Annotated in this window: 51 protein-coding genes; 20 read left to right on the plus strand and 31 right to left on the minus strand. The window is 71.3% G+C overall.

Annotation, left to right across the window (positions count from 1 at the left end):
• The first annotated feature begins 100 nt into the window (after positions 1 to 100).
• Positions 101 to 1,282 carry an ABC transporter substrate-binding protein gene (locus I2501_RS33570; RefSeq protein WP_196197322.1) on the plus strand — a complete coding sequence of 394 codons (1,182 nt, stop codon included), beginning with the start codon at positions 101 to 103 and terminating at the stop codon, positions 1,280 to 1,282.
• A 21-nt stretch (positions 1,283 to 1,303) separates the two neighbouring features.
• Here I2501_RS33570 and I2501_RS33575 read toward each other — a convergent pair whose 3' ends face one another.
• Entirely contained in the window at positions 1,304 to 2,395 is a 1,092-nt protein-coding gene (locus I2501_RS33575; protein WP_196197323.1) for a hypothetical protein, read from the minus strand.
• Between the two features lie 128 nt (positions 2,396 to 2,523).
• Positions 2,524 to 3,903 (minus strand): transcriptional regulator, encoded by a 1,380-nt coding sequence (locus tag I2501_RS33580; RefSeq protein ID WP_196197324.1) that lies wholly within the window; start codon positions 3,901 to 3,903, stop codon positions 2,524 to 2,526.
• Positions 3,904 to 4,239: 336 nt separating this feature from the next.
• Between I2501_RS33580 and I2501_RS33585 the strand changes: the two genes are divergently transcribed.
• Positions 4,240 to 4,953: a bifunctional DNA primase/polymerase gene (locus I2501_RS33585; RefSeq protein ID WP_408022799.1), complete on the plus strand. Its 714-nt coding sequence runs from the start codon at positions 4,240 to 4,242 to the stop codon at positions 4,951 to 4,953.
• A gap of 405 nt (positions 4,954 to 5,358) precedes the next feature.
• Here the strand turns inward: I2501_RS33585 and I2501_RS33590 are convergent, their stop codons facing one another.
• Entirely contained in the window at positions 5,359 to 6,045 is a 687-nt protein-coding gene (locus I2501_RS33590) for a metal-dependent transcriptional regulator (protein WP_196197326.1), read from the minus strand.
• 199 nt (positions 6,046 to 6,244) lie between these two features.
• On the opposite strand from I2501_RS33590, the gene I2501_RS33595 reads away from it, so the two are divergent.
• Positions 6,245 to 6,994 (plus strand): sugar isomerase domain-containing protein, encoded by a 750-nt coding sequence (locus I2501_RS33595; protein ID WP_196197327.1) that lies wholly within the window; start codon positions 6,245 to 6,247, stop codon positions 6,992 to 6,994.
• A 25-nt stretch (positions 6,995 to 7,019) separates the two neighbouring features.
• Here the strand turns inward: I2501_RS33595 and I2501_RS33600 are convergent, their stop codons facing one another.
• A complete protein-coding gene (locus I2501_RS33600; protein ID WP_328806725.1) occupies positions 7,020 to 8,405 on the minus strand; it encodes a PAS domain-containing protein in 1,386 nt (461 codons plus the stop codon).
• 239 nt (positions 8,406 to 8,644) lie between these two features.
• Here I2501_RS33600 and I2501_RS33605 point away from each other — a divergent pair, with 239 nt between their 5' ends.
• Both I2501_RS33605 and I2501_RS33610 read left to right on the plus strand, forming a co-directional pair.
• Positions 8,645 to 9,562, plus strand: a complete 918-nt coding sequence (locus tag I2501_RS33605) for a DUF4231 domain-containing protein (RefSeq protein ID WP_196197329.1) — start codon at positions 8,645 to 8,647, stop codon at positions 9,560 to 9,562.
• Between the two features lie 89 nt (positions 9,563 to 9,651).
• The gene (locus tag I2501_RS33610; protein ID WP_328806727.1) at positions 9,652 to 10,548 is read left to right on the plus strand and encodes an alpha/beta fold hydrolase; all 897 of its coding nucleotides are present in this window, start codon (positions 9,652 to 9,654) and stop codon (positions 10,546 to 10,548) included.
• Between the two features lie 80 nt (positions 10,549 to 10,628).
• Here I2501_RS33610 and fxsT read toward each other — a convergent pair whose 3' ends face one another.
• From fxsT to pdxH, 6 genes are all read right to left on the minus strand, one after another.
• Positions 10,629 to 14,612 carry an FxSxx-COOH system tetratricopeptide repeat protein gene (gene fxsT / locus I2501_RS33615; RefSeq protein WP_196197330.1) on the minus strand — a complete coding sequence of 1,328 codons (3,984 nt, stop codon included), beginning with the start codon at positions 14,610 to 14,612 and terminating at the stop codon, positions 10,629 to 10,631.
• Positions 14,609 to 15,988 (minus strand): TIR-like protein FxsC, encoded by a 1,380-nt coding sequence (locus I2501_RS33620; protein WP_328806728.1) that lies wholly within the window; start codon positions 15,986 to 15,988, stop codon positions 14,609 to 14,611. The genes fxsT and I2501_RS33620 overlap by 4 nt, the downstream gene beginning before the upstream one ends.
• Positions 15,989 to 16,039: 51 nt before the next feature.
• Positions 16,040 to 16,921 carry an AAC(3) family N-acetyltransferase gene (locus tag I2501_RS33625; protein ID WP_196197332.1) on the minus strand — a complete coding sequence of 294 codons (882 nt, stop codon included), beginning with the start codon at positions 16,919 to 16,921 and terminating at the stop codon, positions 16,040 to 16,042.
• Complete coding sequence (locus tag I2501_RS33630; RefSeq protein WP_196197333.1) at positions 16,921 to 19,338, minus strand: FxsB family cyclophane-forming radical SAM/SPASM peptide maturase; 2,418 nt, start codon at positions 19,336 to 19,338, stop codon at positions 16,921 to 16,923. The genes I2501_RS33625 and I2501_RS33630 overlap by 1 nt, the downstream gene beginning before the upstream one ends.
• Positions 19,339 to 19,378: 40 nt before the next feature.
• Positions 19,379 to 19,573: an FXSXX-COOH family cyclophane-modified RiPP peptide SjiA gene (gene sjiA, locus I2501_RS33635; protein WP_196197334.1), complete on the minus strand. Its 195-nt coding sequence runs from the start codon at positions 19,571 to 19,573 to the stop codon at positions 19,379 to 19,381.
• Between the two features lie 321 nt (positions 19,574 to 19,894).
• Positions 19,895 to 20,527 carry a pyridoxamine 5'-phosphate oxidase gene (pdxH, locus tag I2501_RS33640; RefSeq protein WP_196197483.1) on the minus strand — a complete coding sequence of 211 codons (633 nt, stop codon included), beginning with the start codon at positions 20,525 to 20,527 and terminating at the stop codon, positions 19,895 to 19,897.
• A 464-nt stretch (positions 20,528 to 20,991) separates the two neighbouring features.
• On the opposite strand from pdxH, the gene I2501_RS33645 reads away from it, so the two are divergent.
• Positions 20,992 to 22,092 carry a citrate synthase 2 gene (locus I2501_RS33645; RefSeq protein WP_196197335.1) on the plus strand — a complete coding sequence of 367 codons (1,101 nt, stop codon included), beginning with the start codon at positions 20,992 to 20,994 and terminating at the stop codon, positions 22,090 to 22,092.
• A gap of 454 nt (positions 22,093 to 22,546) precedes the next feature.
• Positions 22,547 to 23,665 carry a phosphoserine transaminase gene (serC, locus tag I2501_RS33650; protein ID WP_196197336.1) on the plus strand — a complete coding sequence of 373 codons (1,119 nt, stop codon included), beginning with the start codon at positions 22,547 to 22,549 and terminating at the stop codon, positions 23,663 to 23,665.
• A gap of 88 nt (positions 23,666 to 23,753) precedes the next feature.
• On the opposite strand, the gene I2501_RS33655 is transcribed toward serC, so the two are convergent.
• The 11 genes from I2501_RS33655 to I2501_RS33705 form a co-directional block, all read right to left on the minus strand.
• Entirely contained in the window at positions 23,754 to 24,335 is a 582-nt protein-coding gene (locus I2501_RS33655; RefSeq protein ID WP_196197337.1) for a hypothetical protein, read from the minus strand.
• A 197-nt stretch (positions 24,336 to 24,532) separates the two neighbouring features.
• Complete coding sequence (locus I2501_RS33660; RefSeq protein WP_196197338.1) at positions 24,533 to 25,627, minus strand: LacI family DNA-binding transcriptional regulator; 1,095 nt, start codon at positions 25,625 to 25,627, stop codon at positions 24,533 to 24,535.
• Between the two features lie 37 nt (positions 25,628 to 25,664).
• Positions 25,665 to 26,003: a DUF4229 domain-containing protein gene (locus tag I2501_RS33665; RefSeq protein ID WP_328806729.1), complete on the minus strand. Its 339-nt coding sequence runs from the start codon at positions 26,001 to 26,003 to the stop codon at positions 25,665 to 25,667.
• A 133-nt stretch (positions 26,004 to 26,136) separates the two neighbouring features.
• A complete protein-coding gene (locus tag I2501_RS33670; RefSeq protein ID WP_196197339.1) occupies positions 26,137 to 26,673 on the minus strand; it encodes a GNAT family N-acetyltransferase in 537 nt (178 codons plus the stop codon).
• Between the two features lie 28 nt (positions 26,674 to 26,701).
• Positions 26,702 to 27,865: an aminofutalosine synthase MqnE gene (gene mqnE / locus I2501_RS33675; protein WP_196197340.1), complete on the minus strand. Its 1,164-nt coding sequence runs from the start codon at positions 27,863 to 27,865 to the stop codon at positions 26,702 to 26,704.
• A gap of 178 nt (positions 27,866 to 28,043) precedes the next feature.
• The gene (locus I2501_RS33680; protein ID WP_196197341.1) at positions 28,044 to 29,018 is read right to left on the minus strand and encodes a threonine ammonia-lyase; all 975 of its coding nucleotides are present in this window, start codon (positions 29,016 to 29,018) and stop codon (positions 28,044 to 28,046) included.
• 7 nt (positions 29,019 to 29,025) lie between these two features.
• A complete protein-coding gene (locus I2501_RS33685) occupies positions 29,026 to 29,505 on the minus strand; it encodes an Lrp/AsnC family transcriptional regulator (protein WP_196197342.1) in 480 nt (159 codons plus the stop codon).
• Between the two features lie 118 nt (positions 29,506 to 29,623).
• Complete coding sequence (locus I2501_RS33690) at positions 29,624 to 30,277, minus strand: UbiX family flavin prenyltransferase (protein WP_196197343.1); 654 nt, start codon at positions 30,275 to 30,277, stop codon at positions 29,624 to 29,626.
• A 23-nt stretch (positions 30,278 to 30,300) separates the two neighbouring features.
• Complete coding sequence (locus I2501_RS33695) at positions 30,301 to 30,996, minus strand: NAD(P)-binding domain-containing protein (protein ID WP_268927013.1); 696 nt, start codon at positions 30,994 to 30,996, stop codon at positions 30,301 to 30,303.
• A gap of 11 nt (positions 30,997 to 31,007) precedes the next feature.
• On the minus strand, positions 31,008 to 31,907 hold the full coding sequence (mqnP, locus tag I2501_RS33700; protein ID WP_196197345.1) for a menaquinone biosynthesis prenyltransferase MqnP: 900 nt from the start codon (positions 31,905 to 31,907) through the stop codon (positions 31,008 to 31,010).
• Positions 31,907 to 33,364, minus strand: coding sequence for a menaquinone biosynthesis decarboxylase (locus I2501_RS33705; RefSeq protein WP_196197346.1), 1,458 nt, complete (start codon positions 33,362 to 33,364; stop codon positions 31,907 to 31,909). Before I2501_RS33705 ends, mqnP begins: the two co-directional genes overlap by 1 nt.
• A 68-nt stretch (positions 33,365 to 33,432) precedes the next feature.
• Here I2501_RS33705 and I2501_RS33710 point away from each other — a divergent pair, with 68 nt between their 5' ends.
• A complete protein-coding gene (locus I2501_RS33710; protein ID WP_236047494.1) occupies positions 33,433 to 33,879 on the plus strand; it encodes a nucleoside deaminase in 447 nt (148 codons plus the stop codon).
• Positions 33,880 to 34,011: 132 nt separating this feature from the next.
• Here I2501_RS33710 and I2501_RS33715 read toward each other — a convergent pair whose 3' ends face one another.
• Positions 34,012 to 34,938 (minus strand): DUF3027 domain-containing protein, encoded by a 927-nt coding sequence (locus tag I2501_RS33715; RefSeq protein WP_196197347.1) that lies wholly within the window; start codon positions 34,936 to 34,938, stop codon positions 34,012 to 34,014.
• Between the two features lie 211 nt (positions 34,939 to 35,149).
• Between I2501_RS33715 and I2501_RS33720 the strand changes: the two genes are divergently transcribed.
• Genes I2501_RS33720 through I2501_RS33735 form a run of 4 tightly spaced genes read left to right on the plus strand, consistent with a single transcriptional unit; the run spans position 35,150 to position 38,738 of the window.
• A complete protein-coding gene (locus I2501_RS33720; protein WP_236047496.1) occupies positions 35,150 to 36,604 on the plus strand; it encodes an MFS transporter in 1,455 nt (484 codons plus the stop codon).
• A 27-nt stretch (positions 36,605 to 36,631) separates the two neighbouring features.
• Positions 36,632 to 37,159, plus strand: coding sequence for a hypothetical protein (locus I2501_RS33725; RefSeq protein WP_196197348.1), 528 nt, complete (start codon positions 36,632 to 36,634; stop codon positions 37,157 to 37,159).
• Positions 37,129 to 37,872, plus strand: a complete 744-nt coding sequence (locus I2501_RS33730; protein ID WP_328806732.1) for a futalosine hydrolase — start codon at positions 37,129 to 37,131, stop codon at positions 37,870 to 37,872. Before I2501_RS33725 ends, I2501_RS33730 begins: the two co-directional genes overlap by 31 nt.
• The gene (locus I2501_RS33735) at positions 37,869 to 38,738 is read left to right on the plus strand and encodes a 1,4-dihydroxy-6-naphthoate synthase (RefSeq protein ID WP_196197349.1); all 870 of its coding nucleotides are present in this window, start codon (positions 37,869 to 37,871) and stop codon (positions 38,736 to 38,738) included. Before I2501_RS33730 ends, I2501_RS33735 begins: the two co-directional genes overlap by 4 nt.
• A 200-nt stretch (positions 38,739 to 38,938) precedes the next feature.
• Here the strand turns inward: I2501_RS33735 and I2501_RS40850 are convergent, their stop codons facing one another.
• Positions 38,939 to 39,322 carry a cold-shock protein gene (locus I2501_RS40850; protein ID WP_196197350.1) on the minus strand — a complete coding sequence of 128 codons (384 nt, stop codon included), beginning with the start codon at positions 39,320 to 39,322 and terminating at the stop codon, positions 38,939 to 38,941.
• Between the two features lie 431 nt (positions 39,323 to 39,753).
• Here I2501_RS40850 and I2501_RS33745 point away from each other — a divergent pair, with 431 nt between their 5' ends.
• The gene (locus tag I2501_RS33745) at positions 39,754 to 39,990 is read left to right on the plus strand and encodes a hypothetical protein (protein WP_196197351.1); all 237 of its coding nucleotides are present in this window, start codon (positions 39,754 to 39,756) and stop codon (positions 39,988 to 39,990) included.
• Positions 39,991 to 40,008: 18 nt separating this feature from the next.
• Here the strand turns inward: I2501_RS33745 and I2501_RS33750 are convergent, their stop codons facing one another.
• Positions 40,009 to 40,620 (minus strand): HAD family hydrolase, encoded by a 612-nt coding sequence (locus I2501_RS33750; RefSeq protein ID WP_236047497.1) that lies wholly within the window; start codon positions 40,618 to 40,620, stop codon positions 40,009 to 40,011.
• 123 nt (positions 40,621 to 40,743) lie between these two features.
• Here I2501_RS33750 and I2501_RS33755 point away from each other — a divergent pair, with 123 nt between their 5' ends.
• Together I2501_RS33755 and I2501_RS33760 are read left to right on the plus strand one after the other, a co-directional pair.
• Positions 40,744 to 41,811, plus strand: a complete 1,068-nt coding sequence (locus tag I2501_RS33755; RefSeq protein ID WP_196197352.1) for an ABC transporter substrate-binding protein — start codon at positions 40,744 to 40,746, stop codon at positions 41,809 to 41,811.
• A 92-nt stretch (positions 41,812 to 41,903) separates the two neighbouring features.
• Complete coding sequence (locus tag I2501_RS33760) at positions 41,904 to 42,785, plus strand: class I SAM-dependent methyltransferase (protein ID WP_196197353.1); 882 nt, start codon at positions 41,904 to 41,906, stop codon at positions 42,783 to 42,785.
• Positions 42,786 to 42,966: 181 nt separating this feature from the next.
• Here the strand turns inward: I2501_RS33760 and I2501_RS33765 are convergent, their stop codons facing one another.
• Entirely contained in the window at positions 42,967 to 44,118 is a 1,152-nt protein-coding gene (locus I2501_RS33765) for a hypothetical protein (protein WP_196197354.1), read from the minus strand.
• A 246-nt stretch (positions 44,119 to 44,364) separates the two neighbouring features.
• On the opposite strand from I2501_RS33765, the gene I2501_RS33770 reads away from it, so the two are divergent.
• The gene (locus I2501_RS33770; RefSeq protein WP_196197355.1) at positions 44,365 to 46,833 is read left to right on the plus strand and encodes a helicase-associated domain-containing protein; all 2,469 of its coding nucleotides are present in this window, start codon (positions 44,365 to 44,367) and stop codon (positions 46,831 to 46,833) included.
• Between the two features lie 112 nt (positions 46,834 to 46,945).
• Positions 46,946 to 48,589 (plus strand): DNA repair helicase XPB, encoded by a 1,644-nt coding sequence (locus tag I2501_RS33775; RefSeq protein ID WP_196197356.1) that lies wholly within the window; start codon positions 46,946 to 46,948, stop codon positions 48,587 to 48,589.
• 49 nt (positions 48,590 to 48,638) lie between these two features.
• Here the strand turns inward: I2501_RS33775 and I2501_RS33780 are convergent, their stop codons facing one another.
• Positions 48,639 to 48,833, minus strand: coding sequence for a hypothetical protein (locus tag I2501_RS33780; protein WP_196197357.1), 195 nt, complete (start codon positions 48,831 to 48,833; stop codon positions 48,639 to 48,641).
• 313 nt (positions 48,834 to 49,146) lie between these two features.
• Between I2501_RS33780 and I2501_RS33785 the strand changes: the two genes are divergently transcribed.
• A complete protein-coding gene (locus tag I2501_RS33785) occupies positions 49,147 to 51,285 on the plus strand; it encodes an AAA family ATPase (RefSeq protein WP_328806733.1) in 2,139 nt (712 codons plus the stop codon).
• A gap of 210 nt (positions 51,286 to 51,495) precedes the next feature.
• Here the strand turns inward: I2501_RS33785 and I2501_RS33790 are convergent, their stop codons facing one another.
• A complete protein-coding gene (locus I2501_RS33790) occupies positions 51,496 to 52,200 on the minus strand; it encodes a copper homeostasis protein CutC (RefSeq protein WP_196197358.1) in 705 nt (234 codons plus the stop codon).
• Between the two features lie 209 nt (positions 52,201 to 52,409).
• Here I2501_RS33790 and I2501_RS33795 point away from each other — a divergent pair, with 209 nt between their 5' ends.
• Positions 52,410 to 53,216, plus strand: coding sequence for an HD domain-containing protein (locus I2501_RS33795; RefSeq protein WP_328806734.1), 807 nt, complete (start codon positions 52,410 to 52,412; stop codon positions 53,214 to 53,216).
• 19 nt (positions 53,217 to 53,235) lie between these two features.
• Positions 53,236 to 53,697, plus strand: a complete 462-nt coding sequence (locus I2501_RS33800) for a YcxB family protein (protein WP_196197359.1) — start codon at positions 53,236 to 53,238, stop codon at positions 53,695 to 53,697.
• A 34-nt stretch (positions 53,698 to 53,731) separates the two neighbouring features.
• Here the strand turns inward: I2501_RS33800 and I2501_RS33805 are convergent, their stop codons facing one another.
• From I2501_RS33805 to I2501_RS33820, 4 genes are all read right to left on the minus strand, one after another.
• Positions 53,732 to 54,001 carry a DUF4031 domain-containing protein gene (locus tag I2501_RS33805; RefSeq protein ID WP_196197360.1) on the minus strand — a complete coding sequence of 90 codons (270 nt, stop codon included), beginning with the start codon at positions 53,999 to 54,001 and terminating at the stop codon, positions 53,732 to 53,734.
• Positions 53,998 to 54,354: a hypothetical protein gene (locus I2501_RS33810; RefSeq protein WP_196197361.1), complete on the minus strand. Its 357-nt coding sequence runs from the start codon at positions 54,352 to 54,354 to the stop codon at positions 53,998 to 54,000. Before I2501_RS33810 ends, I2501_RS33805 begins: the two co-directional genes overlap by 4 nt.
• A 171-nt stretch (positions 54,355 to 54,525) precedes the next feature.
• Positions 54,526 to 56,148, minus strand: coding sequence for a chaperonin GroEL (groL, locus tag I2501_RS33815; RefSeq protein ID WP_196197362.1), 1,623 nt, complete (start codon positions 56,146 to 56,148; stop codon positions 54,526 to 54,528).
• A gap of 385 nt (positions 56,149 to 56,533) precedes the next feature.
• Positions 56,534 to 56,737 carry a cold-shock protein gene (locus I2501_RS33820; protein WP_196197363.1) on the minus strand — a complete coding sequence of 68 codons (204 nt, stop codon included), beginning with the start codon at positions 56,735 to 56,737 and terminating at the stop codon, positions 56,534 to 56,536.
• Positions 56,738 to 56,896 lie beyond the last annotated feature (159 nt).

The raw sequence follows: 56,896 nt of genomic DNA on the forward strand, positions 1-56,896 counted from the left end.
ACGTTCGACCGAAAAGCCTTTTGCGCAGCCGTTGGGGAGAGGGCAGCACATCATGATCACAAAGGGTTCCGCCCTAGTTCGACTAGGGACCGCTGTCTCCATGGCGGCGGTGCTGGGCGCCGGTCTGACGGGCTGCGGGGGGAACGCAAGCGCCGACGACGTCGTCACCGTGATGACCTGGGCTCCGATGGAGGGCCAGGCCGGCGCGGAACCCGGCGTACCCGCGATGGCCCAGGCCATCGCCGACTCCGTCAACGCGAACGGCGGGATCCAGGGCCACCAGCTGCGCGTGCTCGCCTGCGACGAACACAACACCGCGCAGGGCGCGCTCGCGTGCGCGGACCAGGCGGCGGCCGACCACGTCGCGGCGGTGATCGGCTCGTCGAGCCAGTTCGCGGCACAGTTCATGCCCACCCTGGAGAACGCGGGCATCAGCTACATCGGCGGATCGGGCGCGTCCACGGCCGAGTTCACCTCGCCGTACTCGTACCCGGTCAACGGCGGGTACCAGACCCTGCTGGTCGGCAACGGCGAGCAGTTGGCGGCGGCGGGCTGCCGCCGGGTCGCGATCGTGCGCCCGAACACGGCGGTCGGCGACACCATGTTCGACTACCTCAACGACGGTCTCTCCTCGGCCCACCTGACCGCGGTCGACGTTCCCGTCAACCCCGGACAGACCAGCTACGGCAACGAGGTCGAGACGGCGATCGGCTCCGACCAGGACGGCGACTGCGTCACCAGCGCGCTGGACGCGGCCTCCACCCAGACCTTCTACGCCAACTGGCTCCAGGCGAACCCCGCGCACGCCCGCCTCTCGGCGCTGATCGGCAGCTTCCAGCAGTCCCTCGTCGACAACCTCGGCGGCGCCACCGGCCCCCTCGAGGGCGCGCTGGCGACGGGCTGGTACCCGCCCGACGGCAGCCCCGTCTGGAAGCAGCTGCACGCGGTGATCCAGAAGTACGCCTTCACCGACAACAGCATCAACTCCGCCGACCCGGCTATCGAGACGACCTGGATCTCCTACGAGGTCTTCGACAAGGTCGCCGCGACGATCAACGGCCCGATCACGACCCAGAGCGTCCACGCCGCGTTCGACGCCACCGGCCCGGTCTCGACGGACGGCGCGACGCCGCCGCTCTCGTGGCAGAGCACCAACCTCATCGCCCTCCAGTCCGCGCCGCGCACGGTCAACACGGACGTGTCCTTCCAGCAGGTGGTCAACGGCGAGCTCACCGAGGCCCACTCCGGCCTGGTCAACGTCGCGACCCAACTGACGCGCTAGACAGCCGTACCGAAGTCCAGGTCAGAGCTGGCTCGTGCTGCGGGTCGGCAGACCCTGCGCGGAGGCGATCGGGTTCCAGAGGCTCGCCGCGCGGTCCTTCGCGTGGCTGGCGTTGACGCTCGCCGTGTCGCCCAGGTTCTTCTCGCCGCCCGGGTGCGGGTGGTGCTTCTTCTGGCAGTTCTCGACGGACTGCGCCGCCCACGCGGCATAGTGCGAGTCGGCCTCCTTGGAGGCCTCCCACCCGGTGCGCAGCGCGTCGACCAACTGCTGTCCCTGCGGCAGCTGGGACGCGTTCAGCGCGCCCAGCTGCTGCACCAGCTGGCCACGTGCCTGCGCGGCCTGGCTCAGGGTCTGCTGGGCGGCGGGCAGCGCCTGGCAGCCCTCGATGTCGCTGACCGCGCCGATCACCGCGGAGCGGTCGTTCGCCGCCGAGGACAGCAACCCGCTGAGCGCCTGCGCCTGGGACGCCGCGGTGCTCCCGCCGATCGACGCCGGGTTCGCCGACTTGGTCGTGCCCGTCCCGGCCGTCTGCGCGGACGCCGAGGGCGAGCCGCTGCTCAGCATCGCGCCCAGGCCGATACCGGCCACCGCGCACGCCGCGACCACGCCGATGGCGACGTTGCGGAGCGACGGCCCGCTGCGCCGCGGCCCGTCGTCGTAGCCGTCGTACCCGGCGTGGTTGCCATAGCCGGCTTGGTTGTCGTAACCGGCCTGGTTGTCGTAGCCGCTGTGGCCGTTGTGGTTCTCGTAGCCGTTCTGGCTGTCGTAGCCGCCGTTGTAGCCGCCGTTGTACGTGTCGTGCTCGGCACCGCCGCCGTGACCGCCGTACCCACCTTGGCCGTTGGCCTCGTAACCGCCCCGACCGCCGTAGCCGCCACCGGTGTTGTAGTCGTTGGCGTAGTCGTTGCGGTACTCGCCGGAACCGCCCGAACCGCCGTAGCCGCCGCCGTACCCGCCGCCCTGGGACGGTGGCAGGAACTGCGTGGCCGCGGCTCCGTTCTCCGCCGGAGGCCCCTGCTGGAACGGCGTCTGGTGCTCGGCGTAGTGCGCCTCTTCCGGACGGAAGAGGTCGTCCGGAGTGAGCTCGCCGGGGTTGGGTCGACGATGGTTCACGCGTTTCCTCACCTTTGACCGAGCTCGCCCAGTCGCGCTCGGGCTCCGCTCACAACGCGCACCACGCTACCCGTTACCCCCGACGGGTGACCATCCTGGGTTGTTCCGGTTGTGCACCGATGGGGGATTCAGGCGGCGACCTCCGCCAACGCCCGTGCCTGGAACTCCTGCACCGCACGCTGGTTGCGGAACGGCTCCAGCTTGCGCCGGAAGTCGTCCAGGTACTCCGCACCACGCGCCGACCGCAGCCCGGACATCAACTCGACCGCCCGCGCGCCCGTCTCGCACGCCGCGTCGACCTCGCGCAGCTGCAACTGCGCGGTGGCGAGCAGGACCAGGTCCACGGCGCGGCGACGGACCCGCGTCTCGGGGTGACCGCGCAGCGCCTCCTGGGCCTGGCGGGCGCTCTGCCGCGGCTGTTCGAGGTCGCGGTGGCAGTGGGCGAGCTCGTCGGCGAGGTACGCGCCGTCGAAGTGGCCGATCCAGCCCGGGTCCTCCTCCGGCCGGCTGTGCTCCAGGGCCTGCATCGCCCGTCCGGCGGCCATGTCACAGGACCGGCTGTCGCCGAGCAGCGCGTGACCGCGTGCCTCGGCCGCGTGGAACATGGCCATCGCCGTGGGCGTGGCGGAGCCCCGCGCACCCTCCTGCGCGGCGCGGGCGAGCTGGGTGATCTCCCGCGGGTTGCCCAGGGCGGCGGCCAGGTGGCTCATCGACGAGGCGAGCACGTAGCCGCCGTACGCGCGGTCGCCCGCTGCCTGGGCCAGGCGCAGCGCCTGGATGTAGTAGCGCTGGGCCAGCCCCGCCTGGCCGGTGTCGATGGCCATGTATCCGGCCAGCTCGGTCAACCGCGCGACGGCGGCGAAGAGCTGACGCCCCGTCTCCTCCCGGTAGGAACCCGCGAGCAGGCCGGAGACCACGGAGTTGAGGTAGTGCACCACGACCGGCCGCACATGGCCGCTGCCGAAGCGGTGGTCGAGGTCGACCAGCATCTGCGTGGTCGCCCGGACCGCCTCGACGTCGGCCGGACCGACGCGTGGGCCACCGGCGCGCGCGACGGCCACGTCCGGCGCGGTGATCAGCCAGTCGCGGCTGGGCTCGACCAGCGCGGACGCGGCCACGGACGCGCCGGCCAGGAAGTCCCGCCGCCCGACGTCGCTGCGCCACAGTTCGCAGACCTGCTCGACCGCCCCGACCAGGTTCGGCGCGAAGTGCAGGCCGATGCTGGAGGAGAGGCTCTTGCCGTCGGCCATCCCGATGTCCTCGACCGTGACCGGCCGACCGAGTTTGCGGCCGATCGCCTCGGCGATCACCGCCGGGGCCTGTCCGCGCGGTTGTTGACCGCGCAGCCAGCGGGCCACGGACGTCTTGTCGTAGCGCAGGTCGAGGGCGTGCTCGGCACCGCAGAGGTTCACCCGGCGGGCCAGGCCGGCGTTCGAGCAGCCCGCCTCCTGGATCAGGGCCTGGAGCCGTTCGTTGGGCTGTCGTGCGACGAGCGGTCTGGCGGCCATGGAAGTCACTGCCTCCCCTATGAGGTCGGACCCTTTCGGACCGTGGGAATTGGGGACCTTTGAGGTCGGAGGTCGCAGGACAGGAGCATTCCCCCGATCCTGTCGGGTGATGCGTCACGGAGTGCCAACAGCGGGTAACCGCTACGGAATGGCTGGGAACGACTGGTAATGGTCGGGAACATCCGTCAGCGTAGCGAAGCCTGACGGCCCCCCATACCCGCTTGCCGGGCCCAAGGGGCGTGCGCCCCCTCGCGTGCAACCGCGCGCCCCGCGTGTCGCTTCCCGGATGGCCGAGTTTTCCCGATCAGGCCGTAACCCCTGCTGCTGGGGCGAGTTGTGCAGCACGTGGAAGACACCCTGGGAGCCACTCGACAGGACGGGCACACGGAAACCGGCAGGGGTTCCGCACGTGACTCGCTGTTGACGGCAGCAGTCGCGTACGCGGAGGAACGGCACTGGGAGGTCTCCCCCGGTGCCTGGCTGATCGAGGACGACGGCCCACCGCGCTGCTCCTGCGGTGACCTCGACTGCCCGATGCCCGGGGCGCACCCGGCCACCCGTGACTGGACCCGCCGTTCGAGCTCGGGCCCCGGCGTCGTCCGGCGCTGGTGGACGGAGAACCCCGCCGCGTCGATCCTGCTGCCGACGGGTCGCTCGTTCGACGCGATCGACGTCCCCGAGGTCGCGGGCTGCCTGGCGCTGGCCCGGATGGAGCGGATGGGCCTGCAGCTCGGCCCGGTACTGGCGATGCCGGGCGGTCCCGGGCGGGGCCGTCGGCTGGTCTTCCTGGTGCTGCCCGGCGCGCTCTCCAAGCTGCCGGACATGCTGCGCCGCCTCGGCTGGGGCGCGGGCAGGCTCGACCTGGTCGGCCACGGCGAGGGCGGCTGGGTCGTGGCCCCGCCCACCCGGATCGGCGGCTTCGGGTACGCGCAGTGGGCGCGCGAACCCACGAACCTGAACCGCTGGCTGCCGGAGGCGGCCGAGGTCATCAACCCCATTGCTTACGCCTGCGGCCGAGAGGCGCCGCTGCCCGCACACGTGGGGCAGTAGCACAAGCCCGGCAATCCCCTGTGCCCCCGAGTCCCGCGGTGACGCTTCCCGCGGTCGACCGGGGGCACAGTCACGTTCTCACCCGCTCTGGCACGCCCTGGCCCGTTCTGGGGTAACTGGGGTTCTACCCACGCAGGAGAGTGGAAAAGCCCCACGATCAGGTGAACGGGCTCAAGGATTGGCGGGAGTTGCCGAGGGGATCTATCTGGACGTAAGGGTCAGGACGAGGGCGCGAGCGCGTTCCACGTAGAGGAAGGGAGTCACCGCTTCGTCAGAAGGTGCCTGGAGGGGAAGCCGGGCCCGGCGGGGGAAGCGGAGAGGGGAACGGGAGGGATCGGGGGATCACGAGGGGCCTCGGCGCTCGGGGAAAGTAGCCGAGGCCCTTCGTCGTTCAGTCCGAACAGTTCAGGCGCGGGCCACGAAGACGTGGGCCGCGATGTCCTTCCGCAGCTCAGCCGCCTCGCCGCCGCTGCCGACGAGGACGCCGCCCGTGGACTCCGTGATGTTGACGACCGCGCCCGGCTGCACTCCCGCCCGCCGCAGCGTGTACATCAGCTGCGCGTCCGTCTGGATCGGCTCGCCGATGCGGCGGACGACGACCGCGCGGCCGTCCGCGCCCGGCATCAGCTCGTCGAGGGTGACCAGCGTCTCGCCCTCGTCCGCGGGGGTCTCGCCCAGCTCCTCCAGGCCCGGGATCGGGTTGCCGTACGGGGACTCCGTCGGGTGGCGCAGCAGTTCGAGGACGCGGCGCTCCACGGCCTCGCTCATCACGTGCTCCCACCGGCACGCCTCCGCGTGCACCTGCTCCCACTCCAGGCCGACGACGTCGACCAGCAGGCACTCCGCGATGCGGTGCTTCCGCATCACGCGGGTGGCGAGCTTGCGACCCTCGGAGGTGAGTTCCAGGTGGCGGTCGTCGGCGACGGTCACGAGGCCGTCTCGCTCCATCCGGGCGACGGTCTGGCTGACCGTGGGCCCGCTCTGCTCCAGGCGCTCCGCGATACGGGCGCGCATGGGGACGACGCCCTCCTCCTCCAGCTCGAAGATGGTCCGCAAGTACATCTCTGTGGTGTCGATCAGGTGGCCTGACATCGGACTGCGGGCTCCGTTCCTCGGATGTGCTCCGGTCGCGCTCCGGGTGCCCCTCAATTCTTACGCATCCCGCCGACAATCCAGGACGCGGCGACGGCGGGCAGTGTTGACAGGGCCCGACCCGGCCCGTCACCGTGCGAGTCACCACAAGAACGTCACCACCCGCACCCACTCACCTACGCAGGGGAGCCAGCAGCTGATGAGCGATCTCGCCGGGCAGTACCTCGACGCCGCCATCGCCCACCTCCAGCGCATCAAGGACGAGGAGACGTCGGGCGTCGAGGCCGCCGCCGACGCCCTCGTGCGGACCGTCAAGGAGGGCGGCCGGATCTTCACCTTCGGCGCCGGGCACTCGTCCCTCCCGGCCCAGGACGTCGTCTACCGCGCCGGCGGGCTGGTCCTGATGAACCTGCTCACCGTGCCCGGGGTGATCGGCGTCGACGTGATGCCCGCCCATCTGGGCAGCGCGCTGGAGCGGGTGCCCGGCCTGGCCACCACGACCCTGGACGCGGGACCGGCCCGCGCCGGCGACCTGCTCTTCGTGATCTCGCTCTCCGGCCGCCAGGTGATGCCCGTGGAACTGGCCCGTCACGCACGCGAGCGCGGGCTGACCGTGATCGGCGTCACCTCGCTCGCCTACCCGTCGGCGGTCACCTCGCAGCATCCCGACGGCCTCTACCTCAAGGACGTCTGCGACATCGTGCTGGACAGCAAGATCGCGGTCGGCGACGGCGAGTTGACCGTCGACGGCGCGGTGACGACCTTCGGCCCCGTGTCGACGCTGGCGACGGTCGCGCTGATGCAGTCCGTCGTCGCCGTCGCCGTGGGCAAGTTGGCTGCCGAGGGGATCACCCCGCCGCTCTTCCGCTCCGGCAACGTCGACGGCGGCACCGACTGGAACGCCAAGTTGATGGCTGAGCACCGCGACCGCATCTTCTACGCGTTCTGAGCTGTTTTGCAGGTTCTGAAGGGAACTACCCGTTGTGACTGGGTTCTCCTGACAGGTCGACCGCCGCGGCCACCCGCGCCGCCACGTCCTCGGCGAAGTCGCAGTCGGCGCGGTCGAACCGGGGCCGTCCCGGGCCGCGGAGGAAGGTGAGCACGCCGTGGCTGCGGCCCCGGCTGCGCAGCGGCGTGCAGAGCCCGTGCAGCGTCCCCTCCGGCCACCGGCGCAGCTCCGCCCACCCGCCGAGGCCCAGTCCCGCCGGCGCTCCTGCCGACGGCGGGGCGGACAGCTGGGCGGAGAGCGTGGCGAAGGCGGGCGCGCCGCTGTCGGAGACGGCGACCGTGCCGCAGCGCTCCAGCGCGCGCAGCGCGGGATGGACCTCGCCGTAGCGGGCGGGCAGGCCGGTCGGGGTCAACCCGTCCCCGAGCGCCAGCCCGCCCAGCGGGGAGGCCGCGACGCGGACCAGCGCGTCGCCGCGCAGCACGTCAAGCAGTGCGTGGTCGGCGAACCCGGCCAGCACGAAGTCGAGATAGCCCGCCGCCGCGTCCAGGCCGTCCGCGCACTCCGCCGCCGCCAGCCCCGCGCGGCGGAGCTGGTTGGTCCGGAAGCGCAGCACCGAGGCCTCCTGTTCGGCCTGCTCGTGCAGCGTGACGTCCTCGAACAGCCAGACCACCCCGAGCGGCACCGGCTCCTCGCCCAGCGGCGAGCCCAGCCGCACGAACTCGCTGCGCAGGCACCGGCGTCGAGCGGGATCACTGCGCAGGGTGACCCACAGCTTGACCCCGCTGACGGACTTGCCGGTGGAGAGCGTCCGCTGCAACGCGGCCTCCAGCTCCGGGACGCCCTCCTGCAGCACCTCGCCGAGCGGGCGCCCGAGCAGGGCCGACCGCTCGCAGTCGAGCCAACGTGCCGCCGCGTCACCGACGGTGGCGGGACGCAGGTCCGCGTCGACCAGCACGGCGCCGGTCTGCGCCTCGTCGAGCAGCGAGTGCGCCAGCGCGAGCGACCGCTCCCACTCGGTCTGCGCGCAGGCCTCGGAGAAGGCGAAGTAGTGGCACAGGGTGCGTCCGGTGCTCGTCCGGACCGAACTCACCTGGGCGCGGACGAGAGTTCGGCGGCCGTCCCTGGTCAGCAGCGGGAACTCGTGCAGCACCCGGACGCCGTCCGGCGCGCCCTGCAGGCCGGCGCGCACCTCCTCGGCGTCGGCCGGGCGCACCGCCCAGCCCTCCAGCCCGCGTCTGCCCACGGCCTCGGCCGCGCTCCAGCCGAGCAGCCGGGCGGCCTCACGGTTCCAGTGCGTCACCACGCCGTCGGCGTCCAGCGCGGCGAGGCCGACCTCCATGCCCTCCAGCAACGCGCCGAGCAGCTGCTGGTCGGTACGTCCATGGGTACGTTCGTCATCATCAGTGTGCACGGTGGGCGCACCTCCCCCTGCAGACGTGTCCATTCAACTCGCCTGCTCCGCCTCGTACACCCGGTTCCGCAAAAGTGTTGACGGACCGGCGTCTTCCGGTCGTTGATGGTGTGCGTACGTGTGCTGGGCAAGTGCGCTGGGCAAGGTGACACGTATTCAGCACGTTCAGTCAGCACGATCAGTCAGCACGATCAGTCAGCACTGTCCGAGCGTCTGGGCGAAGGGGAGGGGGAGTCGCCATGGTCCAGATCTCTGCACCGGGATTCCGGGAGAAGCAGCTGATACCGGAGCCCTACTGGACCGCCGACCGCGTCTCGGTGACCGAGCAGCGGAAGGCGACGCACTGGTACGGCGGGCAGATCATCGCGCTCCTGGCGGCCTCGTTACTGGGCATCCCGGACTGGCACGTGGGCTCGCTCGACCTCTCCCCCGTGCTGTCCATCGCGGCGTTCCTGGTCGCCGGGTACTACTGGGACCGGCTGCGGGCGGAGACGCCGCAGTCGTTGTGGTTCGAGAGCCGGGCCGCCGCCGAGGCGATCAAGGGCCTGGTGTGGCGCTACGTCGTCCGGGCCCGGCCGTTCGACGGCCCGGCCCAGAGCGAGGAGGCCGACGAGCAGTTCCTGGACCGGCTGAGCGAGGTCTTCGAGACCTACCGCAGCGTGGGCGTGATTCCCAAGAACACCGAGCCTGCGATCACCGACGAGATGCGCCGTCTTCGCGCCGGGTCGCTGGTCGCCCGCCGCGAGCTCTACCTGCAGGAGCGGCTGCGGGCCCAACGGGTCTGGTACCTGGGCAAGGCGGACGCCTTCGACAACAAAAGCACCTTCTGGTCGCTGATGACCCTGGTGGCGATCGTCTTCGGCCTCACCGCGGCCGGGCTGCAGACGGCCGGCGCCGTGCACACCCACGTCCTCGGCACCCTGGCCACGGCGGGCGCGGCGATCACCGCCTGGACGCAGCTCAAGCAGTTCCGGCCGCTGGCCGCCGCGTACCGGCTGGTGGCGAAGGAGTTGGAGCAGGTGGAGATCCAGCTGGAAAGGCTGAATCCCGCCGAACCCGACGCCGAGGAGTTGTGGTCGCGGCTGAGCCGCGAGTCCGAGTCCATGCTCGCCAAGGAACAGGCGGTCTGGCGGGCCCGCAGCGACCGGAGGATCTGACCCGCCGAGCCCTTCCGCAGCACCACACGGCACCCGGCCCGGCACCGCCACCGCACCGACACCGCACGGAAACCGCGTAGAGGAGCGACGTGAGGGACATCGAGGTCAGGGCGCCGGACGGCCGCACGCTCACCGCGGCGATCTGGGGCAGATCCTCCGCGGACCCGGTGTTCCTGATGCACGGCATGCCCGGCAGCAGACTCGGACAGCTCCCGCTGGAACGGCAGTTGGACCGGCTCAACGTCCAGGTGGTCACCTACGACCGCCCCGGCTACGGCCGGTCCGACCGCCTGCCCGGTCGCCACGTCCGCGACGCCGCCCTCGACGTCGCCGCGATCGCCGACCGCCTCGGCCTCGACTCCTTCGGCATCGTGGGCCGTTCCGGCGGCGGCCCGCACGCGCTCGCCTGCGCGGCGCTCCTCCCGGACCGGGTGACCCGCACCGCCGTCATGGTCTGCCTCGCCCCGCGCGACGCCGAGGACCTGGACTGGTACCAGGGCATGACGGACTCCAACATCTCCGCCTTCCGCGCCGCCGAGGACGGCCCGCACCGCCTCCGCCCGCTCCTGGCCGCCCGCATCGACGGCATCCGCGAACAGCCCCGCAAACTGCTCCAGGCACTGCGCCACGAGCTGCCGTCCGCGGACCTCAACGCGATCCGCGACGCCGGTCTGCGCAGCACCCTCGCCCGCAACTACGCGGAGGCGGTCCGCACGGGGGACGACGGCTGGAACGACGACGTGCTGGCCTTCGTCCGGCCGTGGGGCTTCGACCCGGCCCGGATCGAGGGCCATGTCGATCTGTGGCACGGCGAGGACGACGTCTTCTCCCCGGTCCAGCACACCCGGTGGCTGGCCGCCCACATCCCCGGCGCCCACTCGATGGTCGAGCCGGGCGCGTCCCACTTCGCCGCCTGGCAGCTGCTGCCGGACATCCTGTGCCGGGTCGCGCTCAACACCGCACCGGCACCGTCCGACACCGCGTGACGACGAGGTCGGCAAGCGTCGAACTGACGGAACATCATGGCAGGTCCGGGCGCCGGTGAACGGCGCCCGGACCCTTCCGGTCAGGCCGGCACGAGCTCCAGGTCGCGGCCCATCCGGCGCCAGGCGCGCGCGTCGTGGACGGTCTGGTGGTTCTCGCCGAGCACCGCGATCAGCCGGTCGATCACTCGACGACGCAGGTCCTGCGCCTCGGCCTCACGGCCCAGGCCGCGCAGGGTGATCGCCAGGTTGCTCTGGCAGACCAGCGGGTCGGGGTGGTTGCCGCCGTACCTGGCGGTCATGCCCTGCAGCGCGGCCACCTCCAGCTCCTCGGACTTCTCGAGCTCGCCCATGTCGCCGTAGGTGTTGGCCAGGTTGAGCATCGCGCAGTGGGTGTAGGGGTGGTCCGCGCCCACCGTGTGCCGCAGCGCCTCCAGTGTGTGTTCGCCGAGCACCACCGCCTCACGCAGCTCCTCCGGCTGGCCGACGTCGCGCTGGTAGATCGTCAGGTTGTTGCCGCAGATCAGCGTGAACGGGTGGGTGTCGCCGAGGCGTTCGCGGTAGGTGTCGAACACCTCCCTGGCCGTGTCACGGGCCCGCTCCTTGTCACCTGCGGCCGAGTACTCCGCCGCGAGGTTGAGCGCGCAGGACAGCACGTCCGGCACCTTCGGGTCGTAGCGCTCCAGGTAGCGGTTGTAGGTCTCGATCGTCAGCCGCCGGGCCTCGTTCTGCTCTCCGGCCCGGCGCAGCGAGACCGCAAGGCTCGTGGCGTAGCGCAGCGACGCCAGGTCGGGCACCGGGACCGAGTACTCGTCGCGGAACTCGCTCAGCAGGCTGATCGAGCGCCCGTAGTTGCCGAGGGCACGCTCGTCGTCGGCCAGGTTGGCCTTCGAGCCCAGCGTGTACGGATGGGTGACGCCCAGCACCGCGGTGCGGAGGTTGTAGACCTCCTCGTCGAGTATCCGGGCCGCCTCGTAGTTCCCGGTGAACCGGTGGTCGACCGCCAGGTTGTTGGCGATGTTGAGGGTGCGCGGGTCCTCCTCGCCGAGCTCCTCCTTCATCCGCAGGTAGGTCTCCTGGTCGCGCTGGAGCGCCTCGGTGAAGCGGCCGACGACGCGCAGGTCGGCGGCGAGGTTGCCGGCGGTCTGCAGGGTCAGCGGATGGTCGGGGCGCAGCACCCGGGTCTGCCGCATCAGCGTGTCCTGGTCCAGTTCCAGGCACTCCTGGGCCAGTCCCTTGCTGCGCAGCACGCTGGCGAGCTGGAAGCGCAGCTGCAGCGTCTGCCGGTCGTCCTCGCCCAGCTTCTCGGTCCACGCGGTGTTCAGGCGACGGCCGAGGTCCTCGGCCCGGTCCAGGTCACCGCGCTTCCACAGGTAGCGGACCCGGTCGATCAGCAGTTGCCGGGTGTCGGCCTCGTCGCAGTTCTCGGCGTTGGACGGGCCGAGGTGGGGCCAGATCAACTCGAACCGCGGCCAGTTCTCCGGGTCGTCGGTGTCACCGATGTCGGGGCGGGCGCCGACGAGGATGCGGTGGACCTCGTGGACCAGGTCCTCGTGCTCCTCCGGCGTCAGGCCGGACCGGATGACCGCCTGCACCATGCGGTGGACCTGGAAGGTCTTGCTGCTGTTGTCGACCTTGGCCAGGGCGTACCGTCCGATGGCGCGGATGACGCGGCCCATCATGTTCTTGTCGCGCAGCTCCTCGTCGAACTCCACCAGCGCGTTCATCATCTGGTCGCTGTAGAAGATGCTGGTCGCGATGGAGTCCGGGGCGAGGAACGCGCACAGCTGGAGCAGCCGGACCGCCGCAGGCATCTGCTGGCTGAGCCGCTCGATGGAGACCTGCCAGGCCTTGCCGAAACTGTCGGGGTAGTCGTCCGGAGTGGTACCGCCGAGCGCTCGATCCGGCTGGCTCTTCAACTGCTCCACGTACTCGCCCACCGGAACGCCGGTGGTCTCCAGCCAGGCGGCGGCGATCTCGACCGCCAGCGGCAGGTCGCCGACGGCCTCGGCGACGAGTCCGGCCTCCTGCTGGCTGAGCGCCGGGGCCCGGCGGCAGAGGTGCTCGACCGACTCTTCTCGGCGGAAGACGTCGACCTCCAACGCCTCGGCATGGCTGGTCCATGCCTGGTTCCGCGAGGTGACCAGGACGTCCCCTGAACCGCCGGGCAGGAACCGCACGATCTGCGCGGGGTCGTCGGCGTTGTCGAAGATCAGCAGCCAGCGCTTGGCCTTGGGGTGCATCCCGAGGCGCAGCGTCTCCTTGACCAACTCGGCGTTCTCGTTGGCGTTCTCGCCCATCCGCAGGTCCAGGCGGCGGCCGAGCTCGGAGAGCGAGGTGGCCACCTGCTCGGGCTCCTCCGACTCGATCCACCAGACCAGGTCGTAGTCGGCCATGAAGCGGTACGCGTACTCCAGCGCCACCTGCGTCTTGCCGACACCGCCGAGACCGTAGAGGGTCTGCGGGGTCGGCAGCACCACTGTGGAGCGGCGATCCCGCTGCTGGCCCCGGAGTTGGTCGCGCAACCGGTCCAGCACGGCGGCGCGGCCGGTGAAGGAGGGGTTGCGCAGGCGCAGGTTCCAGATCGCCGGGCGGCGTCCCGGGAAGCGCGGACCCTCTCCCGGGATCGAGTCCATCAGCACGGTCTCGGGCAGGCCGACGGCCCGCAGCAGCACCGCCCGTGCGGCGTCCTCCTCCAGGCGCACCAACTCCACGGAGTTGCCGCCGTAGGTGCCGCCGGTCCGGGTGTCACCGACCCGCACCGTGATCAGCTCCGGCTGGTCCATGGTCCGCTCGCCGCCCAGCAGGTCACGGGCCTGACGCGACTGTACGGACTTGGCGTAGGCCGGACTCCACACCGCCAGCGTGCGGGTGACCGCGTCCCGGACTCGGTCGGAGTCGCCGCGCGGCAGCGAGCCGAGTTCGCGCGGGACGACCCGCAGCCCGGCCCTGGTCAGCACCCACTCGATCCACTCGGCCCACATCCGGTCCTCGGACGCGTAGGAGACGATGATGTCCTCGCGTGCGGTGGGACGTGGGCGGGTGAACAGGTCGACGTAGTGCAGCCGGACGTCCTCGTCCATGGGCGGCAGCCCGGTCACCCGGTCCTTGGTAACGGAGGCGACCAGCCGCTCGACCGCCGACAGCATGGAGGTCGGCGATCCGGGCTTGTCGCCGAAGGGCGCCAGGATCTCCTCGTAGGCGTAGTACGGCAGATACGGGATCTCCACCGAGTCCCAGTGGCGCTCCCGCCCGCTCTCGGACAGCCCCTGCGGCAGGCCGCTGAAACGTTTGCGTGCAAGCGCCCGCCCGGCGTCGGCCTTGCCCTTCTCGCCGTCGTCGATGCGCATCGGGACCGGCAGGATCCGGATGCCGCGGTTGTAGTGCCGCTCGGTGATCTTCCGAGCGATCTCGGAGGCGCCCTCGATGCTCTGGTTGCTGAGGGTGAAGCAGACGACGAGGTCGTCGGGGAGCTCGACGGTGCAGATCTCCTGGATGTCGGAGAGACCGGTGCGGCTGTCGAGCAGGACGTAGTCGTACTGGCGGCTCATGTCGGTACGCAGCGCCTTGAAGAACTCCGCGCCGTGCCGCCGGGCGTAGAACTCGTCCCAGTTGATGTTGGCCACCATCGCGCCGTAGTCGCTGTGCGCCTGACCGGCAGGAAGGAAGTCGAGGCAGCCCTCGCCCGGGAACCCGCTCCAGTTGAGCGACAGCACATGCGGCAGCACCCGCGTCCACTGCCGCATCTCCGCCGGGTCGAACTCCTCGCTCGTCAGCGGCGCGTCGCAGTAGTCGTAGATCAGGTCGATGACGCCGGTGGAGGCGTCCAGGGCGGCCTGCTCCAGGAAGGGCGCGAAGAATCGGTACAGCCCCGGCGCTTCCAGGTCCCAGTCGACGGCGAGGACCCGGTAGCCGTTGGCCGCCAGGATCCAGGCCGTGTTGGCCAGGGCCATGGTGCGTCCGGTACCGCCCTTGTAGGAGTAGAAGGTGATGATCCGTCCGTCGCGCTCCTCACGTGGCGGCAGCACCGGCTCGGCCCTGTCGCCCTCGGGCTGAGTCACGCTCATGGATTCCCTCCCCCAGAACCGGTTGCCGGCCCCTCGTCGGACGCGCTGGATTCATGGTCGGACGCGTCGGGCGGAGGCCCATGGCGGCCACCGTTACCCCGCTTGACGTGCTCGCTCCGCAGATTCGGTCGTGTCGGCGGCGAGCCGCTCGGCTCCGACGGAACACCCGGGAAGGGGTCCGGCCTGTCGAGCTCCTCGAAGGCGTGCATGGCGCTCAGCGCGACATGGGGCAGCATCGACTCGAATTCGTCCAGGCTGGTCACCACGTCGACACCGCGCAACCGGGCCCGTTGGAGACGTTGGGCGCGCAGGTTCACCAGCGTCCGCTCGGACAGGGTGCGCAGCTCCTCGTGGCGGGCGGCGTTCTCCGGGTCGTGCGGGTCCCACGGCTCCATCAGGCCGACCCAGGTCGGATTGCGCGCGTCGAGCTGCCGCAGCGTCTCCAGGTGGGCGGCGTCCAGCAGGGTCCAGCGATCCAGAAGCAGCAGTCCCGGAGCGGTGGGCCGCTCACCCGCGAGCAGCCGCGCTGCCTCTTCGCCGAAGGGCTCGATGCTGGCGTGGAACTCCCACTCGCGCGCCACCGACGCCGCCCGTCGGGCGATCGACTCGTCGCTGTCGCCGACAAAAGGCCGCCACTCATGGGCGTCCGCACCGTAGTTGGCGCCGGAGCGGCCCTCCGGAAGATGGTGGGCGTCGCAGGCGGCGACGGTGATCCGCAGGGTTCGCCTGCGGCCGGGTGCCGGAAAGACCGAGTCGTAGTCCTGGAAGTCCCGGCGTGCGCCGGTCCGCACCCGCATCTGCTCGGACACGTCGACAATGCGCTGTGCCAGGCGGTAGACGGCGAGTTGGTAGTCGGACTGGAACTTGGTGACCTTGAGGAGCGGCTGCATCCCCTCGGTCCGGTAGCCGTCGCCGAAGGCCTGGTGGTCGAACTGCAGGGCCTTGGCCACCGGCGGCAGCCGCTCCTCCTGCACGCGGACCCACTGCACCGGCACAATCGCCGACGGCAGTCCGCCGCCCGGCACCTCCGACAGCACCTCACGAGAGGCGAAGGAGGCCCACTCCTGCCCGCACGCCTGGCTCTTGAAGTAGTGCACGGAGTAGAGCGGCACGAAGACCCGGCAGTGCGCGAGCGCCTCGCTGATCCGCTCGGACCAGCCCTCGCCCACGTTCAGGCCCGAATCCATGAAGCCGGGAGGTTCGTTCGCGTCCCATCCGGACAGATCCGTGACGGCCTCGCACAGATCCCGGAACAGTCTGGCTTCCCAGAGGTTCGACACGCTGCGGGGCCGTCCGGCCCCGCGAGGTGAATGCGCGTAACTCAGAAAGAAGATGGGCCGAGGTATGTCCTCGTCCCAGCCCTTCTCCTCGGCCACGCTCGCACCCCCGAACGATGTTGCCCATGCAGTAGGACGATGGAACCGCGCTTATTGATGCTCCGTCAACACCGTGACTGCACCAGGCCTGTTCAGATTGCCGACAACCTTGTCCGCGAGGTCGACCGCGTCCCGGACCGGCACCAGGGTGGCGACGGCTCCGCCGATCGCCACCTGGCGCAGCTCCAGCTGCGGCCGACCGTTGTCGTCACGGAGTTCCAGGACCCGGCGGGCGAGCTCGGGGAAGTGCAGGTCGTCCAACTGCACCGCCTCGAAGGACCGCCAGTACGCAGCGCTCTCCCCCTGGCACTTGGCCCGGTAGGTCTGCACCGGCGCACCCGCGAAGTAGTCGATGAGATGCAAAGGCATGAGCATCTCCATGCCGAGGCCGAGGAGGAGTGCGTGAGCCCCTCTGTCGTACAACCGGCCGAGAGGCGACCGCGGGCCTAGATGCTCCTCGAAGGGATGAGGCTTGACGATCCTCTCCGCGAGCGGCCCGACGGCGGCGAAGGAGGTCTGCGGATGCGCGCTCCGGCGCGCCCCCGGCAGCAGGCGGATCGCCTCGGAGAGCCAGCCCATCGTGGGCGAGCACGGGGTCTTCTCCGGGTCGAACGCCGGCATCCTGGCGTGGTACTCGGCCAGTTCGGCAGGGCTCAGCCCCGATGTCTGCTCCAGATAGAGGCGGGAGGTCTGCGAGTTCTCCGGGGTGGCGGTGTAGGCGACGAGCGTGCCTTTCTGCCCGGTCGCCTCACGCAGTGCACGTGCCACGACCCCGGACCGACGCAGTGGGTCGGCTTCCTCCCCCTCGACCGGGCCCAGCCGACGCAGCGAGGCCTGGACAAGGAGAGTGCCGCCGGGTTCCGGGTTCCAGCCGAGCGCCGGCAGCAGACCCGCGAGCTCGCGCTCGGTGACCGGGGCGTTCGGCATCGACATCAGCTCTCCTCACGGACCCAGGGCTCCACGGTCGCCCGCATGCCCGCGACGAAGCGCCGGCCGCGGTCGGTCAGAGCACCAGAGTCCGTCATGACCCCGATGGCGCGGTAGGTGTGGTCGAGCCAACGTGTGTACTCGGCGCGGTCCTCTCGCGCATGTGTGGCCCTCCAGCGGGAGCGCCAGAACTCCACGACGGCGATGTGCGCGTACGTTCCCTGGAAGAGCCCCTCGAACGGTCGCGGATCGGGCCGCCACGGGGCGTCGAAAGTGCGGGTGTCGGACCGGTCGAACAGGTCCTCCATGTCGAAGACCGCACCCAGCTTGACGTGCTGGAACTCGTGGATCAGCAGCAGCGCCATGAACTCGGCCGAGCCCGGGCGCGCGATGCCGACCGTACCGAAGAGATCCCGCGCGGCACCGCTGACGTAGCTGCCGTCGGCCGACGGTCGCAGCGGCACCACGGTGCTCAGACCTGCGCGCAGGCCCGGCGCGTAGCCGGGCAAGGTCGCGTCGATGACCCGCCAGGCCGCTGCCAGCTCGGCCTGCCAGGCATCCGCCTCAGCGTCCGACATGGGCGCGGCAGGATCCCAGTGGTGGGCGCGGCGCTGCGGGTCCGTGTCGTCGAGCAGCAACCGCCAAACCCCTGCCCTCGGTTCGGGTGCGCCCGCATCGCCGGAGAGCGGACGGACCGGCCGCCAGCGCGGCTCGCGCTGCGGCGCCCGCAGCTCGACCTCGATGCGCTCCTGTGCCGTCTCCACGACGAACCGGTCATGCTCCGTCAGGACGAGGGCGGAACCGCCCTCGACACCGGTCAGCACACCGTGGCCCGGCACGCGCAGCTCGCCGCCGGGGCGCACCGGCAGCGTCAGCTTCCCGTCCGCCTTCGCGAACAGCGCTGCGGCGACGGCGAGTTCAGCCACGCCGCCGAAGCGCTCAGCAAGCGGCCCCGGCTGCGCGAGGCACTCCAACGCCCAGGAGCGCGTGAACGGGTGGGCCACCGCGCGGTCCAACGCCTCCGGCGCGCTCTCGTCCAGGAGGGCGATCAGCTCCCACGCGTCGCCGTACGGCAGGTCGGCCTCAGCATCGGCATCGGGGGCCGGAGCGGCGGACCAGGCCTCGGCGACCCGGTCCAGCAGGGCGCGGTTGACCTCCACCTGGGCGACGCGCAGCGCGTCGACAGCCCCGGCACCGCCGTAGCCGGAGGCCAGCTCGTCGAAGTGCGGGTCCGACAACAGGCCGGTGGACATGGGGTGGTGCTCCTTGCGGGCGCGTTCCGCATCGCGGACGGCGGTGATCAGGGCGAGAAGGTCGGGACAGAAGACGCTGGGGTTGTCGAAGCCGCCGTCGACCGCGTGGAAGCCGCCGTCCGCACTGCGGTACCGGTGTGCGTACAGGCCGCCCCCGCAGGACTCCACGACCGGACAGGCTCTGCACTGCGCGCTCAGTCCGTCCAGCCCCTGCTGACGGTCGATCATGCCCGGGTGCCGGGCGGCGGTGTCGAAGTCGTGCCGGAACACGTCGAAGCCGGTCGCCGCGGCGCCGTCGTAGGCCGTCTTCAGCGAGTCGGCCTGCTCCAGGGTGCCGTCGGTCTCGACGACGACCAGATCGGCGGGCGCGAGCCCGAGCGACTCGGTCAGGCTGCTCTGTCCGCGCAGCGTGCGGTGCAGCGAGTCGAACATCCGGACCGGCACGGGCCGCCCCTGCGCGTTCCAACGCTCGTAGACACGCCCCAGCCATTCGGCATACGGCGTCGTCCCGGGGCCGTCGGGCCGCAGCGGCGGCTCGTCCCAAGTGGCGTGCGGCAGCAGGAAGTCGATGCGTGGTGGGTCGAGAGCGACGAGGGCGTCGTAGACGGCGACGGGGTCGTTGCGCACGTCGACGGTGCAGAGGAGGCCGGCGTAGAGGTGGCGCCAGCGGGGCAGGCGGAGCAGGTCGATCGCCCTGACCACCTGGTGGTAGCTGCTGTGGCCGTTCGCATAACGGCGGTGCAGATCGTTCGCGGCGCGGTCCCCGTCCAGGGAGACGCCGACTTTCACGTGGAACTCGTCGAAGATCCTCAGATGACGCTCGCCCAGCGTGACCGCATTGGTGTGGATCCGTAAATCCAGCTCGCACACCCCGCGCAAGGCGTCGTTGAGCACCTGCGCGGCGCGCCGCAACCGGATCGGCCCAGCCAACAGAGGCTCGCCACCGTGGAGTACCACATGCACCCGCTCCAACCGGTGAACACGCGCGTGCTCAGCGATCCTGGCCGCCGTCTGCACGAGGACGTCGTCGAGCGGCACCTTGGGTCGGCCGCGCCAACTCGTGTCGGCGTGCTCATAGACGTAGCAGTGATCACAGGACAGATCGCATCGACTGTTGAGTTTGATGACGAACTGCCTGAACGGCGTGGCTACGGAAGGATTGAGGTCCATGCTGGTTCTTGGCCTACGGACAGAAAGCCTCTGCGCCTCGTCAGATCGAGGAGTTGAAGGCTGCCACGTCCAGCCGGGAGACGCCGTTGTCGGGCAGCACCCGGCTCAGCATCATGCTGTGCGCGGCACCACCCCGCTTGGCGAGCCGGACCGGAACCGGTCGGATGGACTGTGCATCGTCGGCGGACGAAACCGCCTCCGTGGCCCGGGACTTGTTGTCGCGAGATGCGGTCATCGAGGACCCCTTGTGTTTGGAAGGGCAAAAGGCCGGGCAGGGGTTGCCGAGAGCCTTCTCCTCGCGTTGTTCGATGGTCTGCATCGCCAAGCGCCAGGATCTCCACGTGCACACCATCCACCCGCGCGGAAACTTACCCCTCCACGGAAGATTCACGTAGCCGGGTAGACGGTTTCCGGACTGCCATGTCCACAAAAAGCCACAGGTCATCGACCTTTTGGCCAGTCCGATCATGGCGAAAATGCGATCCTGAGAATCACTCTTGCGTGGAGATTGTCTACGCCGTTCTGCGTAGCCGGTCTCCATCACCTGTCTACAGCGTCACGGACAGAGCCGCTCCACCCGCCAGCCGGTCGGGGCGGTCGGGTCGGCGTCGTAGACGAGGCGGTCGTGGAGGCGGTTCTCGCGGCCCTGCCAGAACTCGACCGACTGCGGCGCGACCCGGAAGCCGCCCCAGAACGGCGGGGCCGGGACGCCCTCGCCCTCCGGGTAGCGCGCCGCCAGGTCCGCGTAGCGCTGCTCCAGTTCCTCGCGGGAGGCGACCGGCCGGGACTGCTCGCTGGCCCACGCGCCGAGCTGCGACCCGTGCGGTCGACTGCGGAAGTACGCCGCCGTCTCGTCGCGTCCGACCTTCACCGCCGTTCCGGTGACGATGACCTGACGGGCGATCGGATGCCACGGGAAGAGCAGCGCGATGTGCGGATTGACCGTCAGGTCCCGCCCCTTGCGCGACTCGTAGTTGGTGTAGAAGACGAATCCGCGCTCGTCGAAGCCCTTCAGCAGCACCGTGCGCATGCTGGGCCGACCGGCCTCGTCGGCGGTGGAGACCACCATCGCGTTCGGTTCGTCGAGTCCGGCATGCTGCGCGTCCACGAACCACCGGGTGAACTGCTGGATCGGGTCGGCGGCGAGCTCCGCCTCCAGCAGGCCGGTGGCACGGTACTGCCGACGCATGTCGGCGGGGTCCGCCGAGGGGCGCGGGTCGGCGTGGTGAGGCGCGAGAGGGGCTTGGTCCGATGCGTGCACGCCGACATCATCCCAGCACCGGCTGAACGGACCGGGAAGCTCATCCGACCAGAACGCGCAGGATCTGCACCCGGTGTCCGCAGAGTGTGGACAGAGTCTGGACTCTGTCCACATCGAGAGCGAGTATCTTTGCCGGGCCCGACCCCCACCCTCTCGGACGACTGTTCGCAACGGCGCGTGCATTTGTACCGAATCAGAGGTGAATACCACGTGTGTGCAGGGCATCACCGTCGTGGGATCTGGCGCAATGCACCCAGTGCCTGCCACTCTGGCACTGCGTGCCACGCGCGCACCGCACCTCTTACCGCGCAACCGCGCGGTCACAACCCAAGAGACGACTTGGCCACACCCCAAAGTCATCCGCCGATCCGACCGATCAGAGGAGCCGCCTGATGTCCGACTTCGTACCCGGGCTCGAAGGAGTCATTGCGTTCGAGACGGAGATCGCCGAACCCGACAAGGAGGGCGGCTCGCTCCGCTACCGCGGGGTCGACATCGAGGAGCTCGTCGGTCACGTCTCCTTCGGCAACACCTGGGGCCTGCTGGTCGACGGCAAGTTCAACCCGGGCCTGCCGCCGGCGGAGCCGTTCCCGATCCCGGTCCACTCCGGCGACATCCGGGTGGACGTCCAGTCCGCGCTGGCAATGCTGGCCCCCGTCTGGGGTCTGCGCCCGCTGCTCGACATCAGCGCCGAGCAGGCCCGTGACGACCTCGCCCGCGCCGCGGTGATGGCCCTCTCCTACGTGGCCCAGTCGGCCCGCGGCCAGGGTCTGCCGATGGTCCCGCAGAGCGAGATCGACAAGGCCGAGACCATCGTCGAGCGCTTCATGATCCGCTGGCGCGGCGAGCCCGACCCCAAGCACGTCAAGGCGGTCGACGCGTACTGGACCTCCGCGGCCGAGCACGGCATGAACGCCTCGACGTTCACCGCCCGCGTCATCGCCTCCACCGGCGCGGACGTCGCCGCGGCGCTCTCCGGTGCCGTCGGCGCGATGTCCGGCCCGCTGCACGGCGGTGCGCCGTCCCGCGTCCTCGGCATGATCGAGGAGATCGAGCGGACCGGCGACGCGGTCGCCTACGTCAAGAACGCCCTCGACAAGGGCGAGCGCCTGATGGGCTTCGGCCACCGCGTCTACCGCGCCGAGGACCCCCGTGCGCGCGTCCTGCGCCGCACGGCGCAGGAGCTGGACGCTCCCCGCTTCGAGGTCGCCGCGGCCCTGGAGAAGGCGGCCCTGGAGGAGCTCCACGCCCGCCGCCCCGACCGCGTGCTGGCCACCAACGTCGAGTTCTGGGCGGCCATCGTCCTGGACTTCGCCGAGGTCCCCGCGCACATGTTCACCTCGATGTTCACCTGCGCCCGCACCGCGGGCTGGTCGGCGCACATCCTTGAGCAGAAGCGCACGGGCCGCCTGGTGCGCCCGTCCGCGCGCTACATCGGCCCGGGCACGCGCAGCGTGACCGAGGTCGAGGGCTTCGGCGACATCGCGCACTGAGCAACTGTGCTGCCGTAGGCAGTTGCACTACCGCAGGGGGCGCGAGGGTCCGCTGATACGCGGCTCCGCCGCAGAGGCGCGACAAGCTGGATCCGCGCTCCCGCAGGTAGTTGCACTACCGCAGGGGCGCGGGGCTCTGCCGATCTGCGGCTCCGCCGCGTGGGCGCGACAAGCCGAGCCCGCGCTCCCGCAGGCAGTTGCACCACCAGGGGCGCGGGGAACTGCGCGACAAGCCACCCAGTGTGGTGAGTCACCGTGCGAACAGGGCCATCCGCACACGGTGGTTGTTCGCGCAGTTCCCCGCGCCCCTGGTCGTGCAACCGACCGCCCTGCGCGCAGAGCAATCCCCGCGCCCCTGAAGTGCACCCTCCCGCCCCGGAAAACTGCAGCTCCAGGCGGTCTCATCAGGCGGACCTGGCGTCTCAGCCGAGCGCGTAGCGGCTAGGCTGCGCACGTGGCTGATATCCAGATCCCCGCTGACATCAGGCCCGCTGACGGCCGTTTCGGCGCAGGTCCGTCCAAGGTCCGGCCGGAGGCGCTCCGCGCGCTCGCTGAGACCGGTACCTCCCTGCTCGGCACCTCCCACCGCCAGGCCCCGGTGAAGAACCAGGTCAAGCGCGTGCGTGAGGGCATCAGCAGCCTCTTCTCGCTGCCCGACGGCTACCAGGTCGTCCTCGGCAACGGCGGGTCCACCGCGTTCTGGGACATCGCCGCCTTCGGTCTCGTCGAGAACAAGTCCCAGCACCTGAACTTCGGCGAGTTCTCCTCCAAGTTCGCGGCAAGCGTCAAGGCCGCGCCGTGGCTGGCCGAGCCGACCGTGATCAAGTCCGAGCCTGGCACGCACCCGCTGCCGCAGGCCGAGGCCGGGGTCGACGTCTACGCGCTGACCCACAACGAGACCTCCACCGGCGTGGCCATGCCGATCCGCCGGGTCGAGGGCGCCGACGAGGGCGCGCTCGTGCTGGTGGACGCCACCTCCGGCGCCGGCGGTCTGCCCGTCGACATCGCCGAGACGGACGTCTACTACTTCGCCCCGCAGAAGTGCTTCGCCTCCGACGGCGGGCTCTGGGTCGGCGTCTTCTCCCCCGCCGCGCTGGAGCGCGCCGCCCGCATCGCCGCGAGCGACCGCTACGTGCCGCCGTTCTTCGACCTGCCGACCGCGATCGACAACTCGTCGAAGGACCAGACCTACAACACCCCGTCCGTCTCCACGCTCTTCCTCTTCGCGGAGCAGCTGGAGTGGATGAACGGCAACGGCGGTCTCGACTGGACGACGGCCCGCACCGCGGACTCGTCCTCGCGCCTCTACACCTGGGCCGAGAAGTCGCCCGTCGCCACGCCGTTCGTCGCCAACCCGGCGGAGCGTTCGCAGGTCATCGGGACGATCGACTTCGACGACTCGGTCGACGCCGCGGCGATCGCCAAGGTGCTGCGCGCCAACGGCATCGTCGACACCGAGCCCTACCGCAAGCTCGGCCGCAACCAGCTCCGCGTCGCGATGTTCCCGGCGATCGACCCGGCCGACGTCGAGGCGCTGACCACCTGCATCGACTACGTCATCGAGCGCCTGTAGTCGCCGAAGCTCAGAGATCAACGAGGGGCCCGGGGAGCCGAACAGCTCCCCGGGCCCCTTCTCGTCGCGCCGCTGACGACGGATCAGATCAGGGGATCGGCACCGGCACGGGCAGCGGCGGCAGGCTCAGGCCGAGGGCCGCCACGACCGCGGTGACCACCGCGAGCAGGTCCGCGACCACCGCGGTGATCGCGGCGAGCACCTTGGTCGGGTCGGGGAGCGCGGCGACGATCGCCTGGACGTCGGTGGTGAGCTTGGTCAGGGCGTCGCTCACCGCGTCCTGCGGCTTCATGGCGTGCACGGGCACGGCGTGCACCTTGCCGAGCTTGGCCCCCGGCTTGACCGCCGCGGTCACCGGAGCCGCCGGGAGGGACGCCTTGAGCGCGGTGACGGCGTCGGTGACCTGCTTCACCAGTGCCGTCAGTGACGCCGCGCTGGGGGCCGGAGTCGCGGAGGCCGCCGTGGAGAGCTTCGCGACGGCGGACTGGACCGCGCCGAGGTTGCCGAGCGTGCCGAGCTCGGCGGTGGGGTTGGCGGCAGCGGCGACATGGCGCGCCGTGCCGCCCTGGGGTTGAGGAGCCGCCTCCGCGGTCGAGATGAGGCCTCCGCCGGCCACGGTGGCGGCGAGGGCGATACCGGCGATCACGGAGTGGGTGCGACTGACACGCATGAGCTGAGTTCCCTTACTACTGGGAGTGACTGAGACTCAGTCACCGTCACTCCGGGGAACACGCTCCGCAACTCGGGGACCACGAAGGGTCACCTGGTCGCTCAGTGAACCATGGCGCCGATCACCACGGCGACGAGGAGCAGCACCAGCGCGCCGCTGACGATTCGGGTTCGGGTCTTGGGGTCCACGTGACCAGCCTATCCTTCGGTTTCCGCACGCCCGGTGGGGTGTGCGGTCGATCCCCGGACCACGAGCGCGGTGGGCAGCGGCTCGGGTTCGGGCTCGGTCTTCGACGCGGTTTCGCGACTTTCCGACGGACCGTCGGATCGTTCACCCATCAGGGCGGTGAGCAGCCGGACGCCTGCCGCGCCCAGACGCTCGCCCGGCAGGTCCACGGTCGTCAGCGCGGGCGCGAAGAGCGGCGCGGCGACGATGTTGTCGATGCCGACGACCGACAGGTCGTCAGGAATGCGCAGTCCGAGCTCGGCAGCGACGTGGTAGACGCCCGCCGCGACCACGTCGTCGTCGCACACCACGGCACGCACCCGCTCCCCCGACCCCCGCCCCGGCCCGGGCCCCGACCCCGGCGAGGCCAGCAGCACCCGTGCGGCCTCCCTGGCGGCGTCCAGGCCGCCGTTGACGGAGACTCCGACCTCGACCACCTCGGCTCCCGACGCCGCGCGCTCGAAGCCTGCCTGGCGTGCCCGGAAGGTGTGCGCGGACTCAACCGACCGCAGATGACCGAGCCGGAGGTGACCGAGCTCACGGAGATGGGTGACCGCAGCGGCCATCCCGCCGCCCACGTCGAGCTGCTGGGTGCGCCGCTGCGGATGGCCGGCGCTGAGCGCCGGGTCGGCGTCGAGGAAGACGGTGGGCAGGCTCTCCGGCAGGTCGTCGCCGAGCTGGCTGTCGTCGGGCGAGCAGATCAGCAGACCGTCGTACTGGCCGCTGCGGGCCGCGCGGGCGAGCTCGGCATGGTCCCAGCCCGACGAGACGACGACCGACAGCTCGCCGAGCGCCGCCTCGGCCTGCGCTCCCGCGAGGACGCGGGCGAAGAACGGCCCCAGGATGTTCGGCACCGCGAGCAGCAGCAGGCCGGTCCGGCCGAGCCGGAGCTGACGGCCCGCCGCCTGCGGTTGGTAGCCCAGCTCGGCGGCCGCGGCCAGCACGCGCTCCCGCGTCGGCGCGGAGACGCGGTGCGAGGAGGCGCTGGCGGAGAAGACCAGCGAGACCGTGGCCTGGGACACCCCTGCCAGCCGGGCCACGTCCTGTCCGGTGGGGCGACGCGTCATGATCGGCGTGCCTGTGCGCTACGCGGGTGCCGGGCGGTTACTGCTGGGCGCGGAGGGCGTCGTCGACGGCGTCCTCGGCCGCGTTCTGGGCCGCGATCCGGCTGGCCATGCTGCCCGACTTGGACTTGCGGCGCTCGATGCCGCCGGTGATCTGCTCCGACATGGCGTCGCGCTGCTTGTTCAGCACGACGTAGCTGATCGGCGCGGAGACCAGGGCCGCGATGATCAGCAGCAGGAAGACACCGGAGCTGCCGGCCGTGACCGGCAGCACACCGAAGTGGGCCAGGAGCAGGGCGACCAGGAAGACGGCCAGGAAGATGCTGGCGCGCATCGCGGAGTAGCGGAGGGTCGCGTGCGAGGTACTGGGGGTGCTCACGGCTCGGTTTCTCTTTCCCTTGTCCGTGGAGGTACGACAGTCCAGTGAAGCACGCCCGCAAGGGCGATCTTCACCGGGTCCGCACGCCGCTGCGTACGTGGCGGGGCTCAGCCGCGTACGCGGCGGCCGGACGTCAGCGCAGGTCGAGCCACATGAAGACGGAGTCGCGGTCGTCGCCGGGCGCGACGCGCAGCGCTCCCGGCAGTCGGCCGACCTCCTTGTAGCCGCAACGCTCGTAGAAGCGCTCCAACCCGAGGCCGCCGCGCAGGTCGAGCTGGAGCCCGGCCAGACCCCACGCACGGGCGTGCCGCTCGGCCTCCGCGAGCAGCGCGACACCGTCGCCCCGGCCCTGGAAGTCGGGGTGCAGCATGACCCGCTTGACGGTCCGCCAGTGGTCCATCAGCGAGAACCGCATGTCCACGAGGAAGAGGGCACCGGCCATGCGGCCGGTCTCCTCGTCGTGCGCGACCAGCAGCCGGTCTCGGCCGTCGCCCGGTCCGTGACCCAGCCCGGCCAGCCCCTTCTCGGCCGTCGGCCGGACCTCCTCACGGGTGACCGGCGCGACGAAACCGATCGCGCCGCCCGCATTCGTGGCCGCAGTCCAGACGTCTATCAGGCCCTCGACCAGCTCCGGGGTGACCTCGGGGTCGAGGGTGAAACGCAGTGCCATGTACAGAGAGCCCCTGGAACCGTGCCGACTAGAACTTCATCGGCTGCGGCGTCTCGCGACGGTCGCCGTCCGGGCCCGGGTACTCACGGATGATCTCGTAGCGGGTGTTCCGCTCGACCGGGCGGAAGCCCGCGTCACGGATCAGGTCGAGCAGGTCGTCACGGGTCAGCTTGTTCGGCGTGCCGAAGCCGTCCGCGTCGTGGGTGATCTTGTACTCGACGACCGAGCCGTCCATGTCGTCCGCGCCGTGGTTGAGCATCAGCTGGGCGCCGGCCAGACCGTGCATGACCCAGAACACCTTGACGTGCGGGACGTTGTCGAAGAGCAGCCGGGAGACGGCGAAGGTGCGGATCATGTCCGCGCCGGTCGCCATGGTGGTGCGCGCCTGCAGCGTGTTGCGGACCTTGCCGTCACGCGAGTCGTGGAAGTCGTGCTGGTAGCGCAGCGGGATGAAGACCTGGAACCCGCCGGTCTCGTCCTGCAGCTCACGCAGCCGCAGCACGTGGTCCACGCGGTGGCGCGGCTCCTCGATGTGGCCGTAGAGCATGGTGGCGGGCGTCTTCAGGCCCTTGGAGTGAGCGAGGCGGTGGATCCGCGACCAGTCCTCCCAGTGGGTGTCGTGGTCGACGATGTGCTGACGCACCTCCCAGTCGAAGATCTCCGCGCCACCGCCGGTCAGCGACTCCAGACCGGCGTCGATCAGCTCGTCGAGGATCTCGTCGGCCGAGAGGCCGGAGATCTTCTCGAAGTGGTGGATCTCGGTGGCGGTGAAGGCCTTGAGCGCGACGTTCGGCAGCGCCTCCTTGAGGGCGCGCAGCGAACGCGGGTAGTACCGCCAGGGGAGGGTCGGGTGCAGGCCGTTGACGATGTGCAGCTCGGTCAGCTGGTCGTTCTCCATCGCCTTGGCGAGCTTGACCGCCTCCTCGATGCGCATCGTGTACGCGTCCTTCTCGCCCGGCTTGCGCTGGAAGCTGCAGTAGGCGCAGGAGGCGGTGCAGACGTTGGTCATGTTGAGGTGACGGTTGACGTTGAAGTGGACGACGTCGCCGTTCTTCCGCGTCCGCGCGTAGTGGGCGAGGCCACCCAGCCAGGCCAGGTCGTCGGTCTCGTAGAGCGCGACCCCGTCCTCACGACTGAGCCGCTCCCCGGCGTAGACCTTCGCCTCCAGCTCGCGCTTCAGCCCTGCGTCCATCCGCCTCATGCCTCCATCAGCAGTGGCCCTCACCGGGCCGACGATCCCCACGAGCCTACGCCCTCACTCTGACGGGATGTTGCGGTACCCGTCAGGGGCGCGGGGAACTGCCCGAGAAACCACCCACAGAGGTAGAGCACCGAACGAGCAGGGCCATCCGCACAGGGTGGTGCAGGACTCAAACGGCGAGAATCCTCGCCAAAAGCGCCGGATCCACGTTCCCGCCGCTCACCACCGCGGCGAACCGCGTGCCCGGCAGCTCCGCGCCGTGGAACAGGTACGCAGCCGTCGTCACCGCACCCGACGGCTCGGCCACGAGCCGCCCGCGGCGGGCCAGGACAGCCATCGCGTCGCGGATCTCGTCCTCCGTGACCGTGATGATGTCGTCGACGTACGCCTGGACGTGCTCCCACGGCAGCAGGCCGAGGGAGTTCGTCCGCAGCCCGTCCGCGATCGTGCGGTGGGTGTCCGCGAAGGGCCACACCTTCCGCTCGCCGGAGCGGAAGCTCTCCGCCGCGTCGCCGGCCAGGGCCGGCTCGACGCCGATGACCTTGACGCCCGGCATGGTGAGCTTCAACGCCGTTGCCACACCGCTGATCAGGCCGCCGCCGCTGACCGGGACCAGGACCGTCTGCAGGTCGAGGTCGAGAGCCGCCGCGTCGTCCGCGATCTCCATCCCGACCGTGCCCTGGCCCGCGATGACGTACGGGTCGTCGTACGGCGGGACCCAGACGTAGCCGTGCTTCTCGACCAGGTCCGCGGGCGTGGTGTCCCGCTCGTGCATGGCGACCAGGATGACCTCCGCGCCGAACGAGCGGGTGCTTTCCACCTTCACCTCGGGTGAGGTGTCCGGCATCACGATGACGGCCTGGATGCCGAGTTCGCGCGCCGCGTAGGCCACGGCCTGCGCGTGGTTGCCACTCGACTGGGCTACCACGCCCCGCGCCCGCTCCTCCGGCGTCAGCGCCGCGAGGCGGTTGTACGCGCCGCGGATCTTGAAGGCCCCGGTCGGCTGCAGGCCCTCCGGCTTCAGATGCAGCGAACGGCCGTCGGGCTGGTCCGCCCACGGGCACGGCATCAGGGGAGTGCGCACGGCCACCCCGGCGATCCGCTGTTGCGCTTCGCGCACCTCGTCCAGCGTCACCAGGGTCATACGCGCATCACACCTTCCGCTGCTCGGCGGTCACCTCGGGGTCGGGGAGCTCGACGGCGCGGTTCTCCCACTTGGTGGAGAGTACGACCGTGGTGCGCGTGCGGGCTACACCCCTGGTGCCGGAGAGGCGTTTGACGATCGACTCCAGCCCGTCGACGTCCGGGACGCGGGCCTTGAGCATGTAGGAGTCCTCGCCGGCGATGAACCAGCAGTCCTCGATCTCGGGCAGGTCGCGCAGCCGGTGCGAGACGTCGTCGTGGTCCGCCGCGTCGGTCAGCTGGAGGCCGATCAGCGCGGTGACGCCGAGGCCGAGCGAGGCCGGGTTGACCGTCGCGCGGTACCCGGTGATGACGCCGGCCTGTTCCAGCCGGTTGATCCGGTCCGTGACGCTGGGGCCCGAAAGCCCGACAAGCCGTCCCAGCTCGGCGTACGAGGCGCGCCCGTTCTCGCGCAGCGCCTGAATGAGCTGCCTGTCCACCGCGTCCATGCTGGGAAACCTGGCCTTCCAATCGTTGGGGAACGTGCCGACAGTATCCGGAATCCCAAAGTCCAGGCCGACAAGACCCCCGGTTCGCAAAGAAGATACTCCGACGAGGTGACCTCCATCACGTCGCCCCCAGCTCGCCCTCCCAGCGGCGGTAGAGAGCGTGCGGAACCTTCACCGAATCCAGCACCCGCCCGCCCACGAAGTCCACGAGCTGCTGCACGCTTCCCGACCCGGCGTAGAAGCCGGGCGAGGCGGGGATCACCACCGCGCCTTGCTGGTCCAGCTCTACGAGTTGACGCAGCGTCACTCCGGTGAGCGGGCTCTCGCGCACGCACAGCACCAGCGGCCTGCGCTCCTTGAGCGTGACGTTGGCGGCACGCTGGAGCAGGTCCTTGCTGAGCCCGATCGCGATCCCGGCGACGGCGGCGGCGCTGCACGGGACCACGATCATCCCCTTCGCGGGGTACGAGCCGCTGGACGGCCCCGCCGCGAAGTCACCCGCGGTCCAGTACCGCACGTCGTCGAGGTCGAACGGCTGCGGCTTCCCTCGGTCGAGCGGGCGCTCCAGCCACTCGCGCAGATCCTCACGCCAGTGCGCGTCCCGGAACGCGATCCCGGTCTCGTCGATGATCGTCAGCCGCGCGGCCCTGCTGACGACGACGTCGACCGCCTCCCCCGCCTCCAGCAGCCCACGGATCACCGACGCCGCGTACGGCGTCCCGGACGCCCCCGACACCCCGACGACCCATGGCTCCCGCGCTTCCTGCTTCACATGATCGACCCTAACCGCTCGGGTCAGTCGTGGACGATGCGGATGCCGGTCCGGCGGCCCAGGGTGCCGAAGGACGGCAGTAGCAGGAAGATCGCCGCGTCGAGCAGGTCGGGGCGGCCCAGGCCGACGAAGGTGGGGACGTGGCCCACGGCGCTGATCAGGGCCTCGACCGTCGGGGCGTCGGACTGCTCGAAGACGGTGTAGAAGAGGTTGCCCGGCTTGCCGTCCCAGAGCGGGTCGGCGTAGGTCTCCCAGGTCTGGTTGTTGAAGGCGCGGGCGTAGCGGGCCTCCGGGGCCAGCGCGCGGACCAGGTCGGCGCTGTGCAGGACGGGCTGCGGGAACCGGTTGGCCGCGTCGACGATCAGCTTGCCCGCCAGCGCCTCGGCGTGGGTGCGCAGGAACGCCTCGACGTCGCCCGCCGGGATGGCCAGCACGACGGTGTCCGCGGCGGCCACGGCCTCCGCCACGGTGGCGACCTTCGCGCCGGTGTCGCCCGCCGCGTCGGACGCCCCGGGGTTGCGTGACCCGAACACGACCGCGTGCCCTGCCCTGGCGAAGGCCCGGCCGAGCGTCCCGCCGATGTTGCCCGTGCCGATGACCGCCGTGGTGCCGATGCCGTTGTCGGTGCCGATGCCGTTGTCGCTCATGACGAAGCCCTCCCGTTGCTCGTCTGCCTCTGGTGAGGGTGAGCGACGGGAGGGCTCGTGATATTCCGTCAGTTACCGGGCAGCTACGGCGTCAGCCCGCGCAGCGCGAGATCCAGCAGCGCGAAGCAGAAGAGCGAGATCCCGACGAAGCCGTTGACCTGGAAGAACGCCCGGTTGAGACGGCTCAGGTCGTGCGGGCGGACGATGGTGTGCTCGTAGACGAACGCCACCGCGACCACCGCAAGGCCCATCCAGAACGCCCAGCCCGCGCCCGACAGCCAGGCGTACCAGCAGAGCAGCAGCATGGTCACCAGGTGCGCGGCGCGCGCGCCGTACAGCGCGGCCGGGACGCCGAAGCGGGCCGGGACCGAGCGGACGCCGTCGGCGCGGTCGGCCATCACGTCCTGGCAGGCGAAGATGAGGTCGAAGCCGCCGATCCAGACACCGACCGCGAGGCCCAGCACGCAGGCGGGCCAGGACCAGGTGCCGGTGACCGCCAGCCACGCCCCGATCGGGCCCATCGCCTGGGCCAGGCCGAGGATCGCGTGCGGGAAGTCGGTGAACCGCTTGCCGTAGGGGTAGACGACCATCGGGATCACCGCGATGGGCGCCAGCGCCAGGCAGAGCGGGTTGAGCAGCGCGGCGGCGGTCAGGAAGACCACCAGCGCGACCGCCGAGCCGGTGTACGCGGTCCGCATCGAGACCGCGCCGGTGACCAGCTCGCGTCCGGCGGTGCGCGGATTGCGCGCGTCGATCTCGCGGTCGATGATCCGGTTGGCCGCCATGGCGAAGGTCCGCAGGCCGACCATGCACAGCGTCACCAGGAACAGCTGCACCCAGTGCACGCGCCCGTTGGCGAGGAACATCGCCGTCAGCGCGGCGATGTAGGCGAAGGGCAGCGCGAAGACCGAGTGCTCGATCATCACCAGCCGCAGGAACGCCTTGGTTCTGCCGGCGTCGGCAGTCGCGACAGCAGTCGTCATCAGAGCCCGTACTCCTTCCAGCGCGTGTCGACCAGGGCGGCGGTCGCCGGGTCGGAGAGGACCATCTCCGGCCAGCCGCCGTCGCGGGTGTAGCCCTCCTCGGGCAGCTTGCGGGTCGCGTCGATACCCGCCTTGCCGCCCCAGAACTGCTGGTAGGAGGCGTGGTCGAGGTGGTCGACCGGTCCCTCCACGACGGACAGGTCGCGGCTGTAGTCGACGTTGCCGAGCGCCCGCCAGGCGACCTCCTGGTAGTCGTGGACGTCGCAGTCCGCGTCCACCACCACGATCAGCTTGGTCAGCGACATCATGTGCGCGCCCCAGATCGCGTGCATGACCTTCTGCGCGTGCTTCGGGTACTTCTTGTCGATCGAGACGATCACGCAGTTGTGGAAGCCGCCCGCCTCGGGCAGGTCGTAGTCCACGATGTCCGGGACGATGACCTTGAGCAGCGGCAGGAAGAACCGCTCGGTGAACTTGCCCAGCGGCCCGTCCTCGGTCGGCGGGCGGCCGACCACGATGGACTGGAGCAGCGGGCGACGGCGCATGGTGACGCAGTCGATCGTCAGCGCGGGGAACGGCTCCTGCGGCGTGTAGAAGCCGGTGTGGTCGCCGAACGGGCCCTCCGGCAGCATGACGCCCGGGTCCAGCCAGCCCTCCAGCACGACCTCGGCGTCCGCCGGGACCTGCAACGGCACGGTCTTGCAGTCGACCATCCGGACCCGCTCGCCCGCGACGAAGCCCGCGAAGAGGTACTCGTCGATGTCACCCGGCAGCGGCGCGGTCGCGGCGTAGGTGACCGCGGGCGGGCAGCCGAACGCGATCGCGACCGGCAGCTTCTCGCCGCGCTTGGCGGCGATCGCGGCGTGGTTGCGGCTGTCCTTGTGGATCTGCCAGTGCATGCCGATGGTGCGCTTGTCGTGCCGCTGCAGCCGGTAGAGGCCGAGGTTGCGGACGCCGGAGTCGGGGTCCTTGGTGTGGGTCAGGCCCAGGTTGAAGAACGAGCCGCCGTCCTCGGGCCAGGTGAAGAGCGCGGGCAGCTGCATCAGGTCGACGTCGTCGCCGGTGAGCACGACCTCCTGGACCTTGGCCTCCCCCGGCTTCACCTTCTTCGGCGGGACGTGCGTCATCCCGGCCAGCTTGCCGAACGCCTCCCGGACGCCGGTGAAGCCGTGCGGCAGCTCCGGCTTGAGCAGACCGGCGATCTTCTCGCCGATCTCGTCGGCGGACTTCAGGCCCAGCGCCTTGGCGAGGCGGCGCTCGGTGCCGAAGACGTTCATGGCCAGCGGCATCGCCGAGCCCTTGACGTTCTCGAAGAGCAGCGCCGGGCCCTTCGCCTTCTGCACCCGGTCGACGATCTCCCCGACCTCCAGGTACGGGTCGACCTCCACCTTGATCCGCTTGAGGTCGCCCTCGCGCTCCAGCGCCCGGAGGAAGGACCGTAGATCGTCGTAAGCCATAGCGCTCAGTATCCGTTACCGGCGCGGCGCGGATCGTCAGGGGGCGTCGTAGGGACCATCGTGGGCGCATGGACCTCGACTTCCACGCCATGCTCGACACCGCCGTCGACGAGGCCCGCGCGGGCCTCGCGGAGGGCGGCATCCCCATCGGCGCGGCGCTCTACGGCCCGGACGGCGAGGTGCTCGGGCGTGGCCGCAACCGCCGTGTCCAGGACGGCGACCCCTCCCTCCACGCCGAGACCTCGGCGTTCCGCGACGCGGGCCGCAGGCGCGGCTACGCGCGGACGACGATGGTGACGACGCTCTCGCCGTGCTGGTACTGCAGCGGGCTGGTCCGCCAGTTCGGCATCGGGCGTGTCGTCATCGGCGAGGCGAGGACGTTCCACGGCGGGCACGAGTGGCTGGCCGCCCACGGGGTCGAGATCGTCCTGCTGGACGATCCGACGTGCGTCCGAATGATGACGGACTTCATCGAGAGCAACCCCGTCCTCTGGCACGAGGACATCGGCGAATGAGTTGCAACACCAGGGGCGCGGGGAACGGCGCGAGAAACCACTGACAGGCGGATGGCCCTGCGCGTTCGGGGCTCTACCTGCGTGGGTGGCTTGCCGCGCAGTTCCTCGCGCCCCTGGTGTTGCAACTACCTCTCAGCTGTGGCCGAGCTCCTCGGCCGGGGTGCTCTCCTCGACGGAGCCGCCGGCGCGGTCCGGGTGGAGCGGGAGGGGTTCGAGGCTGAGTTCGTCCAGGACCGGCGGGGCCGGGACCTGGGGCGCGGGCATGACCGCCGCCTCCGAGTGGCCGCCGCAGCCGTAGCCGAGGGAGACGATCCTGCCGTCCGCAGGACCGAACTCGTTGCTGCAGATGCCGAAGGCCTGGCTCAGCGAGCCCGCGATCGGGACCAGGAAGCCGCACGTCGCGCACGAGGCGGGCGCGGCCTGCGCCATCGGCGTGTGCGCGCCGTACTCCTTCTCCCAGCGGTCCGCGGCCAGGTTGAGGCCGAGTCGGCTGAGCACCCGGGCCCGGCCCATGCCGAGCTCCTGCGCGACCGCGCCGATCTCCGCGCGTTCGTTGGACGGCGCGACCGCCGTCTCCTTGCCGGAGGGCTCGACCGCGACGTCCTCGCCCGCGAGGCCGGAGAGCTGGTCCTCGGCGAGGACGCTGTTCGGGGCGGGCTCGTCCTCGCCGGAGTAGCCCGGTTCCAGCCGCAGGTCGTCCGACTCGGTGGGCAGCAGGTCGCCGGGGCCCATGTCGCCGGGCCGAAGCCGCTCGCTCCACGGGACCCACTGCGGCGCGACCAGCGCGTCCGGGCCCGGAAGGAGCACGGTCTCGTCGAGGGTGACCTGCTTGCTGCGCGCAGCGCGGGTCACCGTCACCGCCCAGCGCCAGCCCTTGTACGCACGCTCCCGGGTCGCGAAGAAGTGCGTGACCACCCGGTCCCCGTCGGTGTCGACACCGAGGTGGTCGCCTACTGCGGACTCGCCCGCAGCCTGGACCGCGGCGCCCCGGGCGAACTCCACGGCCTCGGCGCACTGGCGGTCAGGGGTACGGCTTCGCGTCGTCGTCGCAGCACTCATCACGAACTGATTCTCTCCCAACCGTACGCACCGCTTCACCACCACCGGCTCAGCAGCACGTCGGCAGAACGGTGGAACTGCCGTGGCGCGCGATCTCGGTAGGTCGTTCAGACGGTAGAAGTCTCCGGACACCTATTCTGCTGGACGCGGTGCCCCGCTGTCCCCCTCAGGGCAGGAACCCGCCGGAACAAAGTGCGCGGAGCTGCCACAAATGTCGGGCACCATGGGAAGTGTGGCCGATGTGGTGACGGGCAGGACCCGGCGCGCGGTGGCGTCCGTGCACCGTTTCACGTCGGCTGCCGCGCTGCGCACCGGCGACTTCACCAAGGCGACCGGACGTCGGATCCGCCGCGCCACATCCGCCGAGGGCGCGGGCGAGTCGGGCCTGGCGAAACTGATCGAACTGCACGCGGTGAACTCCGCCGGCGACATGATGATCACCGTCGCGCTGGCGTCGACCATCTTCTTCTCCGTGCCGACGCACGAGGCACGCGGCCGGGTCGCCCTCTACCTGCTGATCACGATGGCGCCGTTCGTCCTGCTGGCGCCGGTGATCGGGCCGATGCTGGACCGGATCCCGAGCGGACGCCGCGCGGCGATGGCCGTCAGCCTGCTGGTCCGCGCCGGGCTGGCGTGGATGATGACGGGCGCGATCGCGGGCGCCAGCCTGCAGATCTATCCGCTCGCGCTGGGCGTCCTGGTCGCGTCCAAGGCCTACGGCGTGGTCCGCAGCGTCGTCGTGCCACGCCTTCGACCACCGCAACTTCCTCTGGTGAAGGCCAACTCGCGGGTCTCCCTGGCCGGGCTGCTGGCCACCGGCCTGGCCGGTGCCGTGGGCGCACTGCTGCACCTGATCGGTCCGGACTGGCCGCTGCGCGCGGCGTTGATCGTCTACATCGTCGGTGCCGGACTCGCCTTCTCCCTCCCGCACCAGGTCGACCTCGACAAGGGCGAGGAACGCGCCCTCCTCCACTCCCACGACCCGTCCGCCGAAGCGGGCGCCGGGCCGGGGCCGGAGGAGGTGGCGGAGCCGGGTGACGAGGTGTCGGCGGAGAAGAAGCACAAGGTCGGGCTGCGGTCGGTCGGCCCCGGCGTCGTCCTCGCGCTCGGCGCGGAGGGGACGCTGCGCTGCCTCTTCGGATTCCTGACCTTCTTCCTCGCCTTCCTCGTCCGCGAGCACCCGCTCGCCGGGCTGCCGGCGACCGTCTCCCTCGGCCTGGTCGCGGCCGCGCTGGGCATCGGCAACACGCTCGGCACGGTGATGGGCGCATGGCTGCGCACCCGCCGCCCTGAGACGATCGTCACGTTGATGCTCGCCCTGGCCCTGGTCGCCTCCCTCGCCGGGGCGGTGTTCTACGGGGCGTTCACGGTCGTGATGCTCGCCTTCGTCTCCGGGCTCACCCAGTGCCTGGGCAAGGTGGGCCTGGACGCGCTGATCCAGCGCGACGTTCCGGAGACCGTCCGGACCTCGGCGTTCGCCCGGTCGGAGACGCTGATGCAGCTGACCTGGGTGCTCGGCGGCGGGCTCGGGATCGTCCTGCCGCTGGTCGGCGAGGTCGGCATGATCACCGCTTCGGTGCTGGTGGGGGTCTCGTTCGTCTGGGCGCTGCGGACCCGGGCGACCCTCGGTCCCCGGAACACGAGCCCAGCCCCCGACGTGGCGTGATCCCCGGGGGACGGTAGCCTCAGCACCATGAGTCTTAACCGCGGTGTCGCCGCCCTTGGAGCTGTAGCCGTCGTGGGCGCCGCGACGCTCGGCATCACGATTCCCCTCGTTTCCGGTTCCGGCAAGCCGGTTCCGAACGTCGCCATCGTCGCCGGGTCGCACTGGACCCAGGTCCAGCCGCTCAAGGACTGCTACTACGGTGGCAACGCGATGACCGCCAAGCAGCAGGCCGCCTGCTCCGCCGCGGTCTCCAAGGCGGTGCAGAACAACAGCATGGCGACCGCGATCGTCCCGTCGCAGAACGGCAACTTCGGCATCAACGTCGACCAGCCGGTCACCGACCACGGCTGGAACGCCGGCTCGACCACCGAGCTGGTCCAGCAGACCACCAACGCCTACGCGGGCCCGCTGTCGATCGCCTCGGTGCTCACCACCCAGGACCCGCAGACCGGCCAGACCACCGTCAACAAGTCCGGCCCGCTCATCGTCAAGGAGCAGGACAAGGACGGCAAGATCTACGGCGTGTGGCTGCTGCAGCTGAAGGTCGCGAACTGACCGCGTCCCGCGTTCTCGTCGTCACCGCCGTCGCTCACGAAGCGGCGGCGGTGTTGCGTGGCGTCCAGCAGGCCTTCGGGCACGCCGGTCCGACCGAGCGGACGCTTCCCGGCGGCTACGCGCTGACCGCGTGCGGCCCGGTGGACGTCCTGGTCGCGGGCGTCGGCCCGGCCGCCGCAGCGGCGGCGACCGCCACGGCGCTGGCCCTCGCTCCCTCCACCTACGGTCTCGCCGTCTCGGCGGGCATCGCGGGCGGGTTCGCGCCCGTCGCGCCGGTGGGCTCCGTCGTCGTCGCGGACGCGATCGTCGCCGCCGACCTGGGCGCGCAGACCCCGGACGGCTTCGCCGACGTCACCGCGCTCGGCTTCGGCCGGGTCCGGCACACCACGCGACACGCCGACACCGTCGCGGCGTCGCTGCGCGGGCACGGCCTGCCGACCGCGCAGGGGCCGGTGCTCACCGTCTCCACCGTCACCGGCAGCGCCGAGCGCGCCGCCGAGCTGGCGCAGCGTCATCCCGGGGCCGTCGCCGAGGCGATGGAGGGTTTCGGGCTGGCCGAGGCCGCCGCCGGGCACGACGTCCCGGTGCTGGAGCTGCGCACGGTCTCCAACGCCGTCGGGCCGCGTGACCGCGCCGCCTGGCGCATCGGCGAGGCCCTGGACGCCCTGGCGGGTGCATTCGCCAACCTGCCGTGGGCGACACTGGTTCCGTGACTTCTTCCGACGCTGCTCTGTCCATCGCGTACTCCCCCTGCCCGAACGACACCTTCGTCTTCCACGCCTGGGCCCACGGCCTGGTCGAGGGCGCGGTGCCGCCCGAGGTCACCTTCGCCGACATCGACATCACCAACGGCCTCGCCGAGCGCGGCGAGCTGGACGTACTGAAGATCTCCTACGCGGCGCTGCCGTGGGTCCTCGACGACTACGTCCTGCTGCCGTGCGGCGGCGCGCTGGGCCGTGGCTGCGGCCCGCTGGTCCTCACCGGCGCCGAGGCCCCCGCCGACCCTGCGGCGCTGCGCGGCAAGACGGTCGCCGTCCCGAGCGAGCGCTCCACGGCCTACCTGCTGTTCCGCATCTGGGCGGCGGAGGCCGTCCCTGGCGGGCTGGGCCAGGTCGTGGTGATGCCGTTCCACGAGATCATGCCCGCGGTCCGCGACGGCAAGGTCGACGCCGGCCTGGTGATCCACGAGGCCCGCTTCACGTACCAGAACTACGGCCTGCGCTGCCTGGCCGACATGGGCGAGGCGTGGGAGTCCTCCACGGGCCTCCCGATCCCGCTGGGCGCGATCATCGCGAAGCGCTCGCTGGGAGAGACGCGCCTGCGGGAGCTGGCCACGGCGATCCGCACCAGCGTCGAGCAGGCCTGGGCCGAGCCGGAGGCCTCGCGCGAGTACGTGCTGGCGCACGCTCAGGAGATGGACCCGGCGGTGGCTGACCAGCACATCGGGCTGTACGTCAACGAGTTCACTGCGGACCTGGGAGACGCGGGCTACGCGGCGGTCCACGGGCTACTCGGTCGCGCGGCGGAGATGGGTCTGGTGCCCGCGGTGCCGGAGGAGAAGCTGCGCTTCCCCGCGTGAACGGCTGACCGAAGCTCCCGCAGCCGGTTGCACTATTCAGGGGCGCGGGGAACTGCGCGACAAGCCACCGACGCAGGTAGAGCCCCGAACGCAGGGCCATCCGCTCGTTAGTGGTTGCTCGCGCAGTTCCCCGCGCCCCTGAGGAAGTGCAACTTCCCCGCCGCCTGTGACTGTGGGTCAGCCGTCAAGAAAAAAGCGGGTCAGACGTCCAGCTGGTCAGCGATGTGGTGCAGCAGTGTCGCGACGCGCTTCCCCACCGGCTTGTCCGGGTAGCGGCCCTTCTGGAGGCCCGGGAGGATCTTCTCCAGCACCGTGGTGAGGTCCTGCACCATCGCCGCCAACTCGTCCGGCTTCTTCCGCGCCGCCGCGGCCAAGCTCGGGGCGTCGTCCAGCAGCGTCACCGTCAGCGCCTGATCTCCCCGGTGGCCGGCGACCACGCCGAACTCGACCCGTTGGCCCGGCTTCAGCGACTCCACCCCGACCGGCAGCGCCTTGGAGTGCACGAAGACGTCGCCGCCGTCGTCACGGGAGAGGAAGCCGAAGCCCTTCTCTGAGTTGAACCACTTCACTTTGCCCGTAGGCATGGGGAGACCTCGTCGGTGGTGAGTCGGAGTGAGTCGTACAGGGGGCGCGGCGTCCCTCGGAACGGACCGCCGCTGGTGCTGCGTGCGAAAGCGAACTAGCGCCGCGTCATTGTTCCAGGTCGATGGCGAAATGATCGACCTGATTGCTCCGCCGGAGGCACCTGCGACCGGACCTGTCCGCGGCGTACCCGCACGACTGTCATGGCGCACCTCCTCCTGCGATCGGCTGCTTCCGGGCCTCCACCGCGCGCGTACGCGCAGTCCCCGTGCGTGACGTGCATACCCCTGGAGGGCACACCGCTAACCCGCTGCTTACGACGTTGCGTACCGCGTGACGTCGGACCTGAGTCGGACGTGATGTCGGACGTGATGTCGGGCATGAGGGACGACGTGCCGGACGGCATGCTCCGCCGACCCGTTAGCGTTGATGCGTGAACACTGACTCCGCCCGCTCCGACGCCAGGCCCGGCGACGCCCTGGTCCGCGTCGGCGCGGTCCTCTTCGCGCTCGGCGCGGTCGCCACCATCGCGACCGTGACCCCGCTCTTCCTCGGGCTGCACCGGCTGCCGACCCCGGCCTACTTCGTGTGCATGGTGATGCCGCTCGGCTTCGCCGTCGCCCTCGGCGGCCTGTTCCGCTCCGCGCGCTCGCAGCGCCGGGCGGCCTGACCCCGGCCCGCTACCGGCTCAGCCGCGCAGGTGCGCCTGCAGCCACGCGGGGAACCCGGTCAGGTCCGCCAGGACCACGTCCGCGCCCGCTGCCCGGAGCGCGGCCGCGTCGTACGGGCCGGTGGTGACGCCGACGGCGACCGCCTCCGCCTGGCGCGCGCCCTCGATGTCGCCGAGGTGGTCGCCGACGTAGACGCTCGCCCCCTCGGCGCGCAGCGCACCCGCCTTGGCCGAGGCGAAGACGTCACCGTGCAGCGCGTCGACCTCGATGCCGAGCGCGTCCAGGTTCAGCCGCGCGTTCGGCGTGTGCTTGCCGGTCACCACGAGCGTCCGCCCGCCCGCCGCGCGGACGGCGGCCAGCGACTCGATCGCGCCGGGCAGCGGGGTGACGCCCTTGACGCCGTGCTCGGCGTAGAGCTGCCGGTAGCGGTCGGAGCGGGCCTTGATCTCGTCGGCGGGGAACCAGTGGGCCATCTCGATCTCGACCGGCGGCCCGAGCCGGGAGACGACCACGGCGCTGTCGATCCGGACGCCGGTCTCCTCGGCGAGCATCTCCCAGGCGCGGGCGATCCCCGGCCGGGTGTCGAGCAGCGTCATGTCGAGGTCGAATCCCACCGTCAGCGTCGTCATGCCCTCACCCTATGCGGGCGGTCCGTGGGTGATACTTCCTTCTGACGGTTGGACAAAAGCCTCAAACCGGTCAGCTGCAACCGGGCCGGCCGCACCCCGGTCGGCCCAGGGCCTGGAGGTCGGATGCCGCGCGCCTGCTCGCGCCGAGCCGTGCTCGGGGCGCTGACGGCCGCCCTCGGTGCGGCGGCCGTCTCCGCGCTGACCGGCTGCACCAGCGCGGGCGGCGCGTCCGCCACCGCGCAGTCGCCGCCGGAACCCCTCGCGGGCGCGGGCAACGGGACCGGCCAGGGCGGCACCGCGGCCCAGGTCGCGGTCACCGCGGCACCCACCCCCGCCCCCTCGCCGCAACGGACCGTGGCGGCGGCGACGGGGCCGGTCGCGGTGCCGCAGACGCCCAGCCGGGTCGTCGTCCTCGGCGCGGCCGAGCTGGACTCCGCGCTGATGCTCGGCCTCACGCCGGTCGGCGCGGCCCGCGCGATCCTGGACAGCGCGCTGCCCGGGTACTTCCCGGTGGGCTGGCTCGACTCCGTCACCGACGTCGGCCCGATCGGCGCGCCGGACCTCACGACCGTCGCCCGCCTCCGCCCCGATCTGATCCTCGGCAACCGGACCGACGACGACAGCCACTACACCGATCTCGCCGCGATCGCGCCCACCGTGCTGACCGCGACCACCGGGGCGAGCTGGAAGCAGGACTTCCAGCTCCACGCCCAGGCGCTGAACCGGCAGAGCTTCGCCGACGCCGTCACCGGCGCGTACCAGGACCACGTCCGGCAGTTCGTCAGCGCGCTGGGCGGGTCGGACCAGACGAAGAAGCAGCGGATCAGCCTGCTGCGCTTCGTCCAGGACGCCGACCCCCGCGCCTACGCGACGCAGAACTTCCTGGGCGCGATGCTCGCCGAGACCCAGCTCGGCCGCCCGGCGCCCCAGAGCGCCGCCGCACCCGACGTCGCCGTCCCCACCCCCGCGGACCTGCACCTCGCCGACGGCACCGCGCTCTTCTGGTCCACCTACGGCGATCCGGCGAAGGCACAGACGCAGCAGTTCACCACCAGCAGCCAGTGGCAGCAGCTGGGCGCGGTGAAGGGCCACCGCGTGTTCGAGGTCGACGACGACCTCTGGTTCGTCGGGATCGGCTACTTCGCGGCCAACCTGATCCTGGCTCAACTCCAGCGGTTCCTCGGTGCGTGACGGTGCGTCAGAACGCGGGGTGACCTGCTAATTACCGATGGTGTCGCGCAGATGTCTTGTGATGCACGTCACTCCGGAACACCATGGCTCTTATGCCGACGATGCCGACGACCACCCCAGATCAGGAGAAAACGCGTGCCACGGCGGCCAGGAAAGCCTTCATCGCGGAGGGCTTCGACCTGGTCGCGGACACCTACGACGAAGTCAACGGCGAGTTCTTCCGGGCCACCGCCGCCCGGCTGGTCGACCACGCGGGCCTGCGACCGGGCGACCGGGTGCTCGACCTCGGCTGCGGCCGGGGCGCGGTCCTCTTCGCCGCCGCGCAGGCCGTCGGCCCCGACGGCTACGCGGCCGGGATCGACCTCTCCTCCGGGATGGTCCACGCGACGGGGGCGGAGATCGCCTCGCGCGGCGCGCGCAACGTCGTCGTCCGGGTGGGCGACGCGGAGGACCCCGGCTACCCGGCGGCCTCCTTCGAGGCGGTCCTCGCCGGGCTGATGCTCTTCATCACCCCCGACCCCGAGGCCGCACTGACCGCAGCGCACCACATCCTCACCCCGGGCGGCCGGTTCGCAACCAGCAGCTTCGGCACCACCGACCCGCGCTGGTCACGCCCCCTGGACGCCGCATTGTCCTTCCTGGACGAGCCGCTCCCACCCTCGTCCCCGCGCCAGGGCGCGCGGGGCGGCCATCCGGCGTTCGACTCCGTCGAGTCGATCGGGAAGCTCTTCGAGTCCTGCGGCTTCACCGAGGTCCGGACGGTCGTGGAGACGACGTCGGAGGTGCTGCCGAGCGGGGACGCGTGGTGGCGATCCCTCTGGAGCACGGGCCGCAGAGCCTGGCTCTCCCGCATCCCGGCCGACCGCCTGCCCGCAGCGAAGGCCGCTGCGCTGGCGGAACTGGAGCAGCTGCGGGAGGACGGGGTCCTCCGGCGGGAGAGCGAGCTCAGGTACACGGTGGCTGCGCGGGAGTGAAGCAGCTGAGCCTGCGCTCCCGCAGGTGGTTGCACCACCTCAGAGCCTCGCGCCCCCAGCGTGCTGCAACGTCCCACGGCAGCAGAAGTCCGGTTCGTAGCGCCCGCGCGGCGGAGCCGCACATCAGCAGAGCCTCGCGCCCCTGACGATTGCAACGTCCCCACCGTTCAAAGGTGCAGACTCACCGTCGGTAGATGCGCCAGCCCAGGAACGCCGCCGACAGCGCCGCTCCGCCGCGGAGCCACGTCGCGAACGCGGCGTGGCTCGCCGCGGTGAGTTGGGCCGAGGTGAGGCCTGGGTGGCCCGGGGCGTGGCCCGTGCGGGAGTAGAGCCAGAAGCCGCAGGCGGCCGCGCAGATGCCCGGGATCCAGAGCGAAGCGATCCTGCTGACGCGGTGGCCGAACCGGTGGCCGGCGTAGGCGAAGAGCCAACCCAGCAACGCCAGGTACCACAGCCCGGTGACCAACGCGGCGACCAGCACCAGCGTGGCCAGCGACTCCACGAACGGCAGCGGCACTCGCGGCACGCGCGGCACAGCTGGAACGTCCGCGACCGCGCCGCCCGCACCTCCGGACGCCTGCCCACCGGCCAGAACGCGGCGCAGCCACGTCCGCCTCCCCGACGCGGCGTCAGGTCCGGCCTCCGCCTCCCCCGCTTCGCCCTCGCCCTCCCCGTCGGCCGCGTCCTCGTCCGCCACGGGCTGGGGCTTGGGGAGGCCGGTGACCGGGTCCATCACGTCCGCGTGCTGGTCGCGGAAGAACTCCTCCAGGAGACCGCCCGCCCAGCCGGGCGGGCTGTCGATGGGACGGGCTCCGCCGCGCCTGCCCTTGGCTCCGCGCCACCACTCGTCAGCGGCGTAGACGGAGTCGGCGTCCGCGTCGCCGAACGCGTCGGCACCGACGTCCGCGCCGCGCGCAGGTCGCGCCACGCGCTCCGAGGCGGGCGCAGCGGCCTGAGCCGGAACAGACGGACCGGACGGACCCACCTGACCGACCGGTACCGACGGACCGGAAGGCTCCGAGGGCCCGGTCGACGCCCCGGACCTCGACGCCCCCCAGCGGCGTCCGCCGGACTCGCTCGGCTCGGGGAGGCTGCCCCCGGCCGCGCGGCGGACCACCTCGTCGGGGGCGCCCAGGCCGGAGAGGATCTTGCGGACGGAGTTCACCTCGGCGCGGGTCGAGCCGGAGGACGACGCCGCCTTCTGCGCGTCGATGGTCTGGCGCAGGGAGTTGACGAGTCGGGCGCGGTCCGCCGCGGTCAGCGCGGCGGACTGGGCCAGGTCACCGACCCGGCTCAGGTAGTCGTAGACGAGCTGCTCGCTCTCGATCCCCATGCTGCCCCTGCCCTCCCCGCAGCCCGTCGGCCTGCCGGTCTGCTCGGCGGTCAGCTTAGGACAGGCCCCCGGTGCCAGGTGCGGTTGTCACACCCGTACCCGTGGATCCTCACCGGTACTCCCCAGCCCAGTCCCGCCCACCGACCCTCACCCACGACGCCCCTGCGCCCCCTTCGGCGTCACCCGGCGCAATCCGACGCCGCCGGACCCGGACCACGCGCAGACCTAGCGGGTAGCCTGAGTCGGATGAGCACCGGGAGAACCGACGGATCGCGCGCCGCCGCTCAGTCCGCCGACACCACCGCCGCCGACGGCGCGAGCTCCGCGCCGCGGACCCTCGCGGAGGACCTGCGCGGGCGGGACGACGCGGCGCTCGCCGCGCTGTTGCGCTCCCGGCCCGACCTGGTCCATCCCGTGCCCGCCGACGTCACCCAGTTGGCGACCCGCAGCTCCACCCGGGCCAGTGTGGTCCGCGCGCTGGAGCGGCTCGACCTCTTCACGCTCCAGGTGGCCGAGGCGCTGGCCGTCGCGAGCGACCCCTGTGCGCCCGCCGAACTGTACGCCCTGCTCGGCGTGGCCGAGGATCCGGCGGCTGCGGCCGCCCTCGCGCCCGCGCTGGTGACGCTGCGCGAGGCGGCGCTGCTCTGGGGCACGGACGAGCGCCTGCGGCTGATCCGGACCGCCCGCGACGTCCTGGCCCCCGCCGGTGGGCAGACCGGGCCGACCGGCCTCGGACCGACCTTCGCGGAGGCGGGCGCGGGGCTCTCTCCCGGACGGTTGCAGGAGATCCTCGCCGACGCCGGACTGCCGAGCACACACGACCAGGTGAGCGCGCTCGCCTCACTGAGCGCCCTGTTCCGGGACCGCACGCGGGCGGACGCGCTGCTCGGCGAGGCGCCGGAGGGTGCGCGGGGCGTGCTGAACAAGCTGTTGTGGGGCCCTCCTTTCGGTGCCACGCCGCCGCGCGCGGTGCGGGCCGCCGAGGCGCGCACGCCGGTGGAGTGGCTGCAGGCCCGCGGCTTCCTGCTGCCGGCCGGGCGCGACGCGGTGGTGCTGCCGCGCGAGGTCGCCCTGTACCTGCGCGGCGGGCTGGTCCACCGTCAACTGGAGCCGACCGCACCCGAGGTGGCAATCACCCGCACTCTCGACGCGGACCAGGCGGACCGGGCCGCAGCCGCCCAGGCGTTCACGGCCGTCCGCACGGTCGAGGAGGCGCTGGACCTGTGGAGCACCGACTCTCCGCCGGTGTTGCGCGCGGGTGGCCTGGGCGTCCGTGAACTGCGGCGTACCGCACAGCAGTTGGACATCTCCGAGCAGCTGACCGCGTTCTGGCTGGAACTCGCCTACGGCGCGGGCCTGCTGGCCCCGGACGGTGAGGCGGACGAGCGCTGGGCGCCGACCCCCGCCTACGACGAGTGGCTGCGCCGCCCGGTCGCCGAGCGCTGGCTGCTGCTGGCCCGGACCTGGCTGACCGCCACCCGCGTCGCCGCGCTCGTGGGCGGCCGCGACGCGAAGGACAAGGTGCTGCCCGCCCTCGGCAGCGGCCTGGACCGTGCGCTGGCCCCCGAGATCCGCCGCGACACGCTGCTCCTGCTCGCCGCGCTGCCGGTGGGCAGCGCCGGTGACGCGGGCGCCCTGACGGACCGGCTGCGCTGGGCGCACCCCTTGCGCGGCGGCGAGCTGCGCGACCGTCTGGTCACCTGGACGGTCGACGAGGCGGAGCTGCTCGGCCTGACCGGACGCGGTGCGCTGGCGCGCTTCGCCGTGCCGCTGCTGGACGGTGACGAGGCGTCGGTCGAACGGCGACTGGACGTGCTGCTGCCGCAGCCACTCGATCAGGTGATCCTTCAGCCCGACCTGACCGCGATCGCGCCCGGACCGCTCAGGACGCCGCTGGCGCAGACCCTGGCCGTCGCGGCCGACGTCGAGTCCAAGGGCGGTGCGACGGTCTACCGCTTCACGCCCGAGTCCGTGCGCCGCGCGCTCGACGCGGGCCGCAGCGCCTCGGAGCTGCACGCCTTCCTCGCCGAGCACTCCAGCACGCCGGTGCCGCAGCCGCTCAGCTACCTGGTCGACGACGTCGCCCGCCGCCACGGCCGACTCCGCATCGGCGCCGCGTCGGCGTATCTGCGCTGCGACGACGACGCGCTGCTCGACGAACTGCTGGCCGACCGCCGTGCCGCGCAGCTCCGGCTGCGCCGCCTGGCCCCGACCGTCCTGGCCGCCCAGGCGGACCCGGCGGCAGTGCTGACCCAGCTGCGGGCGATGGGCTACGCCCCGGCCGCCGAGTCCGCCGAGGGCGACGTCCTCATCTCCCGGCCCGACGCCCGGCGGACGCCGCCACGCACTCCCCCGGCCCCGGTCCCGGACGGCCCCCCGCCGGTCACCCCGGCGCTGGTCTCCGCCGCGCTCAAGGCCATCCGCGCGGGCGACCGCGCCGCCACCGTTCCCCACCGCGACGTGACCCCCGGCGGCCCGCTCCCGCGCACCCCTGCCGCCGAGACACTGGCCACCCTCCAGACGGCCGTCCTGACCGGCGACCCGGTCTGGATCGGCTACGTCAACGCGGACGGCGCGGCCCGCCAACACGTCATCGAACCCGTCCGCGTCGAGGGCGGCATCGTCACCGCCTTCGACCAGGCCGACGAGGAGATGCACACCTTCCGCCTGCACCGCATCACCGGCGTCGCCGAGCTGGCGCAGGACGAGGCCTGAGCGGATCCGCCAGCCGTGGCGCTGTAACCACAGCCAGATCACTTTCCGCTCCGGGCCGCGATGCGGGACACTTGGGGTTTGCCCACAGTCCGGCCCCGGAGGAGCGACGTACGTGAACGACGGCTCAGGTCCCCTCATCGTCCAGTCCGACAAGACGCTCCTGCTGGAGACCGGCCACGACGCCGCGGACGAGTGCCGTCGTGCCATCGCGCCCTTCGCCGAGCTGGAGCGCGCCCCCGAGCATGTGCACACCTATCGGGTCACCCCGCTGGGCCTGTGGAACGCGCGGGCCGCAGGGCACGACGCCGAGCAGGTCGTGGACGCGCTGGTCCGCTTCTCCCGCTACCCCGTGCCGCACGCGCTGCTGGTCGACATCGCGGACACCATGGACCGCTACGGCCGCCTCCAGCTGAGCAAGCACCCCGTCCACGGGCTGGTGCTGACCACGACCGACCGGCCGGTGCTCGAAGAGGTGCTGCGGTCGAAGAAGATCGCCCCGCTGGTCGGCCAGCGCTTCGACCCGGACACGGTGGCCGTGCACCCCTCCGAGCGCGGCCAGATCAAGCAGGTGCTGCTCAAGCTCGGCTGGCCCGCCGAGGACTTCGCCGGCTACGTGGACGGCGAGGCACACCCGATCGAGCTCGACCAGGACGGCTGGAAGCTGCGTCCCTACCAGGAGCAGGCCGCCGAGGGTTTCTGGCACGGCGGCTCCGGCGTCGTCGTGCTGCCCTGTGGCGCGGGCAAGACGCTGGTGGGCGCGGCAGCCATGGCCAAGGCCAAGGCGACCACGCTGATCCTGGTCACCAACACCGTCTCGGCCCGCCAGTGGAAGCACGAGCTGGTCAAGCGGACCAGCCTGACCGAGGACGAGATCGGCGAGTACAGCGGCGCCCGCAAGGAGATCCGGCCGGTCACCATCGCCACGTACCAGGTGATGACGACCAAGCGGAAGGGCGTCTACCCGCACCTGGAGCTGTTCGACTCCCGGGACTGGGGTCTGATCGTCTACGACGAGGTGCACCTGCTGCCCGCACCCGTCTTCAAGTTCACCGCGGACCTGCAGGCCCGCCGCCGGATCGGCCTCACCGCGACGCTGGTGCGGGAGGACGGGCGCGAGGGTGACGTCTTCTCACTCATCGGCCCCAAGCGCTTCGACGCCCCGTGGAAGGAGATCGAGGCGCAGGGCTACATCGCCCCCGCGGACTGCTGCGAGGTGCGGGTCACGCTGACCGACTCGGAGCGGCTCTCCTACGCGACCGCCGAACCGGAGGAGCGGTACCGGTTCTGTGCGACCACGGCGACCAAGCGCCGCGTCACCCAGGCGCTCGTCGAGAAGCACCGGGGCACGCCGACGCTGGTCATCGGCCAGTACATCGACCAGCTGGACGAGCTGGGCGAGGCGCTGGACGCACCCGTGATCAAGGGCGAGACGACGAACGCGCAGCGCGAGAAGCTGTTCGACGCCTTCCGTGAGGGCGAGATCAGCGTGCTGGTGGTGTCCAAGGTCGCCAACTTCTCCATCGACCTGCCCGAGGCGACGGTGGCGATCCAGGTCTCCGGGACCTTCGGCTCCCGTCAGGAGGAGGCCCAGCGACTCGGCCGCGTGCTGCGTCCCAAGGCGGACGGGCACATGGCGCACTTCTACTCGGTCGTGGCCCGGGACACCATCGACCAGGACTTCGCCGCGCACCGGCAGCGGTTCCTGGCCGAACAGGGCTACTCCTACCGGATCGTGGACGCGGACGACGTGCTGTAGTCGGTCTTCGACGGAGACGGAGTGGGAGTCGGACGAGTCAGGACGGCTTTCAGGACGAGGCGTCCGGGATGCCGTCACGGCCCAGCAGGACGACGGAGAGGGCCGTGGTGGCGACGATGCCGACGCCTCGGGCGCAGGCCGCTATCGGATTGCGCGGCCGGCGCTCCGCCTTGGTGGCACCACGGGCAACGACGGGGCGGTCGGGACGGACGCGGGGACGGGGGTCGACGTGTGCGGTAGCCATGTCTCCAACGTAGATTTCAGGCGCCGCGAAGTCGTCAGTCCAACGGCCGAATCCGCAGGCCCTCGGGCGTCATACCGCAGAGGGACACCGCCTCGTCCTCCCGTCAGGGTTACCCCTGATATCCGCTGAATAAAGGATTCGCCCCCGACTCGTCCGTGGGTATAAGGTTTCCGGTCTGCCGCCTTCCCGTCGTGTACGTGGGAAGGCGCCGCCCGGACGGTAACCGGGCGGCTCTCAAATTCCCTATCGCAGACTTTTTGAGACCGCTGCGCGCCGGCCACCCCCGGTGTTCCGCAGCCGGGAAGGCTTCCTCGTGCCTGCGCACACCCCCGAGTCCACCGTTTCCGTCGACTCCGACAACCCGCTCGACCGCGAGCGCGCCCATCTCGCCTTCTCCCGCTCCGCGCTACGGACCATGCGCGAGGACGTCGAGGCGCTCGACATCAGCGACGTCACAGGGAACTGGGTCAACGCCGCGATCCTGGCGCGCGAGATCGACGACCGGATCAAGGCCCTGGCCGACCTCGCCCACACCCCGCTCTTCTTCGGCCGCCTCGACTTCCTGCACGCCCCGGGCGCCGGCGTGGCCGAGGGCGGCGAGGGCGAGCGCTTCTACATCGGCCGCCGCCACGTCCACGACGCCGACGGCGACCCGATGGTCATCGACTGGCGTGCGCCCGTCTCCCAGGCCTTCTACCGGGCCAGCAAGAAGGACCCGCACGACGTCGCGCTGCGCCGCCGCTTCGGCTACACCGGCGGCGAGTTGACCGCCTACGAGGACGAGCACCTCAGCGACCCCGAGGAGACATCCGGCGCCAGCGCGCTGCTCGCGGCGGAGATCGAGCGCCCGCGCGTCGGCCCGATGCGCGACATCGTCGCGACCATCCAGCCGGAGCAGGACGAGATCGTCCGCGCCGACGTCCACGGCACGGTCTGCGTCCAGGGTGCGCCCGGCACCGGAAAGACCGCCGTCGGCCTGCACCGTGTCGCCTACCTGCTCTACGCCCACCGCGAGCGACTGGCCCGCACCGGCACCCTGGTCATCGGCCCGAACCGGTCCTTCCTCCAGTACATCGAGCAGGTCCTGCCCGCCCTGGGCGAGTTGGACGTCGCCCAGGCCACCGTCGAGGAGCTCGTCGCCCACGTCCCGATCAAGGGCACGGACACCCCGCAGGCGGCGCGCCTCAAGGGCGACGCGCGGATGGCCGAGGTGCTGCGGCGCGCGGTGCGGTCCGGCATCACCCTGCCGACCGAGGGCTGCGTGGTGGTCCGCGGCTCCCGCCGCTGGCGCGTGGCCTCGTACGAACTCGAGGACATCGTCCGCGAACTGATGGACCGTGACATCCGTTACGGCGCGGCCCAGGCAGCGCTGCCGCAGCGGATCGCGCACGCCGTCCTGGTCAAGATGGAGAACGGCGGCGAGGCCCCTGACGACCGGGTGCAGGACGCTGTCGCCCGCAACGCCGCCGTCAAGGCGACCGCGAAGGCGCTCTGGCCGGCGGTCGACCCGGCAAAGCTGGTGCTGCGCCTGCTCAGCGACGCGGAGTTCCTGGCGCAGTGCGCGGACGGCATCCTGACCGAGGACGAGCAGGCGGCCGTGCTCTGGGACAAGCCCGGCCGGAGCGTGAAGACCGCGCCGTGGACGGCCGCGGACTCCGTCCTGGTCGACGAGGCCCGCGACCTGGTCGAGCGGACCTCCTCGCTCGGCCACGTCGTGCTGGACGAGGCGCAGGACCTCTCCCCCATGCAGTACCGCGCCGTCGGCCGCCGCTGCACCACGGGCTCGGCGACCGTCCTGGGCGACATCGCCCAGGGCACGACTCCGTGGTCCACCGACACCTGGGCGACGGCCCTGCACCACCTGGGCAAGCCCGGCTCCCGGGTCGAGGAGCTCACCATGGGCTTCCGCGTCCCGGGCGAGGTGATCGACTACGCGTCGCGCCTGCTCCCCTCGATCGCCCCCGACCTGGCCCCGGCCAGCTCCATCCGCGAGAACGCGGGCGCGTTGACGATCCGTCAGATCGACGGCACGTCAGCGCCGGAGGACACACACGCCCTCGACACCGCCTCCGCGCTGACCCCCGCGACGCCCCCGGCCCTCACCGACGCCGTGGTGGCCGCCTGCGTCACCGCGCTGGAGCACGAGGGCTCGACCGGCCTGATCGCCGCGGACGCCCGCGTCCCCGCGCTCGGCGCGGCGCTGACGGCCGCGGGCCTGCCGTACCTGGAGCCCGGCACCGAGACGTCCGCGGACGCGCGGCTGACGCTGGTCCCGGCGTCACTGGCCAAGGGCCTGGAGTACGACTACGTCGTCCTCGACGAGCCCGCCGCGATCGTCGACGGCGAGGCCGACCTCCGCACGGGCCTGCGGCGCTTGTACGTGTGCCTCACCCGCGCCGTCTCCGGCCTCGACGTCCTGCACGCGCGGCCGTTGCCGCAGGCGTTGGCGTAGCCGGAGGTTGCACTCTGCCGGCGCGCGGGGTTCTGCCGAGCGTGTGCCGCCACAGGTGGTTGCAAAACCCAGGGGCGCGGGGAACTGCGCGAGACACCACCCGGTGCGGATGGCCCTGCGCGTTCGGGGACTTCCCACACAGGGTGGCTTGTCGCGCAGTTCCCCGCGCCCCTGAGGTAAGTGCAACGTCCCCCTGCGAAAAAGTGGCCCCTACGCAGCCAGGACGTCCGCGTCCAGCAACCGGCGCCATTCCTGGACGCGGCCCGCGTCCAGCGGGCTGTCCCAGCCCGCGACGCGGACCATCGTGCCGACGTGGAACCCGTCGATGCCGAGCGCGCGCAGGCGCGCGACGTGCTCGGTGCGGAGGCCGCCGCCGACGAGGATCCTCGGCGCGTAGCCGGGCTCACCCGCGCGGGTGACCTCCGCGCCGAGGACGTCCATGCCGGAGGACACGCCCTCGGCGGAACCCGCCGTGAGGACCGTGTCCAGGCCGGGCAGGCCGTCGATCGCGGCGCGGACCTCGTCGCGGGAGACGGCGTTGTCCAACGCGCGGTGAAAGGTCCAGCGGCAGCCGGGGATCGCGTCGAGGACGGTCCGCACCGCGGCGAGGTCGACCGCGCCCTCCGCGGTCAGGAAGCCGAGGACGAACTCCTCCGCGCCCTCCGCGCGCAGCGCCTGCGCCTTACCGCAGAGCGCGTCGAGGTCGCGGACGCGGAAACCCGCGCCGTCGCGGAGCATCACGCGAAGCGGGACGTGGACCGCCGCCCGGATGCGGGCGAACTCCGCGAGGTCGGGCGTCAGCCCGTCGGCCGCCATGTCCGAGGCCAGCTCCAGCCGGTCCGCGCCGCCCGCGGCCGCCGCGACGGCGTCCTCCGCGGTGGTGGCGATGACCTCGAAGATCGCCCGATCACTCATGTGCAGCCTCTCTGCTCCGCTCTCAACGCCCGACCGTCGCGAACGGCCGTGCGACCACCAGTGTGACCGCGCTGCGGCCACGGCCGAGCATGCCAACAGGTCTAGTCCAATACACCCTAGATCCTCGCGGGCACCCGACGCATCCCTCATACGGCCGCACCCCAGCCGGACCCCAGCGGAGCGGGGGCTGTCGGGACCACAATGGCTGTATGCCAGAGCCGTCGTACCCCGACCCCCACCCCGCCGCCCGGCGCTCCGGTCCGCAGCCAGGGCCACGGGGCCAGGCCGCACAACCGGGCAGGCAGCCCGGCACGCCACCCGGCACACCGCCTCGCCCAACGCCGGGCCCGCAGCAGGGCGGCGCACACCCGGACCAGGCACTCGCCGAGGCGCTGCTGGCCCGCTGGACCGCGCTCTTCGCCGCCCCGGAGGCGGAGCCGTACGGCGAGCAGTTGCTGCGCCGCTGGTCGGAACCGCAGCGCAAGTACCACACGGTGCGGCACCTGGCCGCGACGCTCTCCGTGGTCGACCGGCTCGCCGGGCACGCCGACGACGCCGACCTGGTCCGCGTGGCCGCCTGGTTCCACGACGCGATCTACGCTCCGGACCGCACCGAGAACGAGGAGCGCAGCGCGCGCCTCGCCGAGCGCGTCCTGCCCGAACTGGGCGTCGCCGACGAGGCCGTCGCCGAGGTCGCCCGCCTGGTACGGCTGACCGCCGAGCACGACCCGGCCCCCGGCGACCACAACGGCGAGGTCCTCTGCGACGCCGACCTCGCGGTGCTGGGCTCCCCGCCGCACATCTACGCGGGCTACACGGCCGCAGTGCGGGCGGAGTACGCCTTCGTGCCCGACGAGGACTTCCGCAAGGGCCGCGCTGAGGTGCTGGAACGGCTGCTGGCACTGCCCTCGCTCTACCGGACCCAGCCCGCCCGCTCCGCCTACGCCGAGCGCGCTGCCATGAACATGCGTACCGAGCTTGCACGTCTGCGCGATAGGGTGCCGCCCGTCACTTGAGTCGATCCGGGTGGGGCACATGGACATAGAGGCCGACTTCGCCTTCGCACGCGGCGAGCTGCGCAGCCGCTGGCTGCGGACCCGGGCCTGGATCAACGCCCTGTGGCTGCTCCTCGGCCTGGCCGGGCTGGTCATCGCGCTCGCCTCGCACCCGGCGTCCGTGTCCCACCTGGCGCTTCTCGCCATCTCGGTCATGCTGCTCTCGGTGCACGGCCAGATCGTCGGCCACAAGCTGCGCTCGCTGACGACCAGCAACGAGATGTCGCTGCGCTTCACCGACGCCGGGCTGAGCTGGCGCAACCAGTTCGTCTCGCACCAGATCCGCTGGCCGGCGGTGCGCCGGGTCCGGCGCACGGGCGGCTGGCTGGTCTTCGAGGGCACCCGCAGCGTCGGCGACGTCGCCTTCCCGGCGCGCGCGCTGAGCGAGGTCCAGATCGAGGAGCTGATCCAGTGGCTGACGGCCCAGAAGCTGATGCGCTGACCCCCCTGACCCCCTGACCCCCTGACGCGCGGTCTCAGGGTCGCGGCGCGCGGCGCTTCGGTCGGCGCAGGCCCGCGTGGGCGAGGCGGGCGACGATCTCCCGGCTGCGCACCGGCTCGGCGCCGAGGCCGAGGGCGGCCTCGTAGAGCCGCTCCGGCACGTCGTAGTGGTCCCCGTCGAAACCGCGCTCCGGCACGCCGAGCAGGCGGGCGAAGGCGTGCAGCTCGTCGAAGGACCGGTCCGAGACCAGGTGCGACCAGAACCGCCCATGGCCCGGCCAGGTCGGGGGGTCGATCAGGATCACGGAGTCAGCTCCCCGACGGCCGCGACCACCACGCCCTGCTCACCGCAGACCCAGTGCGGGTCGGGACCGAGCTCGGGCTCGACGGAGAGCGCGTGCGGATCCCCCTCGGCCGAGCACACCTGGCAGAGGGGCCAACGCCCCCACCCCTCCAACAGCCCGTCCTGCACGTCCTGGGCGACCAGGCCCAGTACGTAGTCCACCCCGTCCGGCCACTGCTCCACCCACCACCGCCGCTGCGCGATCGCGTCCTCCAACACCGACACGACGGCGGCGTCGGCGACGTCCCGCGCGCTCAGATCCCGCAGCAGGGCGCCGCGGGCGGCGTGCAGGGAAGCTTCCAGGGCGTTCTCCATCACTCCAGTGTCTCCTTTTCTCCCAACGGGACGTTGCACTCCCCAGGGGTGCGGGGAAGTGCAACGTCCCGGTCCGCAAAATACGTCCCGTCGGCAAAAGCCGGAAGGCGACCCACCCCGGTGAGGGGTGAGCCGCCTTCCGTGGGGCTCAGAACATCCGATCCGTCAGGATCAGAAGTCCATGTCACCGCCCGGCATGCCGCCGCCGGCCGGGGCCGCGGACTTCTCCGGCTTGTCGGCGATGACGGCCTCGGTGGTGAGGAAGAGCGCGGCGATGGACGCCGCGTTCTGCAGCGCGGAGCGCGTCACCTTGGCGGGGTCGATGATGCCCGCGGCGATCAGGTCGACGTACTCGTTGGACGCGGCGTTCAGGCCGTGACCGGCGGGGAGGTTGCGCACCTTCTCCACCACGACGCCGCCCTCGAGACCGGCGTTGGTCGCGATCTGCTTGATCGGGGCCTCGAGCGCGACGCGCACGATGTTGGCACCGGTCGCCTCGTCGCCGTCCAGCTCGAGCTTGTCGAACGCGACACCGGCCTGGAGCAGGGCCACGCCACCACCGGCGACGATGCCCTCCTCGACCGCGGCCTTGGCGTTGCGGACGGCGTCCTCGATGCGGTGCTTGCGCTCCTTGAGCTCGACCTCGGTGGCCGCGCCCGCCTTGATGACGGCGACGCCACCGGCCAGCTTGGCCAGGCGCTCCTGCAGCTTCTCGCGGTCGTAGTCCGAGTCGCTGTTCTCGATCTCGGCGCGGATCTGGGCCACGCGGCCCGCGACCTGGTCGCTCTCGCCGGCGCCGTCCACGATGGTCGTCTCGTCCTTGGTGACGACGACCTTGCGGGCGCGGCCGAGCAGCTCGAGACCGGCGGACTCCAGCTTGAGGCCGACCTCCTCGGAGATGACCTGGCCACCGGTGAGGATGGCGATGTCGCCGAGCATGGCCTTGCGACGGTCACCGAAGCCCGGGGCCTTGACGGCGACGGACTTGAAGGTGCCGCGGATCTTGTTGACGACCAGCGTGGAGAGCGCCTCGCCCTCGACGTCCTCGGCGATGATCAGCAGCGGCTTGCCGGACTGCATGACCTTCTCGAGCAGCGGGAGCAGGTCCTTGATCGAGCCGATCTTGGAGTTGGCGATGAGGATGTAGGGGTCCTCGAAGACCGTCTCCATGCGCTCCAGGTCGGTGGCGAAGTACGCCGAGATGAAGCCCTTGTCGAAGCGCATACCCTCGGTGAGCTCCAGCTCCAGACCGAAGGTCTGGGACTCCTCGACGGTGATGACGCCTTCCTTGCCGACCTTGTCCATGGCCTCGGCGATGAGCTCGCCGATCTGGGTGTCGGCGGCGGAGATGGAGGCCGTGGAGGCGATCTGCTCCTTGGTCTCCACGTCCTTCGCCTGCTCCAGCAGCTGGGCGGAGACGGCCTCGACGGCCTTCTCGATGCCGCGCTTCAGAGCCATCGGGTTGGCGCCGGCGGCGACGTTGCGCAGACCCTCGCGGACGAGCGCCTGGGCCAGCACGGTGGCGGTGGTGGTGCCGTCACCCGCGACGTCGTCGGTCTTCTTGGCGACCTCCTTGACGAGCTCGGCGCCGATCTTCTCGTACGGGTCCTCGAGCTCGATCTCCTTGGCGATGGAGACACCGTCGTTGGTGATCGTGGGAGCGCCCCACTTCTTCTCCAGAACGACGTTGCGGCCCTTGGGGCCAAGCGTGACCTTGACGGCGTCGGCGAGCTGGTTCATACCGCGCTCGAGGCCGCGACGGGCCTCCTCGTCGAACGCAATGATCTTGGCCATGGAAGCGGTCCTCCTGGACAGACTGGCTGCTTCGGACCGCGCCTGCGCCCGCGACGGACGGCTCCGGCCTTCGGCGGTTCCGTCCCGCCTCGCCCGGGGCCTCACCGACCCGGCCCGTTGTCACTCTCTACCTCAGAGTGCTAACGCCAATGATTAGCACTCGACCCCTGGGAGTGCAAGCGCCCCGAAGGGGCACGAACAAGGGTGGCGGCGGGCGACGGGAGGGGCAAGCAGGTGGGGGAAGCTCGGAGCACATCGAAGGGCCCCTGTCCCAGGACGGGACAGGGGCCCTTCGGAAGACCTGCGTGGATGCATCGTTTCGCTTGGAACGAGCTCTGCGGGTCCTGATCAGTCAGCGATCGCTACTCATGTCAGCAGGTGGTGGTCAGACGATAGCCTTGACCATGTCGGCCTGCGGGCCCTTCTGGCCCTGCGAGATCTCGAACTCCACCCGCTGGCCCTCTTCGAGCGACCGGTACCCGTCCATCTGGATCGCGCTGTAGTGGACGAACACGTCCGCACCACCGTCGACCGCGATGAAGCCGTATCCCTTCTCCGCGTTGAACCACTTGACGGTGCCCTGAGCCATTCCGAACTCCCCTATTACTGGCCCTTTCACGGTCCGCACACCGCGAACCGGGCCGGTCCGGGACGCTGCGGGCTGCAGGCGCCGGGCTCGACCGACGCTGAATGTATCCACTCCGATGCCCTGAGCAACAGAGCATTCGACGGAGAATTCTCGGGGCTA

This window comes from Streptacidiphilus fuscans (genome assembly GCF_015690355.1).
Taxonomy (GTDB): Bacteria; Actinomycetota; Actinomycetes; order Streptomycetales; family Streptomycetaceae; genus Streptacidiphilus; species Streptacidiphilus fuscans.

Coding starts and splice junctions, on each gene's coding strand:
- I2501_RS33570 (WP_196197322.1), top strand. CDS start 101: ATGGCGGCGGTGCTGGGCGCCGGTCTGACGGGCTGCGGGGGGAACGCA.
- I2501_RS33580 (WP_196197324.1), bottom strand. CDS start 3,903: ATGGCCGCCAGACCGCTCGTCGCACGACAGCCCAACGAACGGCTCCAG.
- I2501_RS33590 (WP_196197326.1), bottom strand. CDS start 6,045: ATGTCAGGCCACCTGATCGACACCACAGAGATGTACTTGCGGACCATC.
- I2501_RS33595 (WP_196197327.1), top strand. CDS start 6,245: ATGAGCGATCTCGCCGGGCAGTACCTCGACGCCGCCATCGCCCACCTC.
- I2501_RS33605 (WP_196197329.1), top strand. CDS start 8,645: ATGGTCCAGATCTCTGCACCGGGATTCCGGGAGAAGCAGCTGATACCG.
- fxsT (WP_196197330.1), bottom strand. CDS start 14,612: ATGAGCGTGACTCAGCCCGAGGGCGACAGGGCCGAGCCGGTGCTGCCG.
- I2501_RS33625 (WP_196197332.1), bottom strand. CDS start 16,921: ATGTCGATGCCGAACGCCCCGGTCACCGAGCGCGAGCTCGCGGGTCTG.
- I2501_RS33630 (WP_196197333.1), bottom strand. CDS start 19,338: ATGGACCTCAATCCTTCCGTAGCCACGCCGTTCAGGCAGTTCGTCATC.
- sjiA (WP_196197334.1), bottom strand. CDS start 19,573: ATGACCGCATCTCGCGACAACAAGTCCCGGGCCACGGAGGCGGTTTCG.
- pdxH (WP_196197483.1), bottom strand. CDS start 20,527: ATGCGTCGGCAGTACCGTGCCACCGGCCTGCTGGAGGCGGAGCTCGCC.
- I2501_RS33645 (WP_196197335.1), top strand. CDS start 20,992: ATGTCCGACTTCGTACCCGGGCTCGAAGGAGTCATTGCGTTCGAGACG.
- I2501_RS33655 (WP_196197337.1), bottom strand. CDS start 24,335: ATGCGTGTCAGTCGCACCCACTCCGTGATCGCCGGTATCGCCCTCGCC.
- I2501_RS33660 (WP_196197338.1), bottom strand. CDS start 25,627: ATGACGCGTCGCCCCACCGGACAGGACGTGGCCCGGCTGGCAGGGGTG.
- I2501_RS33670 (WP_196197339.1), bottom strand. CDS start 26,673: ATGGCACTGCGTTTCACCCTCGACCCCGAGGTCACCCCGGAGCTGGTC.
- mqnE (WP_196197340.1), bottom strand. CDS start 27,865: ATGGACGCAGGGCTGAAGCGCGAGCTGGAGGCGAAGGTCTACGCCGGG.
- I2501_RS33680 (WP_196197341.1), bottom strand. CDS start 29,018: ATGACCCTGGTGACGCTGGACGAGGTGCGCGAAGCGCAACAGCGGATC.
- I2501_RS33685 (WP_196197342.1), bottom strand. CDS start 29,505: ATGGACGCGGTGGACAGGCAGCTCATTCAGGCGCTGCGCGAGAACGGG.
- mqnP (WP_196197345.1), bottom strand. CDS start 31,907: ATGACGACTGCTGTCGCGACTGCCGACGCCGGCAGAACCAAGGCGTTC.
- I2501_RS33705 (WP_196197346.1), bottom strand. CDS start 33,364: ATGGCTTACGACGATCTACGGTCCTTCCTCCGGGCGCTGGAGCGCGAG.
- I2501_RS33710 (WP_236047494.1), top strand. CDS start 33,433: ATGGACCTCGACTTCCACGCCATGCTCGACACCGCCGTCGACGAGGCC.
- I2501_RS33715 (WP_196197347.1), bottom strand. CDS start 34,938: ATGAGTGCTGCGACGACGACGCGAAGCCGTACCCCTGACCGCCAGTGC.
- I2501_RS33720 (WP_236047496.1), top strand. CDS start 35,150: ATGTCGGGCACCATGGGAAGTGTGGCCGATGTGGTGACGGGCAGGACC.
- I2501_RS33725 (WP_196197348.1), top strand. CDS start 36,632: ATGAGTCTTAACCGCGGTGTCGCCGCCCTTGGAGCTGTAGCCGTCGTG.
- I2501_RS40850 (WP_196197350.1), bottom strand. CDS start 39,322: ATGCCTACGGGCAAAGTGAAGTGGTTCAACTCAGAGAAGGGCTTCGGC.
- I2501_RS33750 (WP_236047497.1), bottom strand. CDS start 40,620: ATGACGACGCTGACGGTGGGATTCGACCTCGACATGACGCTGCTCGAC.
- I2501_RS33755 (WP_196197352.1), top strand. CDS start 40,744: ATGCCGCGCGCCTGCTCGCGCCGAGCCGTGCTCGGGGCGCTGACGGCC.
- I2501_RS33760 (WP_196197353.1), top strand. CDS start 41,904: ATGCCGACGATGCCGACGACCACCCCAGATCAGGAGAAAACGCGTGCC.
- I2501_RS33765 (WP_196197354.1), bottom strand. CDS start 44,118: ATGGGGATCGAGAGCGAGCAGCTCGTCTACGACTACCTGAGCCGGGTC.
- I2501_RS33770 (WP_196197355.1), top strand. CDS start 44,365: ATGAGCACCGGGAGAACCGACGGATCGCGCGCCGCCGCTCAGTCCGCC.
- I2501_RS33780 (WP_196197357.1), bottom strand. CDS start 48,833: ATGGCTACCGCACACGTCGACCCCCGTCCCCGCGTCCGTCCCGACCGC.
- I2501_RS33790 (WP_196197358.1), bottom strand. CDS start 52,200: ATGAGTGATCGGGCGATCTTCGAGGTCATCGCCACCACCGCGGAGGAC.
- I2501_RS33795 (WP_328806734.1), top strand. CDS start 52,410: ATGCCAGAGCCGTCGTACCCCGACCCCCACCCCGCCGCCCGGCGCTCC.
- I2501_RS33800 (WP_196197359.1), top strand. CDS start 53,236: ATGGACATAGAGGCCGACTTCGCCTTCGCACGCGGCGAGCTGCGCAGC.
- I2501_RS33810 (WP_196197361.1), bottom strand. CDS start 54,354: ATGGAGAACGCCCTGGAAGCTTCCCTGCACGCCGCCCGCGGCGCCCTG.
- groL (WP_196197362.1), bottom strand. CDS start 56,148: ATGGCCAAGATCATTGCGTTCGACGAGGAGGCCCGTCGCGGCCTCGAG.
- I2501_RS33820 (WP_196197363.1), bottom strand. CDS start 56,737: ATGGCTCAGGGCACCGTCAAGTGGTTCAACGCGGAGAAGGGATACGGC.